The organism is Anaerocolumna sp. (assembly GCF_032079385.1).
Classification (GTDB): domain Bacteria; phylum Bacillota; class Clostridia; order Lachnospirales; family Lachnospiraceae; genus Anaerocolumna.
On record NZ_DAMAUC010000006.1, the window covers coordinates 57672 to 115342 of the forward strand.

The 57671-nt window shown below is 34.8% G+C and carries 53 protein-coding genes, 1 other RNA gene and 1 pseudogene (2 of these 55 cut by a window edge); 39 read left to right on the forward strand and 16 right to left on the reverse strand.

The window, feature by feature from the left end; all coding sequences use genetic code 11:
- Positions 1 to 709, reverse strand: the 5' portion of a protein-coding gene (locus RT261_RS06830) for a citrate/2-methylcitrate synthase (RefSeq protein WP_313131021.1). It extends 656 nt beyond the left edge of the window; only the first 709 of its 1365 coding nucleotides appear in the window; the start codon lies at positions 707 to 709; its stop codon lies beyond the left edge, outside the window.
- Between the two features lie 545 nt (positions 710 to 1254).
- Between RT261_RS06830 and RT261_RS06835 the strand changes: the two genes are divergently transcribed.
- From RT261_RS06835 to RT261_RS06855, 5 genes are all read left to right on the forward strand, one after another.
- Positions 1255 to 1746: a methylglyoxal synthase gene (locus RT261_RS06835; protein WP_313131024.1), complete on the forward strand. Its 492-nt coding sequence runs from the start codon at positions 1255 to 1257 to the stop codon at positions 1744 to 1746.
- Between the two features lie 204 nt (positions 1747 to 1950).
- A complete protein-coding gene (rd, locus tag RT261_RS06840) occupies positions 1951 to 2106 on the forward strand; it encodes a rubredoxin (protein WP_091688304.1) in 156 nt (51 codons plus the stop codon).
- A 95-nt stretch (positions 2107 to 2201) separates the two neighbouring features.
- Positions 2202 to 2741, forward strand: coding sequence for a rubrerythrin (gene rbr / locus RT261_RS06845; RefSeq protein WP_313131028.1), 540 nt, complete (start codon positions 2202 to 2204; stop codon positions 2739 to 2741).
- Positions 2742 to 2801: 60 nt separating this feature from the next.
- Complete coding sequence (locus RT261_RS06850; RefSeq protein WP_331665423.1) at positions 2802 to 3230, forward strand: desulfoferrodoxin family protein; 429 nt, start codon at positions 2802 to 2804, stop codon at positions 3228 to 3230.
- A gap of 462 nt (positions 3231 to 3692) precedes the next feature.
- A complete protein-coding gene (locus tag RT261_RS06855) occupies positions 3693 to 4370 on the forward strand; it encodes a Crp/Fnr family transcriptional regulator (protein ID WP_313131030.1) in 678 nt (225 codons plus the stop codon).
- A 148-nt stretch (positions 4371 to 4518) separates the two neighbouring features.
- On the opposite strand, the gene trxA is transcribed toward RT261_RS06855, so the two are convergent.
- Entirely contained in the window at positions 4519 to 4833 is a 315-nt protein-coding gene (gene trxA, locus RT261_RS06860; protein ID WP_313131033.1) for a thioredoxin, read from the reverse strand.
- 322 nt (positions 4834 to 5155) lie between these two features.
- On the opposite strand from trxA, the gene RT261_RS06865 reads away from it, so the two are divergent.
- The 4 genes and pseudogenes from RT261_RS06865 (at position 5156) to RT261_RS06880 (ending at position 9266) form a co-directional block, all read left to right on the forward strand.
- A complete protein-coding gene (locus RT261_RS06865) occupies positions 5156 to 6385 on the forward strand; it encodes an FprA family A-type flavoprotein (protein ID WP_313131035.1) in 1230 nt (409 codons plus the stop codon).
- Between the two features lie 169 nt (positions 6386 to 6554).
- Positions 6555 to 7388 carry a histidinol-phosphatase HisJ family protein gene (locus RT261_RS06870; RefSeq protein WP_313131038.1) on the forward strand — a complete coding sequence of 278 codons (834 nt, stop codon included), beginning with the start codon at positions 6555 to 6557 and terminating at the stop codon, positions 7386 to 7388.
- A 255-nt stretch (positions 7389 to 7643) separates the two neighbouring features.
- Positions 7644 to 7949, forward strand: a pseudogene (locus tag RT261_RS06875) (transaldolase family protein); the annotation flags it as partial.
- Between the two features lie 204 nt (positions 7950 to 8153).
- Positions 8154 to 9266: a M20/M25/M40 family metallo-hydrolase gene (locus RT261_RS06880; RefSeq protein WP_313131040.1), complete on the forward strand. Its 1113-nt coding sequence runs from the start codon at positions 8154 to 8156 to the stop codon at positions 9264 to 9266.
- Positions 9267 to 9649: 383 nt separating this feature from the next.
- Here the strand turns inward: RT261_RS06880 and RT261_RS06885 are convergent, their stop codons facing one another.
- Positions 9650 to 10150, reverse strand: a complete 501-nt coding sequence (locus RT261_RS06885) for a pyridoxamine 5'-phosphate oxidase family protein (RefSeq protein ID WP_313131043.1) — start codon at positions 10148 to 10150, stop codon at positions 9650 to 9652.
- 402 nt (positions 10151 to 10552) lie between these two features.
- Between RT261_RS06885 and RT261_RS06890 the strand changes: the two genes are divergently transcribed.
- From RT261_RS06890 to RT261_RS06945, 12 genes are all read left to right on the forward strand, one after another.
- Complete coding sequence (locus RT261_RS06890) at positions 10553 to 11368, forward strand: DNA-3-methyladenine glycosylase family protein (RefSeq protein WP_313131045.1); 816 nt, start codon at positions 10553 to 10555, stop codon at positions 11366 to 11368.
- 18 nt (positions 11369 to 11386) lie between these two features.
- On the forward strand, positions 11387 to 11911 hold the full coding sequence (locus tag RT261_RS06895; RefSeq protein ID WP_313131048.1) for an AAA family ATPase: 525 nt from the start codon (positions 11387 to 11389) through the stop codon (positions 11909 to 11911).
- 189 nt (positions 11912 to 12100) lie between these two features.
- A complete protein-coding gene (locus RT261_RS06900) occupies positions 12101 to 12289 on the forward strand; it encodes a hypothetical protein (protein WP_313131050.1) in 189 nt (62 codons plus the stop codon).
- Between the two features lie 10 nt (positions 12290 to 12299).
- Positions 12300 to 12812: a hypothetical protein gene (locus RT261_RS06905; RefSeq protein ID WP_313131052.1), complete on the forward strand. Its 513-nt coding sequence runs from the start codon at positions 12300 to 12302 to the stop codon at positions 12810 to 12812.
- Positions 12813 to 13450: 638 nt separating this feature from the next.
- Entirely contained in the window at positions 13451 to 14092 is a 642-nt protein-coding gene (locus RT261_RS06910) for an undecaprenyl diphosphate synthase family protein (RefSeq protein WP_313131055.1), read from the forward strand.
- A gap of 234 nt (positions 14093 to 14326) precedes the next feature.
- Positions 14327 to 14611 carry a hypothetical protein gene (locus RT261_RS06915; protein ID WP_313131057.1) on the forward strand — a complete coding sequence of 95 codons (285 nt, stop codon included), beginning with the start codon at positions 14327 to 14329 and terminating at the stop codon, positions 14609 to 14611.
- Between the two features lie 83 nt (positions 14612 to 14694).
- Positions 14695 to 15489 (forward strand): prolipoprotein diacylglyceryl transferase, encoded by a 795-nt coding sequence (locus tag RT261_RS06920; RefSeq protein WP_313131059.1) that lies wholly within the window; start codon positions 14695 to 14697, stop codon positions 15487 to 15489.
- Between the two features lie 108 nt (positions 15490 to 15597).
- Positions 15598 to 16176 (forward strand): nitroreductase family protein, encoded by a 579-nt coding sequence (locus tag RT261_RS06925; protein ID WP_313131061.1) that lies wholly within the window; start codon positions 15598 to 15600, stop codon positions 16174 to 16176.
- A gap of 305 nt (positions 16177 to 16481) precedes the next feature.
- Positions 16482 to 17408, forward strand: coding sequence for an N-acetylmuramic acid 6-phosphate etherase (gene murQ / locus RT261_RS06930; RefSeq protein ID WP_313131064.1), 927 nt, complete (start codon positions 16482 to 16484; stop codon positions 17406 to 17408).
- A 196-nt stretch (positions 17409 to 17604) separates the two neighbouring features.
- Entirely contained in the window at positions 17605 to 18846 is a 1242-nt protein-coding gene (anmK, locus tag RT261_RS06935) for an anhydro-N-acetylmuramic acid kinase AnmK (protein ID WP_313131066.1), read from the forward strand.
- Positions 18847 to 18899: 53 nt separating this feature from the next.
- On the forward strand, positions 18900 to 19817 hold the full coding sequence (locus tag RT261_RS06940) for a BadF/BadG/BcrA/BcrD ATPase family protein (RefSeq protein ID WP_313131069.1): 918 nt from the start codon (positions 18900 to 18902) through the stop codon (positions 19815 to 19817).
- 69 nt (positions 19818 to 19886) lie between these two features.
- A complete protein-coding gene (locus RT261_RS06945; protein ID WP_313131071.1) occupies positions 19887 to 21026 on the forward strand; it encodes an exo-beta-N-acetylmuramidase NamZ family protein in 1140 nt (379 codons plus the stop codon).
- A 135-nt stretch (positions 21027 to 21161) separates the two neighbouring features.
- Here RT261_RS06945 and RT261_RS06950 read toward each other — a convergent pair whose 3' ends face one another.
- The 3 genes from RT261_RS06950 to RT261_RS06960 form a co-directional block, all read right to left on the reverse strand.
- Positions 21162 to 21638, reverse strand: coding sequence for a hypothetical protein (locus tag RT261_RS06950; protein WP_313131074.1), 477 nt, complete (start codon positions 21636 to 21638; stop codon positions 21162 to 21164).
- Positions 21639 to 21740: 102 nt separating this feature from the next.
- A complete protein-coding gene (locus RT261_RS06955) occupies positions 21741 to 22613 on the reverse strand; it encodes a MurR/RpiR family transcriptional regulator (protein WP_313131075.1) in 873 nt (290 codons plus the stop codon).
- 282 nt (positions 22614 to 22895) lie between these two features.
- Positions 22896 to 23510, reverse strand: coding sequence for a histidine phosphatase family protein (locus tag RT261_RS06960; RefSeq protein ID WP_313131077.1), 615 nt, complete (start codon positions 23508 to 23510; stop codon positions 22896 to 22898).
- A gap of 415 nt (positions 23511 to 23925) precedes the next feature.
- Between RT261_RS06960 and RT261_RS06965 the strand changes: the two genes are divergently transcribed.
- Both RT261_RS06965 and RT261_RS06970 read left to right on the forward strand, forming a co-directional pair.
- Positions 23926 to 25977, forward strand: coding sequence for an HD domain-containing phosphohydrolase (locus RT261_RS06965; protein WP_313131080.1), 2052 nt, complete (start codon positions 23926 to 23928; stop codon positions 25975 to 25977).
- A 291-nt stretch (positions 25978 to 26268) separates the two neighbouring features.
- Positions 26269 to 27159 (forward strand): hypothetical protein, encoded by an 891-nt coding sequence (locus RT261_RS06970; RefSeq protein WP_313131082.1) that lies wholly within the window; start codon positions 26269 to 26271, stop codon positions 27157 to 27159.
- A 119-nt stretch (positions 27160 to 27278) separates the two neighbouring features.
- Here the strand turns inward: RT261_RS06970 and RT261_RS06975 are convergent, their stop codons facing one another.
- Complete coding sequence (locus RT261_RS06975; protein WP_313131085.1) at positions 27279 to 28451, reverse strand: iron-containing alcohol dehydrogenase; 1173 nt, start codon at positions 28449 to 28451, stop codon at positions 27279 to 27281.
- Positions 28452 to 28851: 400 nt separating this feature from the next.
- Between RT261_RS06975 and nrdJ the strand changes: the two genes are divergently transcribed.
- Positions 28852 to 31251 (forward strand): ribonucleoside-triphosphate reductase, adenosylcobalamin-dependent, encoded by a 2400-nt coding sequence (gene nrdJ, locus RT261_RS06980; protein ID WP_313131087.1) that lies wholly within the window; start codon positions 28852 to 28854, stop codon positions 31249 to 31251.
- A 308-nt stretch (positions 31252 to 31559) separates the two neighbouring features.
- Positions 31560 to 32936, forward strand: a complete 1377-nt coding sequence (locus RT261_RS06985) for an FAD-dependent oxidoreductase (protein WP_313131090.1) — start codon at positions 31560 to 31562, stop codon at positions 32934 to 32936.
- A gap of 281 nt (positions 32937 to 33217) precedes the next feature.
- Here the strand turns inward: RT261_RS06985 and RT261_RS06990 are convergent, their stop codons facing one another.
- Positions 33218 to 33958, reverse strand: a complete 741-nt coding sequence (locus RT261_RS06990; protein ID WP_313131247.1) for an alpha/beta hydrolase — start codon at positions 33956 to 33958, stop codon at positions 33218 to 33220.
- A 77-nt stretch (positions 33959 to 34035) separates the two neighbouring features.
- The gene (locus RT261_RS06995) at positions 34036 to 34341 is read right to left on the reverse strand and encodes a hypothetical protein (RefSeq protein ID WP_313131092.1); all 306 of its coding nucleotides are present in this window, start codon (positions 34339 to 34341) and stop codon (positions 34036 to 34038) included.
- A gap of 199 nt (positions 34342 to 34540) precedes the next feature.
- Here RT261_RS06995 and RT261_RS07000 point away from each other — a divergent pair, with 199 nt between their 5' ends.
- Positions 34541 to 34843, forward strand: coding sequence for a hypothetical protein (locus RT261_RS07000; protein WP_313131095.1), 303 nt, complete (start codon positions 34541 to 34543; stop codon positions 34841 to 34843).
- Positions 34844 to 35043: 200 nt separating this feature from the next.
- On the opposite strand, the gene RT261_RS07005 is transcribed toward RT261_RS07000, so the two are convergent.
- From RT261_RS07005 to RT261_RS07030, 6 genes are all read right to left on the reverse strand, one after another.
- Complete coding sequence (locus RT261_RS07005; RefSeq protein WP_313131097.1) at positions 35044 to 35805, reverse strand: hypothetical protein; 762 nt, start codon at positions 35803 to 35805, stop codon at positions 35044 to 35046.
- 268 nt (positions 35806 to 36073) lie between these two features.
- On the reverse strand, positions 36074 to 36376 hold the full coding sequence (locus RT261_RS07010) for an AzlD domain-containing protein (RefSeq protein ID WP_313131099.1): 303 nt from the start codon (positions 36374 to 36376) through the stop codon (positions 36074 to 36076).
- The gene (locus RT261_RS07015) at positions 36370 to 37104 is read right to left on the reverse strand and encodes an AzlC family ABC transporter permease (RefSeq protein ID WP_313131102.1); all 735 of its coding nucleotides are present in this window, start codon (positions 37102 to 37104) and stop codon (positions 36370 to 36372) included. Before RT261_RS07015 ends, RT261_RS07010 begins: the two co-directional genes overlap by 7 nt.
- A 335-nt stretch (positions 37105 to 37439) precedes the next feature.
- A non-coding RNA gene (gene ssrS, locus RT261_RS07020) (6S RNA) lies at positions 37440 to 37618 on the reverse strand.
- Positions 37619 to 37702: 84 nt separating this feature from the next.
- Positions 37703 to 39421, reverse strand: a complete 1719-nt coding sequence (locus RT261_RS07025) for an ATP-dependent metallopeptidase FtsH/Yme1/Tma family protein (RefSeq protein ID WP_313131105.1) — start codon at positions 39419 to 39421, stop codon at positions 37703 to 37705.
- A 106-nt stretch (positions 39422 to 39527) separates the two neighbouring features.
- Positions 39528 to 40637, reverse strand: coding sequence for a radical SAM/SPASM domain-containing protein (locus tag RT261_RS07030; RefSeq protein WP_313131107.1), 1110 nt, complete (start codon positions 40635 to 40637; stop codon positions 39528 to 39530).
- A gap of 773 nt (positions 40638 to 41410) precedes the next feature.
- On the opposite strand from RT261_RS07030, the gene RT261_RS07035 reads away from it, so the two are divergent.
- From RT261_RS07035 to RT261_RS07065, 7 genes are all read left to right on the forward strand, one after another.
- Positions 41411 to 42547, forward strand: coding sequence for an acyl-CoA dehydrogenase (locus RT261_RS07035; protein WP_313131110.1), 1137 nt, complete (start codon positions 41411 to 41413; stop codon positions 42545 to 42547).
- A 31-nt stretch (positions 42548 to 42578) separates the two neighbouring features.
- Positions 42579 to 43361, forward strand: a complete 783-nt coding sequence (locus tag RT261_RS07040; protein ID WP_313131111.1) for an electron transfer flavoprotein subunit beta/FixA family protein — start codon at positions 42579 to 42581, stop codon at positions 43359 to 43361.
- Positions 43362 to 43421: 60 nt separating this feature from the next.
- On the forward strand, positions 43422 to 44441 hold the full coding sequence (locus tag RT261_RS07045; protein WP_313131112.1) for an electron transfer flavoprotein subunit alpha/FixB family protein: 1020 nt from the start codon (positions 43422 to 43424) through the stop codon (positions 44439 to 44441).
- Positions 44442 to 44672: 231 nt separating this feature from the next.
- Complete coding sequence (locus RT261_RS07050; RefSeq protein ID WP_313131114.1) at positions 44673 to 45080, forward strand: MaoC family dehydratase; 408 nt, start codon at positions 44673 to 44675, stop codon at positions 45078 to 45080.
- 638 nt (positions 45081 to 45718) lie between these two features.
- The gene (locus RT261_RS07055) at positions 45719 to 47227 is read left to right on the forward strand and encodes a sugar ABC transporter ATP-binding protein (protein ID WP_313131115.1); all 1509 of its coding nucleotides are present in this window, start codon (positions 45719 to 45721) and stop codon (positions 47225 to 47227) included.
- Positions 47228 to 47272: 45 nt separating this feature from the next.
- Positions 47273 to 48283: an ABC transporter permease gene (locus RT261_RS07060; protein ID WP_313131116.1), complete on the forward strand. Its 1011-nt coding sequence runs from the start codon at positions 47273 to 47275 to the stop codon at positions 48281 to 48283.
- Positions 48284 to 48519: 236 nt separating this feature from the next.
- Positions 48520 to 48912, forward strand: a complete 393-nt coding sequence (locus RT261_RS07065) for a hypothetical protein (protein ID WP_313131117.1) — start codon at positions 48520 to 48522, stop codon at positions 48910 to 48912.
- A 137-nt stretch (positions 48913 to 49049) separates the two neighbouring features.
- Here RT261_RS07065 and RT261_RS07070 read toward each other — a convergent pair whose 3' ends face one another.
- Complete coding sequence (locus RT261_RS07070) at positions 49050 to 49865, reverse strand: hypothetical protein (protein ID WP_442871767.1); 816 nt, start codon at positions 49863 to 49865, stop codon at positions 49050 to 49052.
- 458 nt (positions 49866 to 50323) lie between these two features.
- Here RT261_RS07070 and RT261_RS07075 point away from each other — a divergent pair, with 458 nt between their 5' ends.
- The 6 genes from RT261_RS07075 to xdh all read left to right on the forward strand — a co-directional run.
- Positions 50324 to 51007 (forward strand): adaptor protein MecA, encoded by a 684-nt coding sequence (locus tag RT261_RS07075; protein WP_313131121.1) that lies wholly within the window; start codon positions 50324 to 50326, stop codon positions 51005 to 51007.
- Between the two features lie 34 nt (positions 51008 to 51041).
- A complete protein-coding gene (dtd, locus tag RT261_RS07080; RefSeq protein WP_313131123.1) occupies positions 51042 to 51476 on the forward strand; it encodes a D-aminoacyl-tRNA deacylase in 435 nt (144 codons plus the stop codon).
- A 221-nt stretch (positions 51477 to 51697) separates the two neighbouring features.
- Positions 51698 to 53263: a DUF4846 domain-containing protein gene (locus tag RT261_RS07085; RefSeq protein ID WP_313131125.1), complete on the forward strand. Its 1566-nt coding sequence runs from the start codon at positions 51698 to 51700 to the stop codon at positions 53261 to 53263.
- 23 nt (positions 53264 to 53286) lie between these two features.
- Complete coding sequence (locus RT261_RS07090) at positions 53287 to 53742, forward strand: DUF523 domain-containing protein (RefSeq protein ID WP_313131127.1); 456 nt, start codon at positions 53287 to 53289, stop codon at positions 53740 to 53742.
- 46 nt (positions 53743 to 53788) lie between these two features.
- Positions 53789 to 54547, forward strand: a complete 759-nt coding sequence (locus tag RT261_RS07095) for a nitroreductase family protein (protein ID WP_313131129.1) — start codon at positions 53789 to 53791, stop codon at positions 54545 to 54547.
- 506 nt (positions 54548 to 55053) lie between these two features.
- On the forward strand, positions 55054 to 57671 hold the 5' portion of the coding sequence (xdh, locus tag RT261_RS07100; RefSeq protein ID WP_313131132.1) for a selenium-dependent xanthine dehydrogenase. 1 nt of this gene lie beyond the right edge of the window; 2618 of the gene's 2619 nt are visible here — the first part of the coding sequence; its start codon is at positions 55054 to 55056; the stop codon is cut by the window's right edge — 2 of its three bases fall inside, at positions 57670 to 57671.

Sequence of the window (57671 nt, forward strand, 5' to 3'; positions counted from 1 at the left end):
CGTCTAAGATTTTAGCTTCTAAAGGTGTATATTTACTATCCGGTCTTAATAAATGTAAAATCATTTCGGCAGTAGAGAGGTTAGGCTCAGGAGTATGAATAAATAAGCTTTGCCCATCATGATAATGTTTAAATGCCTGATAGCCGTATACAGATAATAAGGGGAATAAGGATATCAATTGTAAGGACTGCCTTAAAACATTAGGGATGGATATATCATCTGCTTTATCATCATAGGAATATAAAGTTAAAACACTTCTTGCTAAAGTATTCATCATGTCCGGACTAGGAGCTTTCATTATGATATCCCGAACAAATGAAGTTGGTAAGGAACGATAATCACCTAATAAGGTTGTGAATTTCTGAAGTTCATTCTTATCCGGCAATTGGCCAAAGAGTAAAAGATATGTAACTTCCTCAAATCCAAAACGATTTTCACTAATAAAACCATCTACAATTTCTTCCACATCAATTCCGCGGTAAAATAATTTACCTTCACATGGCACTAATTCTGAATCAACAATAGTATAGGAACGAACTTCTGCAATTTCAGTTAACCCTGTTAATACACCTTTACCGCTTACATCTCTAAGTCCTCTTTTTACATCGTACTTAGAATAAAGTTCAGGATTGATATTACTGTTCTTTTTACATAATTCTGTTAGTTCTAATATATCTGGCGTAATGTTTGAAAATGGATTGCTGTTCATAATTACCTCCTTTTTGTCTTGTCTAAAACATAAATATAATGAATTAGTTGAGAATCGAGATAGAAGATTATCTCAATATGTTTGCAAGCATCAGAAAGAAAAGTGTAAAATGATGGGCGGAATTAAAGAAGCGAATAAAAATAAAAGGCAAAGTATATAATTACACAAGATCCGATAAAAAACTTCAATATTCCACCTAAGTAATAAGTTAAAATAGAAATATTTGCAAATGATCTGGTAAGTGATAATAGTTGTTTTATTCTATCACATAATATATTGAATTGACAAGAAAAAAAATATAAAATTCATATAAAAAAACGAATAAAAATTCAGTTTACCTAGGAAGAAAAAAGCAAACTTAAAATTATCATGAAAGAATATATTTTACACTTTTATAATTGCTTTTTATAAACAAATCATCTATGATATTATTATCGGAGATAGATAAAATCATACTTTGTCTGTGGTGGTATACTTATCCATTATTAGCTGGTATTTTCCAAAATTGATTTATACAATAATAAGAAAAGGACAGGAGGAAACATATGCTGTTAGATGATTACATTTATTTTAAGATTGATAAAAAGAAGCATATTGCTTTAATAGCTCATGACGGAAAGAAGAAGGAATTGGCAGAATGGGCGGAAAAGAATAAAGATATTTTAAAAAATCATTTTTTATGTGGAACTGGTACCACAGCAAGACTTATATCTGAAAAGACCGGACTTCCGGTAAAGGGGTATAACAGTGGCCCTCTGGGCGGAGATCAGCAAATTGGCTGCAGAATTGTAGAAGGGAACATTGACTTTGTAATATTCTTATGGGATCCATTAGAATCACAACCTCATGATCCAGATGTGAAAGCATTACTTAGAATTGCTGTTGTATATGATATTCCTATTGCTAATAATCTTGCTACGGCAGATTTTTTACTTGCTTCTAAATTTATGGATGAAGAATATAATAGAAAAGTGGATAATTTCAACAAAAATATGATGTCTAGAATTCAAAAATTCACTGATTCAGATAATAAATAGTCTAATTGTCCTAATGTATATAAATAGTTATATTTATAAATTCATAATAGATAACTATTATAATTTTAAATTGTTATCAGAAATTTTATAAAATTTATATTGAATTTAATTACTAGTTTTGCTATAATTACAATATCTTTACAAGATATTGTTGGTAATAAAGATAAAAAATAAATAAGAACGATAAATTTGGAGGTGCAAATTATGAAAAAGTATGAATGCCCTTGTGGTTATGTATACGATCCTGAAGTAGGTGATCCGGATAACGGAATTGCTCCAGGCACACCTTGGGAAGATGTCCCAGAAGACTGGGTTTGCCCAGTATGCGGTTTAGAGAAAGAAGCATTTGTAGAGCTATAAATTTAATATTTAAGAGAGTAAGCATTTTGTATACTTACTCTCTTTTTTAAAAACCAAATCAATTAATAAGCAAATGAAGAGAAAGAAGGATGAACATGAAAGAATTAAAAGGATCAAAAACAGAAGCAAATTTAAAAACTGCCTTCGCAGGTGAATCGGAAGCAAGAAACAAATATACATATTATGCTTCCAAAGCTAAAAAAGAAGGATACGAACATATTGCTGAACTCTTTTTAGAAACTGCTAATAATGAAAAGGAACATGCTAAGATTTGGTTTAAATTACTTCATGACGGCATTGGAAGCACCAGTGAAAATCTTTTAGATGCAGCAGCAGGTGAGCACTATGAATGGACTGACATGTATGCTAACTTTGCAAAGGAAGCAAGAGAAGAAGGTTTTGACAAAATTGCATACCTGTTTGAAGGCGTAGCAAAAATTGAAAAAGAGCATGAAGAAAGATACAGAAAGTTATTGGAAAATGTGGAAGAAGGAATTGTATTTTCCAGGGATGGAGAAACTATTTGGCAGTGTGCTAATTGCGGACATATCCATGTTGGTAAGAAAGCACCTGAAAAATGTCCAATCTGTGATCATCCACAGGCATACTTTAAAATATTAGCACAAAATTACTAATAATAAATTAGTAAAGTGCTAACCTTTAGTATATGTTTTAATTGTAATACAGAATAGAGTATGAAAAAACAAAATTTTAAAAATGAAAGGATTGAAGAGAATATGAAAAAAGAACCAAAGTTTTTTATTTGTAAACAATGCGGTAATCTGGTAACATTAATCCATGAATCTGGAGCACCATTAGTTTGCTGTGGTCAAGAAATGAATGAACTTACAGCCAATACAACAGAAGCTGCTACGGAAAAACATTTACCAGTTGTAACAGTTGACGGCAATACAGTGACAGTAGAAATCGGAAGCGTTGAGCATCCTATGACTCCTGAACATTACATCCAATGGATTTATATCGAAACAGATAAAGGCTTACAGATGAAATATTTAAGCCCGGACGATAAGCCAAAGGCAACTTTTGAATTAAGCGGCGAAAAACTGATTGCTACTTATGAATACTGTAATTTACATGGATTATGGAAGACAGAAAATAAATAGTAAATAAGTGCTTTACTTAATTAATGAAACCTTCAAGAGCAGGTAATATATATTCCTCTCTTGAAGGTTTATTTTTGTTTTATTCGTAAGGACATTCACCTTTTCTTGCTGCAATAATTACGGATAAATAATCCTGTATCATTTCTCATATATTAGCCCCTCCCATATTCGTAAATCACAGTGTAAATTTCTTTAATTCTTAATTTTGTGTAATTGCCGATACTGTTTAATTATACAGCGGATGAAAGGTAAATTCCACCATATTTATTAAAGTCTATAAAATATATAGGGAAGCATCCTTAATGATAATTTTATATTCATCAGAACAGTTGTAAAAAGATAATTTTATGTATATAATCATAGTGTATGATAATACCTGCACTATGACTTGAGGCTTTGAATTTTCTGCTGGCAGAGGATTTATGCCATGGAAACTAGTATGATTTAGAACGGAGTGATATTATGTTAAATGACGAAGATATAAAATATATTGAAAAGACCCTTCCTTTTTGTAGTAAATTAGATAAGGGTGAAAAAAAGTTTTTACTAAATCATATATTCCCTGTTCGATATGAAAAAGGCAGCCCAATTCATAGCGGATCCATGGATTGTATTGGAGTTCTATTAATACGAAAAGGTGACATCAGAGTATATATGTTATCGGATGAAGGGAAGGAAGTAACTTTATACCGGCTATCGGACGGAGATATATGTATATTATCAGCTTCCTGTATTTTAGATAATATTACCTTTGATGTTTATATAGATGCAGAATCAGAATGTGATTTATTGGTAATTGAGTCAAAATATTATCAGCAGTTATGTAATAAGAACATTTATGCGGAAAATTATACTCAAAAATTAGTAATCGACCGGTTTTCAGATGTAATGTGGGCTATGGAACAAATTCTTTTTATGAGTTTTGACAAAAGGCTCGCAATATTCCTTTCGGATGAAGCTGCAAGAACAGGATCTGATGTAATTGAACTTACCCATGAACAAATTGCAAAATATGTTGGCAGTGCCAGAGAAGTTGTATCACGTATGTTAAAGTATTTTCAAGGGGAAGGAATCGTTGAATTATCCAGAGGAGGAGTTAAGATAGCCGACAAAAAGAAACTGAAGGCTTTAATTATGTAAAGTCATTCTAAGAGCAGTAAAGATTGGGGGGGGGAGTAAAACATTTTGGAGGCTCCGTATCCTTATAAACTCTCAGAATGACTTAACAATTAAAGGTTTGGGAAAACTTCTAGATTATTTGGTAATCTGATTTTAACGAATAACAGGGTTATTCTGCTAATAGTTTTAATATTTTTTGCTTTGGCTGAACACCAATGCTTGAATTAATAACCTTGCCATCTTTTAATGCCACTAGGGTTGGTATTGACATTACTTTAAAAGCCTGTGCAAGCTCACTTTCTTCATCTATATTTATTTTACCTACTTTAATAGATGAATTTTCATCTGCAATTTGATCAACAATGGGAGAGACCATTCTGCATGGACCGCACCAGGATGCCCAAAAGTCTAATAATACAGGCTTATCGGATTTAATTACCTCAGTTTCAAAATTATCCTTTGTTATATGAAGTATCTTGCTCATTATGTTGCTCCTTTCAATTTAAAAGATATTGGATTGTTATTTTTGAAATACATTTATTTATTTAAGATATGAGTATACTATATATCAATATGAAAGTTTTTTCTGTGATGTAGTCACAATGAACATAGTTAAATATTAGGAAGGTGTTAAAAATCCGGCAATAAAAATTAATAATAAAAAGCTATAAAAAGGATAAGAAAAATCCGACATAAAAGGGGTAGGACATACCCAATTATAATTGACGAAAGGTACTATTACTGGTAAAATAATTTCGTTTAAATTATGAGACTAAATTTTATACATTTTAAGAGGAGGAATGATTATGAAACCTATGAAAATAGCAGAAGGAATATATCAACTTTCTGTTAATGTGGAAGATATATTATTTGAGGGCTTATGGGAGATACCCAAAGGCGTTTCTCTAAATTCATATATTATAAAAGGTGAAAAGACAGCAATTGTAGATGGTGTTTGCGGATGGGACGGGGTTCCCGAAAACCTATATGCATTGCTGGAACAAATGAACATTGCTCCTGAATCCATTGAGTATTTAATTGTGAATCATATGGAACCGGATCATTCCGGCTGGATTGAAAGCTTTAAGAAAATAAATACTGACTTTAAAGTAGTAGGTAGTAAGAAAGCAAAAATGTTACTGGATGCATTTTATGGACAAGATGATAATTTTATATGCGTTAGTGAAGGGGATACCTTGGACTTAGGCAATGGTCATATTCTTAACTTTATAGATATTCCTAATGTTCATTGGCCGGATACCATTGCTACATTTGATACGTTAACCGGTACGCTGTTCTCTTGTGATGCATTTGGTTCTTTTGGAAAAATAATAGATGATAGAAGATATGAAGATGAATTAAGCAAAGAAGAGCAAAGAACTTATGAACAAGAAACCATTCGTTATTATTCTAATGTATTGGCCACCTTCTCTCTTCAGACCAAAAAAGCAACTGCAAAATGCAGTGAACTTCCAGTTAAAATTGTGGCCCCGGGACATGGCCTTATGTGGAGAAATCCGGAGAAAGTTTTTAAAGCATATTCTGAATATACAGATTGTTCCAAAGGTCCTGCAAGAGAAGAAATTACTTTAATATGGGGCTCTATGTATGGGATGACCGGAAAAGCGGTAGCGCATGCAGTTAAGGCTTTGGAGAAAGAAGATATTGTTGTTCACGTTCATGAAGTACCAAAAGACTCCTGGGGAACCGTTCTTACCTCGGCTTGGACTTCCACCGGTATAATCTTAGCTATGCCAACCTATGAATTTAAAATGTTTCCTCCAATGGGTGCAGTTTTGGAAGAACTGGGCAAGAAGAAAGTTTATAACAGAAAAGCCTTCCGTTTTGGTTCCTATGGCTGGTCAGGAGGGGCACAAAAGGAATTGGATGAAATCCTAACAAAACTAAATATGAATTGGGATTTTATTGAGCCTGTAGAATTCCTGGGTTCACCCTTAGATGAAGATTTAGAAAAAATTAGTGCTGGTGTAAAGGAATTAGTGAAACAAGTAAAAGAAATATGCAGCAATAAATAAGTAGTATTAAGACCGCACTACAATAAGGAAAGTAAAGTATCAGGAGCAACTTTTAAAGGCATATATAATGGCTTTCCTATACTATACATGTTTATTTTAACATAAGATAAGACTTGAAACACATAGGGTTAAAATGGATAACGTATAACGTTATAGAAAAGAGGCAGTTGTGATAAAGGCAGACTATCATTTACATTCATCTTTTTCAAGCGACAGTGAAACCCCCATGGAATCGCAGATTGAGAAAGCAATAGAACTTGGACTGGAAGAGATATGTTTTACGGAACATATGGATTTAGATTATCCGAAGGAATATGGTGAATTTAACTTTTCTATTGAAGAATATTTTAAAAAAATAAAAGAAATGCAAGAAAAATATAGTGGGAAAATCAATATTTATAAAGGTGTAGAATTCGGTCTGGTACCTGAAATTGGAGACCGCTACGAAGAACTGGCAAACCAGTATAATTTTGATTTTATCATTGGTTCTACTCACCTTTATAATAATTTAGACCCCTATTTTTCAGATTACTGGGAAGGTAGAACACCATACCAGGGCACTATGATGTATTTTGAAAAAATATTGGAGAATATTCAAAATTATAATAAGTATGACACATTAGGACATTTAGACTACATTATCCGGTATCAAGAGATAAAAGAGAATCCAGAGAGAAATAAAGTATTGCTTTTTAATAACTATTCCTACTCGGAATACGGGGATGTTTTAGATGAAATATTAAAGCATATCATATACCAGGGCAAGGCATTGGAAGTAAATGCCGCTGGATACCGATATGGCCTTGGTGCTCCTAATCCTCAATATTCTACATTGGTTCGCTATAAAGAACTGGGCGGGGAGTTGATAACCATTGGTTCTGATGCCCATAAATCAGAACATTTGGGATATTCTTATGATAAAGTAGAGGCTTTATTAAAAGAAGTAGGAATTCGATATTATGCTACTTTTCATGGAAGAGAAAGAATTATGAATTCATTATAAGGGATACTTATAAATAGATAAAAATAAAGAGCGGTAAAGTAAATAGAAATTATTTGAATATGTAAATCAAATGATAAAGAATGAAATCAAAAGACAAAGAATGAAATCAAATGATAAAGAATTAAAAATGATAATTAATTAGGGCAGCTAAAAGATTTATTAGCTGCCCAGTTTTTATAGTTTATGAGGTATTAATTTGGAGTATATTTGTCTTCTTAATAGGTATATTACATAACGATATATTGTAGTTGTTTTATGTTATTGAAAAAGGCAAATGATATGGGAGTTATTTGCGGGGTAACTACCAATCCATCTCTAATTGCAAAAGAAGGAAGAAATTTTTCTGAAGTTATAAAAGAAATTGCTTCCATTGTTGACGGACCAATCAGTGGCGAAGTTAAGGCTACTACCGTAGACGCAGAAGGTATGATTGCAGAAGGAAGAGAAATCGCGAAGAATCGCCCCAATATGGTGGTTAAGATTCCTATGACAGTAGAAGGATTAAAAGCAACTAAAGTTCTGGCAAGTGAAGGAATTAAAACCAATGTTACTTTAATATTCTAAAGATAGTGTAAAATCTTGGAGGATAATAAATATAAAGTAAGAGAAATACCGAACTTTATATTTAAATAAGTGTTCAGAAAGAAACATAAAAGATTGTTCAAAAAATAAACATAAAAGATAGTATTTTCATAATATAACAGTTATGATAAGATAGAATAAATAAAAAAATATATGTTTTTGATTTTGGAAGGAGAGGTATAGTTGAACGAAAAAAGACTGGTAAATGAATTTTGTAAATTAGTATCTATTGATTCTCCATCTTTTCACGAAAGAAAAATGGCAGATGTATTAAAAGGTTATTTGGAAGAATTGGGTTTTGAAGTATATGAAGATAATGCAGGTGAAATATATAATAGTGAATGCGGCAATTTATATGGATATTTAGAGGGAACCATGGAGGGAGAACCCCTTCTTTTTTCAGCTCATATGGATACAGTAGCACCTGCTATAGGCAAAAGAGCAGTATTAAAAGAAGGCGGAAGAATAGAAAGTGACGGTACCACCGTATTAGGAGCCGATGACCTTAGCGGTATTGTGGCTATATTGGAATCAATCCGTTCCTTGAAAGAAAATAATACACCACATAGGGCAATTGAAGTTTTGTTCACTATTGCGGAAGAACCCTATCTAAGAGGAAGCGAAGTATTTGATTACTCAAAGATAAAGTCAAAAGAGGCATACGTACTGGATTTATCCGGCCCTATCGGAGGAGCAGCCCACATAGCACCCTCCATTATAAAAGTAGAAGCAGAAATTAAGGGAAAAGCTTCCCATGCAGGATTTGCTCCAGAATTGGGGTTAAATGCAATTGTTCTGGCATCAAAAGTAATCAGTAAGCTAAAACTTGGACGTATTGACGAAGAAACAACTGCTAATATTGGTATTATAGCAGGAGGATTGGCAACCAATATTGTACCGGATTCCTGCAAGATACAAGGAGAGGTTAGAAGCACAAATCATGAAAAAGCATTAGAACAGGCAGAAAATATAAAAAATATATTTACAGAAACCATTAAGGAACTTGGAGGAAACTGTGAAGTTGATATTATCATCGGACAATATGCTTATGCAGTAAAGGATGATCACAGAGTAATTAAAAGATATGAAAAGGTATGTAATGAATTAAACATTCCATTTCAGCTGGATAGAACATTTGGAGGAAGCGATAACAATAATTTCTTCCGCCATGGCATAAACGGTATTGTAATTGCTTGTGCTATGAATCAGGTACATTCTTGTAATGAATACACCACTGTAGAGGATTTAATGAAAGTAACAAGTATAGTACACAAACTTATGACAAGCAAAGAATAATAATTTAGAACAATGTAAAAACAAGTTAATGATGAAATAAGGGCACTTTGCCTGACGTTTATAGAATTAATGTATATGATATGCTCCTTCTTATGGTGAATAGTTGATTATTTAAACTGTCTGCCACAAGGGGGAGCATATCAATATTGTAAGTGTAGGGCTAAGCTGGCTTTAATAATTATATTATCAACATATGTATTACAAAAACACACAACAATTTAAAGGTATGAACTGGCTTAAATTCATAAGGAATTGTGCGGGAATCCCTTAAAAATATATGATTAACTAATTGTTTGTGCTACAACCACTTACAGAATGTTGGTTATATGATTAACTAATTGTTTGTGCTGTAACCACTTACAAAATGTTGGCTATATGATTAATTAATCGTTTTGCGGCCGCTTTCTTTTAACCAGTTCTATGGCTTCTTTACCAGTCATATGCTCAATGGCTAATTCTACAAGACATACCTGCTTGAATGCTTTATCAATTTCCTGCAAACGTCCCTGTTCGTGGTTAGGTGAATATCTTTCAGCTAATTTTTCAAGAGCACTTCTCTTTTCTGTTTCTCCTTCTAAAATACGTGCTTTTCCAAAGGCAATGACACTTCGGAAATAGGTAGTATATTCTTCCGGTATCACATTATCCTGATCAATAACGCAAAAGGATACTTTATTATTTCTTGCAATAGCATCCAACTTATAACCGGTAGCAGCACAATGAAAAATGATTTTGGAATCATAATATACATAACTAAGAGGAACTGCATAGGGATAATCATTATCTCCGGATACAGCCAGTACACCGGAGGTTCCATTATTAAGAACAGCAATACATTCCTCTAAAGTTAAATTTTGTTTTTTGCGGCGCATTTCTCTAAACATATAGATACCTCTTTCTTATAAAAATAATAAAACGTCTGAGAGTCATTCCTACAAAGGATTGATAGAATGAACAAAAGACGTTTACCCTGCAGTAATTTTAATATTTTAATAATTCTATCTTATTCAATATCAAAAATCAAGATTCATTCATACTTTAACTAATCCCTTTTAACTAATCCCTTTTAATTAATCCCGATGAATCTTGGAAAGGGGTCGTTAACTTCTTTATTTCGCCATGCTCTCTGGCCGATTCCCTTTCTATCCGAGTTTAGATACGTAAGTCGGGTATAGAAAATAGAGAATTATTTTCATGACAAAAGAAGAAATATAGCTTATAATAAAATCCGATAGATTTATGTTGTTGTTATTAAGATGCGCTAAAGCGCTAGAATCGAGGATATCATGATAAAGAATATAGTCCATTTTAATGTTCAGCAAATAGCTGATAGTGGACAATGTTTCCGTATGAACAATATTGGTAAGAATACTTATAGCGTGGTAGCTTATAATAAATATTTGGAAATAGAGCAATTGGATAATAACCAGGTAGACTTTAAATGTGAGAATGAAGACTTTGAATCATTGTGGGCAGATTATTTTGACTTAAATTATGATTATGGTAATGTAGTTCATTCTATACATAACAGTGAGGATGATTTCTTAAAAAAAGCAGTGGAATACGGGGAAGGCATCCGTATATTAAAACAAGATTTATGGGAAACCATTGTGAGTTTTATTATTTCTCAAAGAAAATCAATACCTGCTATTAAGTCAACTATCGAAAAACTTTGTGTGAAGTTTGGGGAAAAGAAAAACCTTGAAGGTAAAGAGTATTATACTTTCCCTTCTCCAGAAGTAATAGCAGAGCAAAGCATAGAAGATTTGCAAGGTTTGGCATTAGGATACCGGGATAAATATATTCTAAGTACAGCAAAAACCATAGCAGACGGCACCATTAATCTGGGACATATAAAGCAAATGACCCGTGAAGATGCAATTCTTGAGCTAAAAAAGCTTTCCGGTGTGGGAGAAAAGGTAGCTAATTGTGTGGCACTCTATGGTATGCACAGAATTGATGCATTTCCTATTGATGTGTGGATACAACGTGTGGTTGATACATACTATGGTGGATCTTTTGATACAAATACTTATAAAGGTTTTAATGGAATTGTACAGCAATATATGTTTTATTATATGAAGAATGAATATAAGTCCTGAAGAACGGAGGCACTTTATATGGAAAGAGCAATCTACTTAATTACAGGTGTTATAGCTTCGGGGAAATCAACGGTAGGGGAACTTCTTGCATCTAAAATGGAAAAAGGAGTTCATTTGCGTGGAGATGTATTTCGCCGTATGATTGTATCCGGCCGTGAAGAAATGTCTGCCCAGCCCACTGAAGAAGCAATCCGCCAATTATATCTTCGTTACTGTCTGGCTGTAAATGCGGCAAAGATGTATTATGATAATAGTTTTTCTGTGGTTTTGCAGGACAATTATTACGGAGCAGAGTTATCCCATATAATAGAACAGTTCAAGGGTTATCCCATTCACGTAATTGTTTTATGTCCAAATGTAGAGGTAATAAAAGAACGGGAGAAATCAAGAGGAAAAATTGGTTACAGTGGCTTTACAGTTGAAGATTTGTATACAGATTTTATGAAAGATACGCCCAAAATCGGTTTATGGCTGGACACCTCTGAACAGTCACCGGAGCAATCGGTTAATAATATTTTGCAACATTTTTGCAAGGAAACGTAATTTATAACTGTTGGGAGCTAGCGGGTTCGCATTCGAAGTACTTTTTGAACTAAATTGAGATATTTATTTGTTGATGCAGGCAAAGAGAACAATCATTATCATCAGATGACTATATGCAATGGAACTAATTTATATTTTCCTCCGTCTAATATTTGTAAACCAACTAGAAATGAATGGAGGCAGAATATTATGACTAAAACAAAGATGATAAAAGCTTTACTATTAGGAGCTTGTTTCTCCTTATTCTTTACAGGAGCTGCATATACATCAGGTGGCGGTACCAGCGGAAATACCGAAAAAAGTACTCCCGCGTATAAAGGAGCAGCCGAAGAGAATAAGGAATTGCTGGAAAGACAAAATCAAAGATCATGTAGATGAAATTGAGAAGATGGGGTTTGTAGTAACCCATACCGGAGTTGTGGGAGATGGGGTAGAAGTTGGTATTTCACCTTATGAAGAAGCATTTGTAGATTATCTGAATAATAATTTGGGTAAAGAGCAAATGGATATTGTGGAAGGTGAGATAAATATGTTATACACCGCACCGGATTCCCCGGATTCATCTATATCCAGTCCAGCAGCAGGTGTAACCACTGATCAGCCAGCAGCTCCTGTTGATGATAATCTGGAAGAGGATAAGATGACCATACAAATTACTTCTGTGAATGAGGAAGAAGCTATAGCCGAAAATACTTCAGCTAATAATGAAACAGCGGATAAGGTAGTTGAAAATGATATAATTGAAGATGCCAAACTGATTTCTGCAAAAGCAGATCCAGTAAGCAGCTCTTTAAAAGAAACTAGTATTACAGGAATAGTTGTTGTAATTGGTGTGGCAGCAGTTATTCTATTAACTGCTATAATATTAATTACCCGTAAACAAAAAGCAATGAAAAGATAAAAGCTTAGCTTATATTTGGAAGTATTAAAAAAGAATAATATTAGAATCAATTAAATAGCAACAAAAATATAGGATGCACGGCCATGAATAAAAGAAATCTTTTGAAAGAAAGAATCTTTATAAAACTATCTAAAATAGTTATGGGTGCATCCTATATTTATCCCATAAAAGAAACATGGCCTATGATTCTGAAACAAAAATAATTCAAATATTAAGATGATACCAGAATTCAGAAACAAAAGTAATTCAAATAATAAGATAATGCCGGAATTCAGAAACAAAAGGAATTTCAATAATAGGATAATGCCGGAATTCAGAAGCAAAAGTAATATTCAAATAATCAAACAATTGGCATTTAGAAACAAAGTAAATTATTCAGATAATAAGTAAATGCCGGATTTTCTGAAGCTAAGCTCCAGAAATATTCTGATTTCCAGAATATACTTAGACTGCATTTATAAGAGGTTAATATGATAATTCAGTAACTATTTCTATAGGTCTATATGAAGCTAAAATTTCTTTAAACATGAATTCAACTATACTGAATCTGTGTTCTCAAAATGACATTTCTTAACCACATTTTATTATGTATAATTTTTGTTTTATGGGTAAAATTTTAGGAGAAAGGATGTGTTATTTTGAGAATACCGAATCATATTGGGATAATCCCAGATGGCAATAGAAGATGGGCATTAAATAACGGGTTTAAAAAAGAAGATGGATATGATTATGGATTAGATCCCGGACTGGAGGTTTTAAGGCTTGCTAAAAAAGCAGGAATTAAGGAAATAACTTATTATGGATTTACAACGGACAATTGCAAAAGACCGGTGGTACAGCAGGAGGCTTTTAAAAAGGCATGTGTGGATGCTGTTCGTATTATTTCATCGGAAGGTTCTTCCTTGTTAGTAGTAGGTAATACCCAGTCGCAAAGTTTTCCCAAAGAACTTTTACCCTATACGAAAAGGACAGATATGAATGGTGGAGGAATTAAAGTGAATTTCCTCGTTAATTATGGTTGGGAATGGGATATTGAGCATATTCTGGACTCTTCCGATAGGAAGTATTCTGTACAGGACAAGCTGCATTCTTCGGATATATCCAGAATCGATTTAATTATTCGATGGGGTAATATGAGGAGATTATCAGGTTTTTTACCAATACAGTCTGTATATTCTGATTTTTATGTAGTAGAAGAAATGTGGCCTGATTTTCAAAGCAAACATTTTGAAAGAGCATTGGAATGGTATGACAAACAAGATGTTACATTAGGGGGATAATAGAATAATTATATTTCATTCTTCATAATATATTTATGAGATGCCATAAATTTGAAGAGCTCCGTAAGTGGGTAATGTTATTTGAAAGAAAAATGCTCCGTAGAAAATCATATTGACTTACATGGTATCTTTTGGTAGTATTTTAATACAGACAAAAGTCGGCAATAATGGACAAAAATCATTATTTCGTCAATGATTTGTTAGTAAAGTATCTTAATAGGGAAGGGGTTCGCTATGGAGAATCAAAACAATAACAAAGCTACGGCTTCGTTAGTACTTGGCATCATAAGTTTAGTCTTTATATTCTTTAATATGTATGCTTTTGTAGGTATAATTTTAGCAATTATCGGTCTTGTTCTTGGTATACAAGTACAGAAAGAATCACCTGAAAATGGAACGGCTAAAGCCGGTGTAATACTTTGCATTATTGGTCTGGCATTATGTGCACTTTCCTTTATTGCTTGTGCCTTGTGCGTCGGAGGAATTGTTAGCAATTTACGTTATTTCTATAGATTTTAAATCGAATGTTATAAAGGGGCTGCTGCAATGGTCTTGCAATAGCCCTTTTGTTAGTATAGAATAGGGATATATCGGAGGAAAAAATGCTGCCTACAATAGAAGTTTTAGGAAGAGAAATAAGCTTATACGGTTTAATGGGAGTAATCGGTATCTTTTTTGGTGTACTGGCTGCCATTTACCGCAGGAAGATCTATCATATTAGCAAAGAAGATGTAATATTCTCTTCTTGTTATGCAGGTATCGGTTTGCTGTTGGGAGCAAAATTGCTTTTTATAATTACCATCATGCCCGATTTAATAAGAAATAAAGATCTACTAATTGCAAATCCTAAATTGTTATTACATATTCTGTTCGGGGGATTGGTGTTTTATGGAGGGCTGATTGGTGCTTTTCTTGGGTTCTATGTATACAGTAAACAATATAAAATAAATTTTATTAATTTATTGGATTTAATTGCTCCTTCCATACCTCTTATACATGGATTTGGAAGGATTGGATGTTTTACTGCCGGATGCTGTTACGGGATAGAATATGATGGACTGTTCCATGTGATTTTCAGGTATTCCCAGGCGGCACCAAATGGAGTGGCTTTATTGCCGATTCAGCTTATCAGCAGCGGTATTAATTTCCTTGGATGTATTGTGCTTTTTATTTATGGGAGAAACAAGAGGAAATCAGGCAGAGTAATTGGAGTTTATTTAATTTTTTATAGTATAGCCCGGTTTAATATAGAATTTTTCCGCGGAGATGTTGTAAGAGGTGTTTTCTTTGGAATATCCACCTCCCAATGGATCAGTTTATTACTAATTCCAATTGGTTTTTGGTTATATTTTAAAAAATTTCCTATAGAGTTGGAAAAGACTATGAATGAAAAATAATAATGTATTTATATTATTAATATAAAATGAAAACATGGGGTATTTTTGTTAATTTAATAATAATCAGAAGATTTTTCTGATTCTAATAAACTTAGGAGGGATATATATATGTTAAAAGATATTATTAAGAAAAACCGTTCTTACAGACGTTTTTATGGTGAGAAGGCTATTACAATGGACCAATTAAGAGAATTGGTTGATTTGGCAAGAATGTCACCAAGTATGGGTAACAAACAGCCTTTAAAATATATATTGGTCTGTGAACCGGAAGTAAATGCAAAAGTATTTGAGCATTTATTATGGGCAGGTTATCTAAAAGAATGGCCGGGTCCAATTCCAGAAGAACGTCCTACTGGCTATGTAATTATGCTGAGGGATAAGAATATTAACAAAATTCCCACCCCTGATGAAGGAATCTGTGGACAGAGCATCTTATTAGGAGCAACTGAACAGGGTCTTGGTGGCTGTATGATTGCAAGTTTTCACAAGGATAAATTAACGGAGGCTCTTCAGGTAAGTGATGATTATGATATTGCTATTGTAATTGCACTGGGATATCCAAAAGAAGAAGTAGTGTTGGAAACTGTAAAAGAAGATGGAGATATTAAATATTGGAGAGATGAAAATCAAGTTCATCACGTTCCAAAAAGAAGTTTAGACGAATTAATTTTAAAGGAAATAAAATAAAGATTATATAAAATAGAAAAGAAGAATTACTATGATTTAAAGCTGTTGCATCTAAAGTATGTAGCAGCTTTTTTCGGTCTGATTTTAAGAGTATTAGCAAGTAAAAATATAGAGTAATAACATGAAATAAAATTACATAAGTAAAAATATAAATAGAAATAAAATTACAATTTCTCTTGACATTACATAATATGTTAGTTAAAATAAATTAAAAGAGATTAGAATATATTACTAAATTATACTTGTAGCGAAGCGCTGAATTGCAAATAATTTAATGTAATATCATCTGGAAATGTGGGATTATTATGAATGATTATTTATCAAACCTGGTAACAGAAAAGGTAAACCAAAATACTAAGAATATTGATGAATGCAGTACCGGCGAAATTTTGGAATTAATCAATCAGGAAGATTGTGGCGTTCCTTTTGCCGTAAAAGAAGAAATGCCTAATATCATCAAAGCCGTGGATATTCTTTATGAATCTTTAAAAAATGGTGGCAAGATGGTTTATATCGGAGCAGGTACTTCCGGAAGATTAGGGGTATTAGATGCATCAGAATGTCCGCCTACTTTTGGCACGGTTCCTGAATTAATACAAGGATATATTGCCGGAGGTGATGTGGCCCTAAGAACTGCTGTTGAAGGTTGTGAAGATAATGCAGATTTGGGAAGGCAGCAGATTATTGAGTGTAATATTAAAGAGGGGGATGTAGTAATTGGTATCACAGCCAGTGGAAGTGCTCCTTATGTAATTGGGGGCTTAAAGCAAGCGAAAGAATTAGGTGCAAAAACTATTGCAGTTGTGAATAATAAAGAAAGTAAATTAAAGCCAATAAGTGACATATGTATAGCTCCGGTTGTGGGACCGGAGGTTATTATCGGATCCACAAGAATGAAAGCGGGTACTGCCCAAAAACTTGTGCTAAATATGTTAACCACCTCAACTATGATTAAACTTGGAAAAGTATACGGTAACATGATGGTTGATTTAAAGGCTACCAACCATAAACTTAATGATAGAGCGTTAAGAATTATTAAAACCACTACAGGAGTAAATGATGAAACAGCCAAAGAATATTTAGATAAGTCGAATAAGAATACCAAAACGGCAATATTAATGATTTTATCCGGTTACTCATTAGAAGATGCTGAAAAATTATTGCTGGAGAATGAAGGATATTTAAAAAAGGCATTAATGCAACTAAATATTAAAATGGAAAAGGACCTATAAAATACATATGGAAAGACGAATTTTAAGGCTGGTTTACCCCTGATAAAGAATCCAAAAGATTTAAAAAGTATTCATAAACAGGTATTATTATTGTAGTTCGTACATTATTAGTAACAACGATATTTAATTCCGGTTAACGAAACGCTGCAAGGGCACCAATAATAAATGAGTCCTAACCGGACAGAAAGAGGTATTTATGTTGGAACATATCAGGTTAAAGGATACAAGAAGAGTGGTAGGACTTATGTCAGGCACCTCCGTGGATGGAATTGACGGGGCACTGGTGGAAATCACCGGGGATCCCTTGGAGGGAAAGGTAAAGTTAATTGCCTTTGAAAACAATCCTTTTCCGGAAGAAGTTAAGGAAATGATAATTTCTCTATTTGATACTAAACATGCTAATGTAGAGCAGTTGGGATATATGAATGTACTTCTTGGAGAACTTTATGCCAAGGCGGTATTCTCAGTAGTACATAAAGCAGGCCTTAAAATAGAGGATGTGGATTTCATAGGTTCTCACGGCCAAACTATCTTTCATCATCCTGAGGTTTGCACTTTTCCTATGGAGTCCAAGGGACTTTCTTCTAATTCTCCAGAAGACTCCTGCACTTTTGCCTATACCATGCAGATTGGAGAAGGTGCAGTCATTGCTGCAAGAACCGGTATCCCATGTGTTTCTGATTTTAGAGTTGCTGATATGGCAGCAGGGGGGCAAGGTGCTCCTTTAGTGCCATTTACAGAATATCTATTATACAAAAGAGAAGATAAAACAGTTCTATTACAGAATATCGGAGGTATCGGTAATATTACAGTTCTTCCCCAAGGCGGATCTCAGGAGGAAGTATATGCTTTTGATACGGGACCTGGCAATATGATTATGGATGGCTTAATCAGTTTATTTACCAATGGGGAGAAAAGCTATGATGAAGGTGGAAAGACGGCAGCTAAGGGACAGGTGAACAAGGAGTTACTGGATACTATGTGCAGGGATAGTTACTTTTCAAAGAAACCACCAAAATCCACAGGAAGAGAATTGTTTGGAAAAGAGTATTGCATGAAGTTGTTCCAAAAGATGCTGGAACAAAATATCAGTATGGAGGATGCCCTTGCTACAGTAACGGAATTTACCGCATGGTCCATAGAAGACTCTTACAGGCAATTTATTATGGAAAAAGAGAGTAAGAGAAGCGCTGACTTTCAATTTATTATTGGAGGTGGAGGCAGCTATAATCACACCTTAGTAACAAAGATAAAACAACGTATGGAACCATTGAATATGGAAGTTCTTATACAGGAGGATATTGGATTCAGCAGTGATGCAAAAGAAGCAGTTGCTTTTGCTATGTTAGCGGATTGTACCATTGCTGGTAAATACAATAATATACCATCAGTTACCGGAGCTTGTAAGCCGGTAGTTATGGGTAAAATATCCTTGTAAGAAACAGAAACTATGGCAAATAATTGGTTAAGCTGTAATAAGGAGGAAGTACTGTGTCAGAATATGTAATAGGAATGGATGGCGGTGGAACAAAGACCAAAGTCTTAATTGCAGATAGAAGCCAAAATATTCTGGAAGAACTTACAGCAGGTGCCATTAACTATAATGGTGCCAGGAAAGAGGAAGTCGATCAGAATATTCAAGGTATCTTTCATATCCTGGAGGAGAAGGGGTATAAAAAAAATAACTGCAGAGGAATATGTATTGGTACAGCTGGAATCAGCAACCCTTTAGTTACTGAATATATGAAAGAAAATATCAGCCATTTTGGATATACTTGTCCCGCAGAAATTGTTGGTGATCACGAAACTGCGCTGACAGGTGCTCTTTTGCAAACAGAAGGAGTGATAGTAATCGCTGGTACCGGATCTATATGTTATGGTAAAGACCAGTGTGGAAATACCTATCGTACCGGTGGCTTTGGTTATCTTATTGATGACGAAGGAAGCGGCTATGCCATAGGAAGGGATATTCTTTCGGCGGTAGTCAGGGCCTATGACAAAAGAGCAGAAGATACAGTTCTTACAAAATTGGTCTATGAATATCTCCATATACAATCCATAGAAGAATTAATCCGTTATGTTTATAATCCAAAGCATAGCAAAAAAGAGATAGCAAAGCTTTCTATTCTTATAGATGAAGCATATCGATTGCAGGACATAGCGGCGCTGCCTATTATGAATAAATGTATAAATGGATTGATAGACTTGACTAGACCAGTTCTTTCCCATATGAAAGAAAATTGTACGGTTGCGGCAGCAGGAAGTGTACTATTAAACAATCAGAATATATTTGAGAAGTTTACGGCAGGAATGAAAATGGAATTTCCTAAAGTATCTATTATAAAACCTAAGAAAGACGCTGCTTATGGTGCAGTCATTTTAGCTGCAAAGTTGTTGACAGAAGGTTAAAAAGTTATGTTTTTTATCCGGATGCTATCAATAATAAAAAGACGCTAAGGCGCCGGAATCGAGGTTAAGATGAAACTGGGTATAGACCAAATTGATAAATATATGTACTTATTTGAAGGAAAAAGGGTTGGATTGATTACGAATCCAACGGGAGTAAATAGTGAATTAGAAAGCACTATTGATATTTTACATAGAAAAGTGAATTTAGTACGATTATTTTCCCCTGAGCATGGAGTAAGAGGGGATATACAAGCTGGAGAGACAGTGGAGAATTATGTAGATGAAAGTACCTCTTTGCCTGTCATTACTTTATACGGTAAGAATAAGAAACCATCTAAAGAAATGCTGGAAGATATAGATATATTGGCAATGGACATTCAAGATGTAGGTTCCAGATTATATACCTATTTATACACTATGTCTTATTGTATGCAAGGCTGTGCCCAGTTTGGAAAGACCTTTGTTCTTTTTGACAGACCTAATCCCATTGGGGGGGAGAGTGTGGAGGGAAATATGATTCAGGAAAGATTTACTTCCTTTGTAGGATTACATCCCATTACTTATCGATACGGATTAACCATTGGTGAATTGGCAGAATTCTTTAATAAGGAATTCCATATTCAATGTGATTTAAAGGTAATCCCTATGGAAGGGTGGACCAGAAGCATGTTTTATGAAGATACTAACTTAGCTTGGATTCTGCCTTCTCCTAATATGCCTACAGTAGATACTGCGTTTGTTTATAACGCTACTTGTATTTTTGAAGGGACCAATATTTCTGAGGGCAGAGGCACAGCAAAACCTTTTGAGTTCGTAGGTGCTCCATGGCTTAATGCTGGTAGGTTAGCAGAGGTTATGAATGATTTGAAACTGGAGGGAGTTGCTTTTCGACCGGCATATTTTACTCCGACCTTTTCAAAACACGTCAATGAATTATGCAGAGGTATTCAGCTTCATGTAACCAATCGCCGAACCTTCTGTGCAGTAAAAACAGGGCTGCATTTGCTGGAAGAAATCAAAAGAATGTCCGGAGAAAAGTTTCAGTTCTTACCTGCCTTTTCTGAAAAAGGAAAGCCCATGATTGATTACAATACAGGAAGCGACTACATTAGAACCCAGGATTTTTCCGCAAAAGAGGTATACGAACAGTGGAAGAAGGAAGAAGAAGAATTTAAACACAGAAAAGTGAAATATCATATTTATGAATAAGGTGTATTTTATTAAAACGAATTTGTAAATGATACGCGGAGTATGCAGTTTTAGAATAGGCATAGTCCGCGTTTTTATTCGTATAGGGATTGTTTATTTTATATATCAAAATCACAATGTTGTCATGAGTACTGCTTATTTTGCGGTATTTTCTGAAGGATTTTTTGAAAAAAGTAAAAACAAATATGGTGCAAATATGGATGGAATGACATGCAGCCATTTGATATGTTCAAGATTGCTAATTCTTGCTACCAGTGATGTAATAACAGTAAATATTGATACAGGCAGATAAAGGTAGGAGTTTATCATGCTGTAAAAACCCCAATATTGCATAATTTGTTCTAATATGAAGACAACAGCAGAATAGATTACTAATAGTGTGGCAGATTTAAAAAAATCAGTTCTGTTATATTTTTGGCGCAATAAAATACCAATGAAGACAAAGGCAATAATACTTAGAATTAATTCTATATAAAATACTGTTTTCCCCATTTCTAAAGTCCATTCGTTGGTTCCTCTTATTAATATACGAATGGTAATAAGGTTAATAATTCCCAGTATAAAGCCGGCAATCAAAGTATACAATGGCAATCTTAAAATTTCTTTATTCATAAGTCATCCAATCCTCTCAATCATAAAACATAATTTATATTTGTTAATACTGGGCTATAAACCATTTCGCAAATAGAAGTTGAAGAAATTGGAATCATTTATTTAGTCTGATAAACGGTGAGAACTGCAAGATTCATAACTGACTTCCAGTAACTCCTCAACATTTTCATAATCTCTATTAGCAATTGCAGTAAATAAAATATCATTTAAAATTAACTGTGCAATACGGGAACTCATAGCACCGCTCCTTTTGTAGATTTCCGGTGAACTGGTATATAGTACGAAATCTGAATTCAAAGCTAAATTGCTTTTTCCAAACTTGGTGATTGCAATTGTAGTGGCTTTGTTTTTTTGTGCAATTTCTAATAGTTCAATAATTTCTGTAGTTTCTCCGGAGTTTGAAAATAATATTGCAACATCTTCTTCTGTAAGTGTGGAAGCATAGGTTAAGCTGACATGAGTGTCCTGACAAAAGGTCACATTATAGCCAATGCGAAGTAACTTATGAAATAAATCACCTGCTACCAATCCAGATGCACCAACACCAAACAAACGTATTGTTCTGGCATGAATAATTTTATTTACAATTTTTTTTAACATTTCTTCGTCAAATAATTTCAGAGTAGCTTCAATTGCCTGAATACTGCTATAACAGACATTTTCAGCCATCGAGCTAAATGTGGAATGATCTTTGATATCCGTAAATTGTAACTGGGGAGCAGGTGTACCATTTTCTGCTATGGTATCATTCATTTCTACAAAAAGGGACTTCTTTAAATCCTTCATACCATCAAACCCAATTGATTTACAAAATCGAACCCAAGCACCCTGGCTGGTGCCGGATTGTTCTGCAAGTTTAGCGAGTGGATAGCGAAAGATATTCTCCCTGTTTTTTAAAATATAATCTGCCACTAATTTCTCTGAATTACTCAATTGGGAATACATTGTTTGTGTGCGAATTTCAACAGTAGTCATCTAGCTCACCTCATATTTTATAATAATCTTCATTCCTGTGGAATACTTTGAATTTGGGCATTAGCACAAATTTGCTGTGGGAAAAATCTTGTTTTTTCACATTACTGCCATTATATAACAAAAGTATGGTATAGGCAATATGAAGAAGTTGTAAATAGAACTAAATTCTATATTTATATTTATAAATTGATATAAAATAACAAAATTTGTTGCAAAGTATGTTCACAGGAAATAGGTAATTTTCTCATTCATAAATTTTATAAATTAATTAGTAAGTGAGAATTACTTTTCCAGATGTCCTGTATCATTAAAACTCATAATAACTGGATAAGAGCTGTCTTTAAAGACTAAATGTGTTACTGCCGTATTATTTAAATTTAAACTTCGGTACATGTTCATTCTCCAGTTAAAAAGACCGATTAAACCGGCTTTAATAATACCGCCGTGTGCCACAACAACAATCTTACTGCCTTGATATTTATTTACTAAGTCATATATAGCATTCTTTGCACGGATAGAGGCGTTTTTAGTACTTAACTCCCCACCAGTAATAGGTCCGTTTAATTCGTCGGTTCTCCAGGCATGAAAATCTTCCGGATATTTTTCTTTAATATCTTTCAGAGTTAACCCTTCCCATGACCCGAAATTAATTTCAGTAATTTCATCAACAATAATAGGTTTCATTTCACTATCTTCACAAATGATGGAGGCAGTGTGAAAAGCTCTTTTTAAAGGACTGGAAAAGATATAATCAAAATTGCCTTGAAACCGCTCTTTTAAACATTGTGCCTGTTTGATACCTTCCTCTGATAATTCCAAATCCGTACAACCTTGGAATCTTCCAAGTTTATTCCATTCAGTTTCTCCGTGTCTTACTAAATATACTTCCGTTTTCATTGGGCTTTCAATGCAGATTTTATAAATCTGTCTTTCCTTTCTCTGTATTATATTATGTTTCTATTATAGCATTTGAAAATGAAAATTCAAAGTATATGGCATGATAGTATCTTGAAATGCATTTTGGAAGGTACTTTCGTCGTGGAAAAGAAAAACTCATAGATAATAACTATCCTCCTATAAAATACGAAAATATAATAAAATATTTTAAGAATTGCCACATTTCGCTAAAATATTTGGTATAATGTATACAAGGTAAGAAATGAATCATTGACGAAGGATATTTCATATTTTAGGAGCAGCTGTGCATTCCTTCTGTATTTAGGGATATCCTTGCGAGGTGCCTCAAGTCATGGAGTTACTCGCAAAGTATTCTTTGTGATAATAAAAAATAATAGAGGCAGGCGGTGTTTATATGAATAATCTTACTGATAATATATTGTTGAGGAAATACAAGAAACAAATAGATGGGCAAAAGCTATTACTTGATATTTTTAAATTATTGGAGAATATTGAGTCTGAAAGTGAAGTAAAGATAAAAACAGTTTTAGAATATATCTGTACATATTCTGATTTTGACGGAGTACGTATTGCATTATGTTCCGAGAATGAAAAAGAAATTGTATATGTAGATGAATGGATAACATCAGGTGTTAAACTAAAGGGGTCTATGCTTGAATATCATAGCAAAGATACCTTAGGAAACCTAAGAGAAGAGTTAAATAAGAAGGACTATTTTTTAGTTAGGAATCTTCTATCCTTACAAGACTATTCCTGGATTGATAAAGAATTATTAATTTCTAATGGTATCCAGAGCTTTTTATTGCTGCCCTTAAAGTACAATAATAAATTCATTGGTTTGTTAGACTTTTATTTATTAAAAGAGATACCAGACTTTCAAGAAGAAGATGTATTACTATTTCAATCCATAGCCCATATTTTATCCAATGCATTTATCCGCAAGGATATGGTGGAGGCTTTGAAAGAATCTGAAAATTATTATCGGACGATTTTTAACAGTACCGGTACTGCAAAAGTAATCATTGAAAAGGATAACACAATATCAAAGGTAAATGCTGAATGTGTAAATATTTTTGGTGTGTCCAAAGAAGAGTTAATAGGAAAGAAATGGGCCGATTATTTCAATAATAAAAATGTAGAGCATATTAAAAATACAGAAGAGTTTGCAGCAATCTTTTCAAAATATATTACTAAATACCGAAACCCCTTAGGGAAGGTATATACTCTTATAATAAACGCCAATCTGATTCCGGAAACCGAAAGCACCGTTATTACTTTATATGATGTATCAGAATTGTATCAGGTTAAGAGGGCATTACAGGCCATAAGTGCCTGTAATATGGCGATGATCCATGCCGCAGATGAAATGGAACTGGTTCAGACCGTGTGTGAAAAGATCATAGAAGTTGGAGGCTATTATATGGCCTGGGTAGGTTATGTGGCTAACGATGAGATGCGTACTATTTATCCGGTAGCCCATGCAGGCAATATAGAAACTTATCTTAAAGATATTAAGATTCAGGTTAACCATCCGGTTTTAGGTAATGGGCCTTTTGGCAGGGTTGTTAAAACCTGCAAAACGGTAATCACAAGAAGTATTGCAGAAGATGAAACCTTTGCACCATGGAGAGAGGAAATCATGAAAATCGGCGGTAAGTCTTTGATATCTTTCCCTCTTTTAAACGGTGATGAAGAACCCTTTGGTGTATTAGGCATTGGTTCTAATCAGGAAGATGTTTTTGACGATGAGGAAGTAATAATATTAACAGAGATGGCTTCCGATCTTACTTATGGAATCATATCTCTTAGGGCAAGAGCAGAAAGGGATAAGACTGCCAAACAATTGGAATATAATCTGAGTAAAATGCGTACTCTGCTAAATCAAACGGTAGCCTCCTTATCCAATGTGGTTGAAATGCGAGACCCTTATACAGCAGGCCATCAAAGAAAGGTGGCACAATTATCAACTGCAATTGCAAAAGAATTGGGGTTATCTAATGATGAAGCAGAGGGAATATTTATTGCAGCCACCATCCATGATATAGGTAAAATAAATATACCTTCTGAAATACTAAGTAAGCCGGGATTATTAAATTATCTGGAATTTGAAATAATAAAAGGGCATAGCCAGGCTGGCTATGATATCATAAAAGACACCAATTATCCTTGGCCAATTGCAGAATACATATTACAGCATCATGAAAAAATGGATGGCAGCGGTTACCCACTAGGGCTAAAAGGAGAAGATATTATCCTTGGTGCCCGTATTATCACCGTGGCCGACGTTGTAGAAGCTATGGCCTACCACCGGCCCTATCGTCCGGCACTGGGTCTGGAAAAAGCCTTGGAGGAAATTACCCAAAACAGGGGAATAAAATATGATCCCTCTGTAGTTGATGCCTGCTTAAATGTGTTTGCCAATAAAGGATTTGAATTTGAAGATTAGATGAACCTAATCTAAGAATAAATGAGTAGATACCTTATTTAATAAAGTTTATATGGACCTTCGAAAGAGTGGATATGTCTTAGAGCATTACCCATAATCAAGAAGGTCCTGTTTATACCCAAAGTGTAAGAGGTGTTTAATTTTCTTTTATTTCATATATTTTATTAATAGATTTCATAATGAGGTTTGCACTTGAAATTAGTGGTGGTGAATAAGAAAAAGATTTTTACTTACCTTATATCTTTTCTAATAATCACGGCATTTTTAAGAGTTTTGTATCAATATTATTGTATGAATTCTGCCAAAATGGTTATGGGAGGTAAGCTTGGTGTTCAAACTTTGGAGGTTGGTGAGGATACTGATATAAGACAGTATACAGATGTGGAAAAATATTTTAGGCCTTCTAATTTACCTGTACTTAATGATAGAAATTATAATATGAGTTTTTTTGATCCTTACTTCCAGAAGGAGGAATCTGAAATAATTTTACAGGAACATCTAATAAAGTCACCGGAGGACACTATCATCAATTATTTTAGTATTATGCGGGAGGCAGCCAATGTTCAGGAGGGAAAGTATGCAGGTTGCGGCACCTTAGGGTACCAAACAATACCCTATCCTGTAGCATATCAATTTTTGGCATCTTCTTATAAAGAAAATATGTCCTATAAAGAATATTTAAAAACCTTTTTGAATATCTTACATATCAATTTGATTAAATACAGGCAGGTGCCAGTAGTGGATAATCCCAATGATATAATCCGATATTTTGTAGAGATTGAGACTATTGAAGGTTCTGAGAAAAATGCAGCTTATTTTGCTTATTACTATGGTTTTATTGATATTGTAAAAGAAAAAAGTAATTATAAAATATCAAATATAGAATTCTACAGAGAAAATTATCTTTGTGCACCATATCATGGCTGGTCCTATGCTGCAGAAGCAGTTATTGATATAAAATACGGCGGTTGGTGTAAATTAGTAAAGGATAGACTTCCAACCAAACAAGACGGTTATGTAAAAAGGATTTGTTTCAAGGGGACAGATGGAAATGAATATCTGATAGAATTCTATCAGTTAACAAATGACACTGATATAGAGATAGCCCAATATATAAAAGACAAATCTGGCAGTTGGAAACTCATAAAACTTGATCCGGAGAAATGTTTAGAAACCAATTAAGAAGCGTTGACAGATGAATGTCTTATACCCGTAGGCAGTGGAAATAACAGTTTATTTAGTTGTTTCCACTGCCTGTGGATATTGGCATTTTAGGCAGCAGCCCCTTAATTAATATTACTTTACTCAGCTGCTATACGGTAAATTTCTTCCGCATCCTTGCTGGTAAGCTTTACAAAGTTGCCTAAAGTTTCAGTTTCCCCAAGTCCCAGTTTATCAACTAAGGCCGGAATATCTTTTGCATCAGCTTCCAGTTCTTCAAAATTAACCGGCAATCCTATAGCTGACAGGAAATTCTTAAAGCGTTCTATACCTTCTGCAGCAGTTACTTTAGGATGGGCATAATCCATATTACAATCCCATACTCTCACAGCTACCTGAGCAAAACGGTTAATGTCATGGTGCATTACAAACTTCATCCAGGCAGGAAAGATTACTGCTAATCCAGCACCGTGAGCGCAGTCATATAATGCAGATAGTTCGTGTTCAATACTATGACTTGCCCAATCCTGTTCGCGGCCTACCCCTACGATATTATTATGAGCAACCATTCCTGCCCACATAATGTTAGCTCTTGCCTCGTAATCATTGGGATTTTTTATTGCTTTTGGAACTTCTTTTATCATAGTTAACAGGATAGCTTCGCATAAACGGTCCGTTACCTCAACATCCTGTGTATTGGTGAAATATCGTTCAAATACATGTGCCATTATATCCGCCGCTCCGCATGCAGTTTGATATGCTGGTAGAGTTTGTGTTAATTCCGGATTAAGAATAGAGAAAGCAGGACGAAAACATTCACTGCTGGCACCTCTTTTTAGCATACCTTCTTCTTTGGTAATAACTGAATCTCCGGAACCCTCACTGCCGGCAGCAGCAATAGTAAGTATAGTTCCAACTTTTAAGGCATCTTTAATGGGGGTATCAACATAGAAGTCCCAGAAGTCACCCTCGTATTTTGCTCCAGCAGCAATAGCCTTTGCAGAATCAATGACACTTCCTCCGCCGATAGCAAGTATAAAGTCAACATCATTTTTCTTACAAAGTTCAATTCCTTCATATACCAGGCCGCTTCTTGGATTTGGTTTTACACCTCCTAATTCAAGATAGGAAAGGCCTTCTTCATTCAAAGATTTTTTTACCCTGTCTAATAATCCTGAGCGGATTACTGACCCGCTGCCATAATGAAGCAGTACTTTAGTACCACCAAAGCGTTTCACATAATGGCCGGCACTTTCTTCCTGCCCTTTGCCAAACACAAAATAAGTTGGGCTATAAAATGTAAAATTATTCATGTCACTGCACCTCCTGAATTCTTATCATTTTTATTATAGAATGAGATTTCATGCATATGTTATATGCTTATACAGCTAAAATATTCTTTATTAATAATGGAAAAGAATCAATATTTTGGCATGAATTTTCTCATAATATATTATAACATGTTTTGAAAATTATTGATATAGAAAACATATTTGTATATAGTTGCAAGTACAATATATTGTGAATGTAAAAAAATAATAACTATATGTAGTGGACATTTTCTAAAAATATGATATAATACAAACGTAATGAGGAAATACAAGCCTGCTTGCAAACCCTCAGCGTAACACACCCAATATTGTGAATGATTAAAATCCTTTTAAGCAATAGGATTATCTAATAATTTAAAAGAGAAAGGCGAGGGGTAAATGGATGAAGAAAGAAATCATCAAAAGGAATGGAAAGAAGACAACCTTTGATAGGAGCAGAATTGCTAATGCAATAATGAAAGCAATGATTTCTGTGGGCCTTGAGGATAAAGAAATTGCAGAGAAAATTGCAGCCAAAATTGAAGAAAACCATGTAAATGGCATGCGTGTAGAAGATGTTGAACGGCAAGTGGTGAAAGAATTATTTTTAGAAAATATGGATGAGGTTGCTGATTCTTATGCGGAATACAAGGCTCAGCGTAAACTATTTAGAAGTCGTGAAAATAAAGAGAGTGGTAAATTCTTATCCAGTGAATTTATTGCAAAATACAAGCATAAACCAGATCCATTCCCAACAGAACTTGGAAAGTTTGTGTATTACCGTACATATAGCAGACCCATACCGGAAGAAAGACGGAGAGAATATTGGTGGGAAACTTGTTACAGGGTTGTAGAATTCAACGTGGGATTACAATTGGATGCTATGAGAAGACAAGGTATCTATGTAACGGAAATGTTAATGCATAGTCTGACAAGAGAAGCAGAAGAAATCTATGATTTAATGTATCATTTGAAGCTATTCCCATCCGGAAGGTCTCTCTGGGTAGCAGGAAGCAGAGCATCCTATTTGTATCCATTAAGTAACTTTAACTGCAGCTTTGTTACAATAGACAGCTTAAAGAAATTCTCGGAGATATTTTTTGTATTGATGCTTGGAACCGGCGTTGGCTTATCTGTTCAAAGAAAATATGTAACAAAACTACCTAAGATAAACAGTAAAATTGAAATTATCCATAAGTCCTACGATGCAGTGCCGGTAAAACAACGTAAAGAATATACAGAATTAAAATTAATCAACAACAATGCCATTGAACTTGAAATTGGTGACAGCAAGTTTGGATGGTCCAGCGCCATTGACATGTTCTTTGACATATTATCCTCAAAACAATATGTTGGGGTTGAATACATTTTTATTAATTATAATAACGTAAGACCTGAAGGAGAAAGATTGAAAACATTTGGCGGATATGCATCCGGTCACAATAATATCAAGCAGATGTTTATTAAGATAGATCGTTTATTTAAAGAAAAGAGAAAGGCAAATCAGCAGCAATGGCAGGCTATTAAACCTATCGATTGTCTGGATATAGCAACCATTATTGCTGAAAATGTTGTATCCGGCGGTGTTAGACGAAGTGCAGAAATCATTCTTTGTGACCATGATGAGGAAGAGGTATTGAATGCAAAAACCAACCTCTATTATCAGGATGATAACGGTAACTGGATTGAAAACAAACAGATTTTAAATCGTTCACTTTCCAATAATACAGTTATTTATAATAAAAAACCAACAAGGGAAGAACTGCATCAACATTTTAACAAATTAAAAATCTCCGGTGAACCTGCCTTTGCAAACTTTGAAGAAATGCAAAGAAGACGTCCGGATGTACAAGGTGGAAATCCTTGCTTTGAAATTCTATTAAGAGACCGTGGAGTATGTAATTTAACAGAAGTAAACCTAATGGGATTTGTTAACCCGGATGGAACCTATGATAAACAGGGCTTATTAAAAGCACAAAAGTATTCCGCTCATATTGGATACCGTATGGGCAGCATTGAACTTGAACTTCATGAGTGGAATCTGGTAAATGAGGAAGACAGGCTAACAGGTTGTTCCATCACCGGTGTTATGGATTTTAGAAATGCTACCAATATGCCAGATGAAGAGTTTGTTGAACTATTAAAAGAATTAAGAAAAACGGCCAGAGAATCCGCATTCGAATTAGCAGATTACCTAAATATGAACCGTCCTAAATTAGTAACTACCGTTAAACCCTCAGGTACCATCAGTCAGTTGCCCACAGTATCAAGCGGAGTGCATTTTTCACATTCTCCATATTATATCAGACGTGTGAGGGTAAATGCGAAGGATCCACTGGCTCAGGCACTTGCAGAAGCAGGTTTCCCATGGAATCCGGAAGTTGGACAGACAGTAGAGGAACACAAAACTAAGGTATTTGAATTCCCTATAAAATCCCCGGAAGGAAGAACAAAATATGATGTATCTGCAATCGAACAATTAGAATTATACAGATTGATTATGAAGAATTATGTAGATCATAATGCTTCTAACACCATTCATGTAAGACCAAAAGAGTGGGAGGAAGTAGAACAATGGGTTTATGATAACTGGGATGATATTGTAGGTGTAACCTTCCTTTCTTTAGATGAAAGTTTCTACCAATTATTGCCGTATGAAGCAGTGGATAAAGAAACATATCAGAATTTATTGGAAAAGCAACCCAAGTTTAACCCTTCCATTCTAAATCAATATGAAACCTTTGAAGAAGAATTTGATATATTAGATGCTGATTGCGATAGTGGTCATTGTCCGGTACGCTAATAATTAAAGAGTACGCTAATAATTAAAGAGTACGCTAATAATTAAAGAATACGTTAATAATCAAAGGATATGTTGGTAATAAATAAAACTAAATATTTCTATATTAAATACTGAGAGTGCATCAAAATGCACTCTCTTATATTTCTCTTGTTATTAATTATAATTTTTTTTACTCAAATTATCACGCAGCAATTACTAAGAAAAAAACAGTATTATGACAGAAATATTCAGTTAATGCTGGATTTTTTGGAATAATTAGGTATAATAGGGATATAACTATAATCAATATTATATAGAAATTTTAATAGATGAATAAAAGAAAAGGAGAAGTGGATAAGATGGAAATAGAATTAAATAATATCAATAATAAAGGAAAAAGAACTTTAGTAAAATGTGATGTGTGCGGAGAAATATTTGATTCTTCCCTTGAAAAATGCCCTGTGTGCGGAGTTGGCAGAGAGCATTTCATACCCTATGAAGAAACCCAGTCAGAATTCCAAAAGGCAACAGGAGAAGTATACATAATACTTGGAAATGGAGCAGCAGGGGTTAACGCGGCAGAAGCTATACGGGAACGAAATGAAAACTGCGAGATCATAATGATTTCCAACGAACCTGTTATAGGCTACAACAGACCTATGTTAACAAAAGCTTTAAGTAAAAAGATGGATCCTGTAAAGATTGCCATACACAAAGAAGACTGGTATGCAAAAAATAGAATTACCAATAAACTTGATGTTACCATTGAGAAAATAAATTCAGCAGAAAAAACAGTCCTTTTATCCGATGGAGAATCCATAAAATATGATAAATGCATCTATGCATTAGGTGCGGAATGCTTTATACCTCCAATTGCCGGCAGTAATAAGCCGGAAGTAATAGCAATCCGCCGTATTTCTGATGTAGAGAAAATACATGAATTGCTTCCAAAAGTTAAGAATGTAGTAGTTATCGGAGGCGGAGTGTTAGGTTTAGAAGCAGCCTGGGAAATGAAGAAATCAGGATGCAAAGTAACCGTATTAGAAATTGCAGATAAATTAATGGTTCGTCAGCTGGATACAGAAGCAGGAGAACTGCTAGGGGAAATTATAAAAGAAGCAGATATTGAGTTCCAATTAAATGCACACATTAGTGAAATTACAGGAGATACTTCTGTAACTGGTGTCAAACTGGAGGATGGCAAGATTTATCCTGCTGAATTAGTGATTGTATCCAGCGGTGTTCGTCCCAATGTATCGATAGCTCAGGAAGCAGGGTTGGCAATAGACCGATTTATAGTGGTGAATGAAAAAATGGAAACCAGTGTTCCGGATATATATGCCTGCGGGGACTGCGCTGCTTATAAAGGTGTAAACTTTAGTTTATGGGCAGAAGCTTCAAAGATGGGTAAAACAGCAGGAGCTAACGCAGCAGGGGATGCTCAGACTTACCAAATCCAACCTACCGGATTAACCTTCTATGGAATCAATACCTCCTTATTTGCCATAGGAGACAATGGGAAAAATGATTCACTAACATACGAAACGAAAGAAATAAGAGACAGAGAGAAAAAAATATATAAGAAATATTATTTTGTAGACAAAAAATTAGTAGGTGTAATCTTAATCGGTGATACATCCACCTTATCGGATATGAGGAAAGCCATTGATGAACAAAGAGCATATTCTGATATGTTTAATGAATAGATATAAAACTCAGATACTATTTGATAAAATGAAAGTATAATTTTAGCCTAAGGGAAGTCCTACGCTCAATGTTTTTTAAGTTATTACGAATAGACATAAAAAATCCCTTCAAAATTTAATAGATAAGATGTATCTAATAAAATTTTGAAGGGAACGTTCGTTTATCGATTCGCATTTTAACCCAAATACCTATTGGTAAATATACAATATGACGGTAGTGCCCTTAAGTTGACGACATTGTGAGGCAAAGCATACATTGAGATTATGCTCATTTTGTGCAACTAATCTATCCGCGTTGTCTGATCATTTAGAACGTCGGTCAAGAGAATTTCCAGGGCTTTTTCACGTTCCTCAAACAAAGGACTGTGTGCCGAATCTTTGAATGTATAAAACCCCTTTACTGGAGCTTGTATATACTCATAATAATCTTGCTGCAATGAATACGCACATGTGTAATCGTATGCTCCAGCCAAAAAGTATATCGGAATTTGCAGCTCTTGTACAGTTTCAAAAGCGTTAAAGTTGAAGCTGTCTGTCACAACCGGTGTATTTTGAGCAAATACCTTTCCGCGCCATATATTAATACGCTCCGCTTGTGTATAGGCGGTGCAACGAAGGCTTGGAAAAAATATACCTGTAATAACTGAATGCATATTATGTGTTGTTCCGACACCGAGTTCGTGCATGGCTGTATCTCTCAGTGAAGATGTAAAGTATTCGGAATAAGCTACTTCATCCGTCAATATAGGACAATCATTAAACTTTTTTACCATTTTTTCGTTACCTTGCACCTTGTATTGCTCAAGCATATAGGAATATGCTATTTCTTCGGAATGTTTTTGATTTGTAATCTGAGACATTGCAATATAAGCAAGATAGCTTTCTGGATGCTCTGTGGCAGCTTGAAGACCGATATATGTACCGAAAGAATGTGCTAACAAATATATTTTATCCCGATCAAACCGTTCTTTGAGATAATTTGTAACAGCGTTAACATCTGCAAGATATTGTTTAGTTGTCATGCCATTCACTGAAACATCCGAATCATAAGAAAGGGAAGTGCCTCAATATTCCAGATAGCAGACCACAAAATTTTCTTTCAGGTCAGTCGGATACATTTGTTCCAAAAGATATTCCGGAATTCCCGGGCCCCGCCCAAAACCAGCAGTACAGGCTTTGTGCGGTCTTTTGCCGTAACAAACATGCCTAAAGAGGTTCCATTGATATCTACGTGTATTTTTTCTGAAATACTACCTTCTATTTGATTTCCATTTTCATCAAGAAATGAAGACATTTTTCCGGAACTTGGTGGAAACACAATAATAACAACAATGGCAATACACAGCAAAATTGCAGTCATAATCACAAACATTCCAGATTTCCTCCTTTTTTTTCCTTTCTTCAAACAAAGTTCCTCCTTATTGGTTTGCTTCATCAAATACAAATAATCTTATTACTATTGTATTATATTATATACCAACTATCAATACCCAACTGTAAATGTATGACATTTTATTGTTAATTATTATTTACATACTTTACCTCTTTTTTGTATATAATCAACTGTAACCATAAATCATATATCAAATTGGAGGTATATTTCTATGAAACTCTTTAAAAAATTATTATCACTAGTACTGGCAGTTACGCTAATATTTGTATTGTCAGCACCTTTATTTGTTGATGCAGCATGCAACCACGGTAGTACTGTCAATACTGGTCAGTCCCATACATATGCAATGAGCGGTTATCGCTGCAGAAATAGTACATGCGGTGCTTATTTATATCAAGGTATAGAAGCGTATTTATGCCCTCACTGTGGTGTCATAAGTTATATGTATAATTGTTTAAGCTGTAATTCTTCTTCTATAATTTGTAATAAGGGACATTATATTCAAAATATGTAAAACATTGTTTTGGGCTGTTGCAAATAATTGCTTTCTTTATGCATGGGATGCAGCAGCCCTCTTTATCGTTTGGAATTAAAAGTACGATAACTGCACTTTGGTATGTTTCATTTTTGATTTTCCTAAATGGATAGCGTCGTATTCGGGCAGTCAATACTATGAGGTCTCATCTTTAATTGCACTAACAATATGAGAACACTCTATTTATTACTATTAGACCTGCAGAATCTTAAATATAAGTATCCAAAGAATACCATCAGAAGTATTATTACTACACAAATGGCAGCAACGGGCAGGGCAGGCTCTTTTTGATGGGTGTAATTTATAATGTAGCCGGGTAAGGCTGTTTCTGGATTAGGATTTTCGAAAGATTTAAAACTCATAATTATCCGGGAATAATTTTGTTTATGGTACATTTGATTTCCATATACGGAAGCAAAAGATAAGTTTACAATTATGTATGCCTCCTTTTCTACTGTCCAGTCTTCTTCGGTCTTATCTCTAACCAGCCATATACCTTTTCCAGGGCTTACTGGACGTAAGAAATCATTTGTGTGAAGTTCCAATAAATCTTTTTTTGAAGTCTTCAATTTCTGCGTAAAATAGAAGTCAAGAACAGTATAATATACTGTCTCACCATTCTCTTTGGAGGAGAAGGTATAGACCATACTTTTTATTTTGTCTTCAAGATTCCGTTTCTGATTATCTCTGCCGGATGAAATTTGTATGAAATTTGATTTTGTATCAGAATTCACCCAGACAGCATCCTTTGGTATATTTCCATTAATATAAGCTTTAAGGCTTTCATCCACTTCAGGAGTATATTCTGCCGGTATTGGTATATCACTTACCGTTTTGGCCTTCGCCTCCCGGTTGTAAAATACCATACAAATTGAACTTAAAAGAACAAATATTAGTATTCGTTTTTTAATTCGAAATTTATAGTTAATATAATTATTCATTTTCAGTTCCCCCAATATAGTGTAGGTGACTTGTTTCAGCTACCTACTTAATTAAAAGCCACCTTACTTTTGTTACTATATTCATAATAGTGTATTGCTTATCCACAAGTCAACATCAAATAACAATATTTGTAATTATAATATTGTACTTATAATATTGGTCCTGATAATATTGCTACTGGTATCATAACAGTATGTTGATTGTAAATAGCTCAACTTTTCCACCAGTAAAGGTGGTCCTGATTCCTGGACTGTTTATAATAATTTCTTAGATAATAAGTCCTGTCACATAGACAGCAATAATGGCACCGACAGCTACAATTACCAGACTTTTCTCGCGGAATGCCAGGAATAAAGCTACCACAGTTCCCACAATGGCGGTTATGTAATTACCGGTTGAATCGAATATATCAGGAAATGTAAGTGCACCTAATACTGCATAGGGAACATATTTTAGGAAAGATTTTATGAAAGTGGATTTTATCTCTTTACGAAATAAAACCAATGGTAATATCCTTGGAAGATAGGTAACAAGGGCCATTAACAAAACTGCGATAAAAGGCTTTAACATGATTTTACCTCCTCACCATTATTTTCTGATTCTTCTTTCACAGGGAAGATAGCTGCTCCAATACATGCACTGAGAACCGTGGCAATTATAATACGGAATCCACCGGATATAAAAGAAAAAACAGGAATGTATTTCAAGCAAATGGTAATGAAAACGGATAACAGAACTATGAGTAATATAGGTCTGGATTTCTTAGAGGGTGGCACTATAATAGCAATGAACATGGCATATAGGGCTATTCCCATGGCATTACTTAAGGATAAAGGCAATGCTTCCGATATAAGAGCGCCCATTGCTGTTCCTAAGGTCCATCCGGCTATAGGGCCTGTAATTAATCCCAGCATAAAGGCATAAGTTAGCTTACCTTGTTCTAAGGAAGCCATGGTGAAGGTTTCATCCGTTACTCCAAAGCCAAATAGTAATCTTTGTTTTACCGTGGTCTTTGATACTATTTTTTGAGACAGGGAAAAGGACATAAGCATATATCTTATATTTATAATAAAGGTAGTAAGGGTAATCTCCAGAAGTCCAGCCCCGGCAAGAATTAATTCGGTTCCAGCAAATTGTCCGGCAGAAGTTAAATTAGATAGGGAAATAAAAATTGTCAGCCATACAGGTAATCCACCTGCGGTAGCCATAAGGCCAAAGGTAAAAGATACCGGTATATAGCCAAAGGCAATGGGTAATCCTTTCCGAAAACCATATGTAAATTGTTTTTGATTAATCATTGGTAATTCCTCACTTTTTTATTCATAAACCATAAGTCACATTATAGCATCTGGATTGTAAGTAATTCAAGTAAGAAACTAAATAATATAAAGCTAAAATAATATAAAGCATATGATATAAAGTTAAATATATAAGGCTAAATATATAAGGCTAAATAGTATAAAGCTAAATAATATAAAGTTAAATGATATAAGGCTAAATAATATAAGGCTATATAATATAAAGCAGCATAATAAAAAATCTATATGTAACTAAGATTCAAACTTCAAGAAATCTATAGTACAGATAGAATTTATATTTAATAGTTTACATAATATTCAATTTTATTATCAATAAATTTCCCAAAATGCCGGGCCTACGATTTTGAATCCTAGCATGAGCTAGGTGGGTAACCGCACCTGATTTTCTGCCTTCCGCTGCATAATGGCGGCCTGACATCCAAACAAGAATATAGGAATCCCGTATTGTAAGTGTAGGTTCAAAATAGTAGGGAATCGAACATCCCAGGTCATTTATTTTATAAGTCTATTATAATAAAAATTTAAGCAGAGTTCAACAAGTAAATTATAGAAGTACTTGTAAGCAGTCTCCAATGTTTTAATGGCAGATGCGATTAATATCATCTTGATTTAAAGATTCTTTTTCCAGTAATTCTTCTGTAATCTTTTCAAGCAATTCAAGGTTTTCTTCCATTATTTTTTTTGTGTCTTTATAAAAGGTATTCATTTGTGTTCTGCATTTATTAACCAAATCCAAGTCATGACCTTCTTCTAAAACTTCCATACTAAAGAGTCCCATATCGGAATCCATTCCATATTTATTCATATAGTTAAGGATTAAAGAAGAAGCCTTTTGAATATCGTTACTTGCACCGGTTGTAATTTCATCTTCACCAAATATAAGTTCTTCCGCGATTCTTCCTGCAAGAAGTACTTTAATATTGGCTTCAATTTGTTTCTTCGTTTGAAAAAGAGTATCCTTTGGAATGCTTAAGTTAAATCCCCCTGCTCCTTTAACCGATGGTATAATGGTTACTTTTGAAAGATAATGTTCCGGCAGTAAAAGGGTAGTAGCTAAAGCGTGGCCGGCTTCATGATATGCCGTAATCTTACGATCCTGGTCTGAAATAAAACTTCGGTCAATTTTAGGAGAACCGGCGATAACGGTATAGAATGCAGTATCAATATTGTTTTTGCCAATGACAGAATTACCTTCATTGGCGGCATGAATCGCTGCTTCGTTTAATAGGTTTTCAAGCATGGCACCGCTAAAATATACGGTGGATTTTGCTAGTTCCTCTAAATCCACATCATCTGACAGGGGTTTCGACTTAGCATAGAGGGATAAGATTTTTTTTCTGGCATTAATATCCGGCAAGCCAATTTCTATTTGGCGGTCAAACCGGCCGGGTCTTAATAATGCTTCATCTAAGGTATCCAGTCTGTTGGTGGCACCAATAACAATAATTCCCGAATTTTCATGGAAACCGGACATTTCTGTTAAGAGTGCATTTAGAGTTTGATCCCGTTCATCGTTGCTGGCAGAAAGGCTTCGGGCTCTCTTTTTACCAATGGCATCAATTTCATCAATGAAGATAACGGCTTTTTCGTTTTTCTTTGCTTTCTTAAAAAGATTACGAATACGGCTGGCACCCACACCAACATACATTTGAACGAAATCGGAACCGCTCATAGCGTAAAAAGGAACATTCGCTTCCCCTGCAATTGCTTTAGCCATCAGGGTTTTACCGGTTCCCGGAGGTCCATAGAATAAGAGGCCCTTTGGCATCTTAGCCCCCACAGAAGAATATTTTTCCGGGTTCTTTATAAAGCCGATGACATCCTCCACCATTAATTTAGCTTCTGCATTACCTGCAACCTGGTCCAGGGTAACTGTAGAACTGCTTTGCTTCTTTTTATTGGAATCTTCAGTTAAACTGGAGGACATATTCCCCCTTTTGGCTAACCAAATAACGCTTCCAATAACAAGAAAAGTAAAAGTGACTTGAATGAATCTGGTAAAACCATCTGTACCGTAACTGACGTTGATTCCTTTTAATAACAAGAATTCAGTAAAATTCTCTGTTTGAGGATTAGGTACAAGGTATTCCACATTTTCTTCTGTATTTAAATTTACTTTGAATAAATTTTTATTTTCTATAAATGTAACTTTTTCTACTTCCTTTTTTTCAACTGCTTCTAAAAAGGAGGGGTAGGACATATCCTGCTGTTTGGTATCCAGAAAATGATATCCTATCAATCCAGCCGTGATTATCAGGAATAAAACCGACAGGATAATCAGATATTTTCTTTTCATTAAAATTCCTCCCAATAAATAGACAGGTTAGATAGCTTCTTTGTATATTATAGAGGAATTTTGTCGAATTAGCTATATTTAATTAATGGAAAGTAGGCCAAAAGTCCTAATTTACAAAACGTGCAATTTCTTCCAGTTTTGGATATACGTGATATAAGAAATCCTGATAGGGGCAATAATTTTCTTCTTCTGCATAAAAGGAACGATAGCGTTTGCAACCCCCTCCGCATATAGGATATACCTGACAGGTGCTACAAAGGAGATTCTTTGGTGTTTCATATTTAAGAAATTTTTCAGCGGCAGGAGAGTGAATCAGGGCTTCAAAGGAATTCTCTTCTAGACTGCCAAGTTTAAAATCATCCAAAACGTAAAAGTCACAGGGATATACACTGCCATCTGCTTCTATAACACATTGTACCGTGCAATGCCCCAGTATTCCGCACTGCTCCGGTGGAAGTCCTTTTATCATATGCACCAGATTGTCAAACTGTCGGATGCTGATATACTGATTATTCTTAAATGCCATATACCATTGTTGAAAGAAATCTATTAAAAAAGAAGCATATTCATGTGGTGTTAAGTCGTATTTGTTTAGAGAATCATTTGGTAAAAAATCAAGAGACTTTAAACAGGGTATCAGTTGAACATACTTAAATTTTCTTCGCTCATAATAGCGAAATAGTGTTTGTGGCTTTTTCGCCATTTGCTTTGTAATTACGGATAATATATTGTATTCCACATGAAACTGATCCATGAGTTTAATGGCATAATTAGTATGATCAAAAGTTCCTTTTCCATCGGAACCGAGACGGTTTACATCATGGAATTCTTTTGGGCCGTCTTGTGATAATCCTACTAAAAAATTGTATTGATAAAATAATTTGCAGAATTTTTCATCAATTAACTGTCCATTTGTCTGTATGGAATACTGAATTTTGTTTTGCCCTTTATTTACTTCTTCCACTCGTTTGGTAAAATACTCAAAATATTCATACCCTGCCACGGTTGGTTCTCCCCCTTGAAAGGCAAAAGTAATAACACCAGGGGTTTTTACATATTCAAAGGTTCTATCTATAAGAAGATCAGTGGTTTTCTGACTCATAATACCATTGGATTTTATTTCACGGTGTTCGGCTACATCACTATAAAAACAGTATTTGCACCGCATATTACAAAGAGATGAAGCTGGCTTAATCAGCATAGAAAAGTAATTCATAGAATATCCGCCTCCTATCATTTAAAACACATTACTGCAATATTACTATAAAAAGAATAAAAAAACAAATTCTTAAATTTGTTAAAATGGCAGAATAAGAAGTGAATTGAATAAGAAATGAATTGAATAAGAAATGAATTGAATAAGAAATGAATTGAATAATAAGTTCATTGAACAAGACGTGCATTGAACAAGACGTGCGTTGAATAATAAGTGAATTGAATAATAAGTGTATGGAATAAGAAATGGCTATGAAATAAGGCATGGTTATGGGATAAAAAATGGTTATGGAATAAGACATAAGTATAAAATAATAATAGTGCGAATTATTGGAATGCATCATTCAAACCCGGATTTATGGCTGTTCCATATCTGCAGGCAGATGCGGCATGCAATAGATGCTAGTATTCAATAAACTTATTAAAAAGTGTCAGGAGAGTACAAGATAAAATAAAACAGAGTAAACAGAAGTTAAGTAGTAAATATTGACCAAAAAAAATGATTAGAATTAATTAAAATATACATATTGACATATTTAGAATCATATATTATAGTAAACATGAAAGGTGATTCATGTCTCATATATTTCCGAACAGAAAAATACTGTGCAACTTTTAATTTCGGAAAGTGAGTTATAACGAAATAAAAAATCATACTACATAGATATAATGAAACGTCGAAATCTTTCAGTGTTATAAATATATTTGCGGTTCCAATTTATATTAACATACAAAATTAAAGCAATACCGAAAAGGTATGAGAGGAGGAATAACATGGATTTTACGTTAAGTAAAGAACATGAAATGGCAAGAACTTTATTTAGAGACTTTGCTGTGCAGCAAGTAAAACCCCTTGCAAGAGAAGTTGATGAAACCGAAACTTTTCCAGGAGGTACGGTTAAAAAAATGCAAAAACTTGGCCTTTTGGGGATTCCTATTTCAAAGGAATATGGTGGACAAGGCTGTGATACTTTAACGTATATACTATGTGTGGAAGAATTATCAAAGGTATGTGGTACTACGGGAGTTATTGTTTCGGCACATACATCTTTATGCTGTGATCCGATTAAGAATTTTGGTACGCCGGAGCAAAAAGAAAAATATTTAAGGCCATTGGTTACCGGTAAGAAATTAGGTGCTTTTGGATTAACAGAGCCAAATGCCGGCACGGATGCATCGGGACAACAAACTAAGGCAGTTCTGGAGGGTGATGAATATATTATAAATGGAAGTAAGATATTTATCACAAATGGCAAAGAGGCTGATATCTATATTATCTTTGCAATGACTGACAAATCAAAGGGTACAAAAGGAATTTCTGCCTTTATCGTAGAAAAAGGCACCCCTGGATTCACTTTTGGTACAAAGGAAAAGAAGATGGGGATCCGTGGATCAGCTACATATGAACTAATCTTCAGCGACTGTAGAATACCCAAGGAGAATCTATTGGGTCAGGAAGGAAAAGGTTTCAGTTATGCTATGCAGACCCTTGACGGTGGAAGAATTGGTATTGCCGCCCAGGCTCTTGGTCTTGCCGCAGGTGCATTAGAGACTACAATAGCTTATGTAAAAGAGAGAAAACAATTTGGCAAGCCCCTTTCTAAGTTCCAGAATACACAATTCCAAATTGCTAATATGGCAACTAAGGTAGAAGCAGTCAGATTATTAGTATACAAAGCGGCAATTGCTAAGGATACTCAGAAAAAGTATTCCATGGAGGCAGCAATGGCCAAATTATACGCTTCTGAAGCAGCAAGCGAAGTAACCAGCCTGGCTGTTCAGCTTCATGGCGGGTATGGGTATATAAGAGAATATGACGTAGAACGTATGATGCGGGATGCGAAGATCACTGAAATATATGAGGGTACTTCCGAAGTACAGCGCATGGTTATTTCAGGAAGCTTGTTATAATTTTAACTAATTCAGAAAAGGAGTGATTGGATTGAAAATCATAGTTTGTATAAAGCAGGTTCCGGATACCAATGAAGTAAAACTTGATCCGGTTACAGGTACCCTTATTAGAGATGGTGTACCAAGTATTATAAATCCGGATGATAAGGCCGGTTTAGAAGCAGCTTTAAGATTAAAAGATGAATTGGGTGCTGAAATATCTGTAATATCCATGGGGCCTCCTCAAGCAGAAGCAGTTATTCGGGAAGCATTTGCAATGGGTGCCGATAAGGGGTATTTGGTAACGGACAGAGCCTTTGGAGGAGCAGATACCTGGGCTACCTCTTCTACTCTTGCAGCAGCTATTCATAACTTGGAATATGACTTAGTAATAACAGGTCGTCAGGCAATTGATGGGGATACTGCACAAGTTGGCCCCCAGATTGCAGAACATCTTGATATTCCTAATATTAGTTATGCGGAAGAAATTAAAGTCGATGGGGAATATGTATTTGTAAAAAGGCAATATGAAGATAGATATCATATTGTAAAGGCTAAGATGCCATGCTTAATCACTGCACTTGCTGAACTGAATGAACCCAGATATATGACTCCCGGCGGAATCTTTGATGCATATCGGGAAAAGAAAATTACGGTATGGAGTCGTAGTGATATTACCATTGATGATAGTAATATCGGTTTAAAAGGTTCCCCTACGAAGGTAGCACAATCCTTCCCTAAGAGCATAAAAGCAAATGGGCAGGTAGTAACCTTGGATCCGGAAGAAGCAGCTGATTTTATACTGGAGAAATTAAAAGAAAAATTTATATTTTAACCTCAGGGAAAGGACTTGCCTGAAAGACTATGAAAAATAATTAGAAAGTGGTGAGCATTAATGAGTTTTGAAAACAATAAAGGTATTTTTATCTTCGTTCAACAAGTTGATAACAAGATAACGAATGTATCTTTTGAATTAATTGGTAAGGGAAAAGAACTTGCAGCAGATTTAGGTACCGAAGTAACAGCGGTATTGCTGGGATATAAAGTAAAACCACTAGCGGATAAACTGGCAGCTTATGGTGCTGACAAAGTAGTTCTTGTAGATGATCCTGCACTTGAAATTTATACTACGGAAGCTTATACCCATGGAATGTATTCTGTAATAGAAAAATATAACCCTGAGATTGTATTATACGGTGCAACTGCAATAGGACGTGATCTGGCACCAAGAGTTTCTGCAAGAGTACATACCGGCTTAACAGCAGACTGTACCAAATTAGAAATTGATCCAGAAACAAAATGCTTAAGAATGACAAGACCGGCATTTGGAGGAAATATTATGGCAACTATCCTTTGCCTGAATTTTCGTCCGCAAATGGCAACTGTTCGTCCCGGAGTTATGCAAAAGCTTAAAAAAATAGAAGGGGCAAAAGCCAATATCCAGGAATTTAATCCCGGATTTGAGAAAAACCATAAATATGTTGAAGTACTTGAGGTAATTAAGAAACCCTCTGCTAAGATTGATATTCAGGAAGCTAATATTCTTGTTTCAGGAGGACGTGGAGTGGGAAGCAAAGAAAACTTTAAACTATTGGAAGAATTAGCTGATACAATCGGTGGTACCATCAGTTCTTCCAGAGCATCCGTGGATGCTGGCTGGCAGGATAAAGAAGTACAAGTAGGCCAGACCGGTAAAACCGTTCGTCCTCATGTGTATTTTGCTATTGGTATATCCGGTGCAATCCAGCATCTTGCAGGTATGGAAGAATCCGATGTGATTATTGCTATTAATAAAGATCCTTCTGCACCAATTTTTGATATAGCTGATTATGGAATTGTTGGTGATTTAAATAAAATAGTTCCAATTCTAACAGAAAAAATCAAGGAGGAAATGACTTCAAAAAATAACTGGTAAAAGACATCTTCACAAGGAGGATACCATGCCTTCTATTTGGGAGAAATCCAAAAGGATCATCTATTGGATTTCCTTTTAATCATATTTTAAGATGTGAAAGTAATTTAAATAAGAAAGGATGCCACAACAGTAGCTTTCACATTACAAAAGGTGGCCATATCATAAGTTGTATTATGACTATACCAAGTACTACTAGGTATATCGTATTTGATGATATGCACAGGTGCTATTATGAATTATGAAGATATTAAAATAGGTGACAAAGCAACCATTGAGAAAACATTTACTTCAGAAGATGTTTTTACCTTTTCAGAAGTATCTGTGGATAAAAATCCCCTTCATTTAGACGAGGAATATGCCAAAAACAGTTTATTTGGGAAAAGAATTGTACATGGAATGCTCACCGCCTCATTAATATCTGCGGTATTGGGTACTAAGTTACCCGGTGAGAATACACTATATCTCTCACAATCTCTAAAATTCACTCATCCTGTTTACATAGGTGATCATTGTGTGGCTGAAGTGGAAGTTATAAGTAAAAGAGATGATAAAAAGATGCTGACATTAAAGACAACAGTTACTACTAATAACGGTGCTACAGAAGTAGTAGTTGGTGAAGCAATTGTAAAGAAGATGTAAGAATTCCTATATATTTATAAACTTATCAGACTGTAACAGTTAAGCTGTTTTCAAAGTTTTGGTACTGTTACAGTCTGACCTTTGTCTGGAAAAATGCTTTTTAATTCTGCCATAGTTTTTACCTATTATATAGAATTTTATAAAAATTAGATATAAGTTATAAAATATAGCTATAAATAAAAATAAATTTAGGCTATAGTTTCAAATTGGGAGTCTATAGGGCTCTTTTTTTATTTCTCATTTCTATGGAGCTGCTTAATGGCTTATAATCTATGATTTCAGCAGTACCCCCGCGGCCTGCAATATTTTACTGGATTACTATATAATAGAAAATCGATAGGTTTTATAATCCCTTTTTAATCGTGAAAAATGGACACAATGCACAAAAAAACTCAAAATATTTCACTATTATGCTCATTGACACACTAGTATACAAGTGATAAACTTAGTCCTGTAGTTTTAAGTGAAATTTTGCACAAACATATTATTGAATTAAGCTTATGAATTTGAGCTGCATAATGAAGATGGTTTTGATGTTATGCTGATAGAGATTAGAGTGTCTCTGGCAAACAGTTCATATGCCACATATATTATGACTTATCTGAAAGTATTTTTATTCTAAAGAAAGAGGTGAAATTATGTCAGAGGAACTATTCCGAATGGAAGGAATTTGCAAAACTTTCCCCGGTGTAAAAGCGTTGGACAATGTTTCATTTTCAGTTGACAAAGGAGAGGTACATGGTCTTGTCGGAGAGAATGGTGCTGGAAAATCAACATTAATGAAGATTATGTCCGGAGTGTATCATGCAGATGCCGGTAAAATTTTCATAGAGGGAAATGAAGTAAATATCAACTCTGTCAGCAAAGCCCAGGAATTGGGTGTCAGTATCATATTTCAGGAGTTAAACCTTTGTCCTCATTTATCAGTGGCTGATAATATATATATTGGCCGTCCACCTAAAAAAGGATTACTGATCAGTGATAAAGAAATGCATCGAAATGCACAAAAGATGTTAGATGATTTAGGCATCAATATTGACTCCCATGCAGTTGTACGAGATTTGAGCGTAGCACAGCAGCAAATGGTTGAAATTGCAAAGGCGATTTCTCGTAATGCGCGTATCTTAGTACTGGATGAACCTACAGCAGCTCTTACTGATAAGGAAATAGCTCAATTATTTGAAATTATCCGTAACCTTCAGAAAAAACAAGTTGGTATGGTTTATATTTCCCACCGTATGGAGGAATTGGAACAAATCTGTAAAAGAGTAACGATAATACGTGACGGCCAATACATTGGTACACGTAATTATGCGGATATTACAGTAGATGAACTTGTTAATATGATCGTTGGCCGTACTTTAGAAGATAAGTATCCCAAATATGATAGAAAAATTGGAGATGTAGTTTTTGAGGCCAAAAATATTCGTCGTGGAGACGTTGTAAACGTTGAAAAAATTCAAGTTCGTAAAGGAGAAATTCTGGGAATTGCGGGCTTAATGGGGGCAGGACGTACTGAAATCGCCCGTTGTATTTTTGGTGCTGATAAAGCAGACTCCATGGAATTATATATGAATGGTAAGCCAATTAAGGTTAAAAATGTTGGACAAGCAATTGCAAATGGAATTGGTTATGCAACAGAAGACCGTAAGTTTGACGGACTTGCTCTTAACTTGGATGTTCAATACAATACAAATATGGCACATTTAAGACAATTATCACGTTTTGGTATTATAGATGACAAAGAAGGAAAGAAAAATGCGAAACGCTATAAAGAACTTCTTCGTACAAAAACTCCAAGTTTACGTCAGAGAGTCGGTAACCTAAGTGGTGGTAATCAGCAAAAAATCGTTTTATCAAAATGGTTATGTAATGATGTCAAGTTATTAATCGTAGATGAACCTACAAGAGGTATTGACGTAGGTGCAAAGTATGAGGTATATGAATTATTCAACCGCCTAAGTGATCAAGGCGTTGCTATTATTATGATATCATCTGACTTACCAGAAGTTCTTGGTATGAGTGACCGTGTTTTAGTTGTTCATGAAGGAACTATTAATGGTGAATTAGAGACGAAAAAGACAACACAAGAGGAAATCTTATATTTGGCAGCAGGTTACAATAAAGTAGAAAAGAAAGCACAGTAACCCTGCATACAATCTATTCTTTAATATATATTTTAGGAGGTCATTATGAAACAATCTGCTCAAACTATGGAACCAAAAGAGTCTTTTATATATAAATTTTCACCGGCAACAAGAAAGGCTATGTTCTCAGGAATCATACTTGTTTTAATGTTTACAGCATTTGCTATATTAAAATCAAATTTATTCCTTTCTTCCGGTAACTTAATAAATATTGCACAACAAGTTGTTACTTACTCCATCATTGGTTATGGTTTAACTTTCTGTTTAGTATGTGGTGGTACTGATTTAAGTGCAGGTGCATCTATGGCACTATCAGGTATTATCGTAACAACCTTACTTATACATGGTGTTCCACTTACTGTAAGTATTATTATCGCTTTAATATTCGGTATTGGAATGGGTATTTTGAATGGTTTCTCTATCGAAGTACTTGGAGTCGTTCCTTTTATCGCAACACTTGGTACACAATGGGTATTCCGTGGACTTGCTAACGTTTTAGTAGATGGTAAACCAATCTATACTAATACAATTCCAAGCCAAGATGTACAACAAGCTTTCTATGTACTTGGTGGTGGACGTATGCCGGGCGGATTACCTTACAGTGTTTTAATTGCAGCAGGATATGGAATTATTTTATACTTCGTTCTTTCAAAAACACGTATTGGACGTCAGATTTATGCATGTGGTAGTAACCTTGAAGCAGCTAAACTTTCCGGTATTAATGCAGTTGGTACCCGTATGTTTGCTTACTGTGTAAGTGGTTTCTCAGCAGCTATTTGTGGTATTTTAGTTACTTCCCGTATATCTTCCGCACAACCTATGGCTGGACAAGGATACGAGTTGGAAGCAATCGCAGCTGCCGTTCTTGGTGGTGTTAACAACAATGGTGGTGAAGGTACTATCATCAACACAATCATTGGTGCCCTCATGATGGGTGTATTAAGAAATGGTTTGAACTTAATGGGTGTAAGCTCATTCTGGCAGCAAATCGTTATCGGTATCATTCTTGTAGCTGCTTGTGCTATGGATGTTCGCCGTCAAAAGAAAAATAAATAATAATTGATATTTCTTAGTAAGTTATTATGAAAAGGAGCAAATGCAAAGACTAATATAGTTGAGAGCAATGCTCCTTTTCTTTATTCTTAGTTGTTCAATTAATGAAAATGTATTATAATAACTTGTATATAATCATAAACGGAATGAGGTATTTCATGCTGTATGCAAATACCGATTGAAGCGTCAGAAAATATAGGGGAATTCTTAAGATAAAAAATTATATGGGAGGTGACATAATGGCTAGTATTTTTAGTAAAATGTTTGATATGCGAAGTAAAGAAGAAAAACAGAAAGACTTTGAAGACTATTCAAAAAGAATCTTTCCTTATGGAGATTCACACCGAGAAAAAGTTTCAGAGATACTTGCAGCACTTTATCCTAAAACAAATATAAAATATCTAAGGATGTATTATATCTTGTTAAAAGATGAAATGACCGGTGAAGATGGGTCTGATTTTGAAACTGCCGTAAAAAAATTAGTAAAGAAAAGTGTGATTAAAGTTACTCCGGAACTTAATGCGGATTTACATGCTTTATTGCTGGCTGATTTTGAAATAGATGAAAACCTCAACTATCCATCCATAGAAGAGATACATGAAAGAGCAAAAAATTTAATAAATAAGAAATAGGTACCTTCACCTTTGGATTATGTTCTTTTTGCACCATCTGCTTTGTTATAAAACAGGATGATACAAGAAGAACATACCACATGGGCAGGCATAATTTTAATTTTGTTGAACTTTTATTTTATATTTATTTCCGAATATTATTCTTGATGGTTTTTCTTTAATTTCTTAACAATAAAATGCTGTGCTACGGCTCCCTTACCCCGTCTCTTTATGTAGAAATATCCAAGAATGGAGAATACGGATGCACCGATAAAATTAACGAATAAATCTTTCATAGTATCAATCAGTCCGATATCTAAGTAACCCCCAAGGCCCAATTCCTCTCCATTAACCACTACACTATAGATGTCTTTGATTATTACAGGATTGTTGCCTCCTGTGGGATCTAATTTTACGGTGGAGATGGCATTGATAATGGTATCTTTTTGCATGTCGTATTGAAAGAAGGTATCCATTCCGAATTCAAAGAATTCCCAGATTACCCCTATTGTCATGGAAAAACAAAAGGCTACCATTGCCATGAAGAAGGGAGACAGATTAAAGGATATCCGTTCTGTCCGATTTAATATATCAACTAGTGAAAATCCAATGGCTGCGGCCAAAAATCCATTTAATGTATGAAGCATGGTATCCCAGAACGGAAATATAATGTAATATTCCTGTATTTCACCTAGAATCTCTGCTGCAAAAATAAACAGCATTATAATAATTTCAAAGGTATTAGGCAAGTCTATTCGGAAATTCATTTCAATAACGCTGGGAATTATTAAAAGGATTAAAGTTAAAACACAAAGAAATACATTTTCATAATTTTTATTAAAGAATTGAGCAACCATAACTATTATAACCAATGCTCTAAGAACCAGATATATGTAAAATGTACTTTTTTCTTTCTTTATATGTTCTAAAAAAGCGCGGTAATTATCCCTGATTAGGTGCTTTTTCATAGACATTCCTCCTCTTAAGTCACTATGAACCAAGCTATATTTTGGCGCATAAAAAAACAATAGCATACCCTACAGTCATTTGTCAACGGAAAAACCTATACTTGACATAGGAGACACAGATAAATACAATCATAGTATAAAACAATTACTATTGTTAAAGGATATAAGGTGCAATATAATAGAGGAATACATATAACAGAAATCAGGCATATATTATATTACTTTATTATAAGGGAATAATTACCGTAAACTTGTCTTTAAATTAGAATAGGTATAGATATAAATAAGATGAATCGTGCATATATAATAAATATTATGAAAAGTAGTAAAAAATAAGTAAGAAGATAGAAAAGTGCTAAAAAAAGGCACTTATTATTTGAAATATTACAAAGCAGCAATATGTCTGAAAAGATTGAAAGAATTACATTCTTTCAAACGGAGACTTGAAAGGAGTATGGGTATATATGAAATTTAGCAGAGTGGATAAAGATACCGTACGCTGTATTATTACAGAAGAAGATATGAAAGAATATGGTCTTAATATTGAGGATTTTTTTAACGATAAAGGAAAATCACGTGAATTTCTTGAAAGCATTGTGGAACAGGCAGAAAAAGAAGTTGGTTACCGGGTGAAGAACGGTGTATTGGCGATACAAATTATGCCCCTTCCTCAAAACAGTTTAGCGATCACATTTTCTGAAAATGGCAGTAAAAATTTTATGGATATATTTGAGCATATAAAAGACGTTGGGGAAGTTAGCGGTGAATTCAAAAACATTGATATCAATCAGCCGGTAAAAGCACAAAGTAAATCAAAATCCAAAGGGAAGGGAAAAAAACAGCCTATTTTAAATATATATAAGTTTGAATCATTGAAGAATGTTGAACAATACTGCTGTGCTATTACTATTGATAAGGTATTTACCAGCAAGCTTTATAAAGATGAAAAGGATAATTCCTATTACCTTATTATTAATAAAGGAAGATTGGCGGCAGAAACTTATGAAACTGTTTGCGACCGGGCTTTGGAATTTGCGGTATATGTATCGGATAGTTTCATATATGCAGCCCACTGTGAAGAGCATTATACATGCCTGATAAAAAAGAAAGCAATTAATGTTATGAGAAATATCGGATTGGGTCAATGATAAATAAGAACTTGTTTTAAACATGGAGGTACACATGAAATTTGTAATTCAAAGAGTCACTCATGCATCTGTAACAGTTGATAATAAAACAGTAGGAAAGATTAATAAAGGCTTTCTGGTTTTAATCGGTGTAGGACAGGAAGATACGAAAGAAGAAGCGGATAAGTTAATTAAGAAAATGATTCAACTTCGTATATTCGAGGATGAGAACGGTAAAACCAATTTATCCTTAAAAGACGTAGATGGAGAGCTTCTTTTGGTTTCTCAGTTTACTTTATATGCGGACTGCCGAAAAGGTAATCGGCCTTCTTTTATCAATGCTGCAAAGCCGGAGTTGGCAGAAGAATTATATGAATATATAATTGAAGAATGTGAAAATCAAATTCCTGTAGTTGAAAAAGGAATATTTGGGGCAAATATGAAGGTTGAATTGGAAAATGACGGGCCATTCACTATTATATTGGAATAAGATTTGTAAATTTATGATAAATAAAGATTACCAGACCTTATAGAGTATGAAATATATTTCATATTCCGTAAGGTCTTTTTGGACTTTAAAATGATGGACAGTAATTTCAATACAGAGTATAATAATGGGAAATGATAGTAATTATATGATTAAGACAGTAAATGTGTAAATAGTAGTTGTGGTTTTAGTGCAAAGTAAATTAGAGGATGGTTAGGAATAGAATGAAAACATTCAAAGAAAAAAGAAGAATAAAACGAATCCTGCTGGCTATTCTGGCTTTAGGTGCAGCGGGTGCAATGATTGTACTTTTTATTAATATATATATGATGGGAAAATACAAGGAAAAAATATTAAGGCAGGAGGATATGGTTGAGCAAAAATTTGACTGTATTCTGGTTCTTGGTGCTAAGGTATGGGATAATAACCGTCCAAGTTATATGTTAGAAGACAGATTAAATCAAGCTATTGAATTATATAATGCAGGGTATTCTGACCGCATATTAATGAGCGGAGATCATGGAAGGAAAGAATATGATGAAGTAAATGCCATGAAGCAGTATGCCATAGATAAAGGCGTTAATGGGGAGCATATATTTATGGATCATGCCGGATTCTCTACTTATGAATCCATGTATAGGGCCAGAGATGTTTTTCAGGTAAAAAGTGCCATTATTGTTACCCAGGGATATCACTTATACCGTGGAGTGTATATTGCCAATGAATTAGGTTTGGATGCTTACGGTGTCCCTTCGGATTCAAGAGAATATGCAGGACAGGCCATGCGTGATATTAGAGAGGCAGCAGCAAGAGTAAAGGATTTCTTTGGAGTTTTATTGCATGTTAAGCCCACATATCTTGGTGAGGCCATACCGATTACAGGAAGTGGAAGTCTGACTGATGATAAGATAAATGATCAGGATATAGAATTGGCTCCAGTGGATAATCTGCAAGGAAATAAGACTGATGGATCAAAAACAGGAGGAAATAATTTACAAAGGAATAATATCTCTGAAGATGAGAGTTATGTATATATAAATCCACAGGGAAGTACCTTGGAATCAAGAATTCTGCCACCGGAGGGCTATGTTCGGGTGAAAACAGAGGGAGATAGTTTTGCTGGATTTTTAAGAAATCAGGAATTAAAGCCTCATGGAAGTCCTGTCCTTTTATATAATGGAAGTGAAAAAGGAAATCAGACTGCACAGGCTGCAGTATTTTCTATAGATGTGGGAAACTCCAATTTACAGCAATGTGCGGACAGCATTATTCGTTTATATGGGGAGTATTATTGGTCAATTGGTGCATACGATAAGATTGGTTTTCATCTGACCAACGGTTTTTATATGGACTATCTTAACTGGAGAAATGGCAGCAGGATTCAGGTTGACGGCAATCAAGTACGCTGGGTTAAATCAAAAGGGTATGATGACTCCTACGAAAGTTTTCGTGAATACCTAAAAAACGTTATGGTTTATGCAGGGACCTTATCTTTGGAGGGAGAATGTACTGATATTGAAGTGGATGAGATACAAGTCGGTGATATGCTTCTAAGGGGAGGCTCTCCCGGACATTGTGTTCTGGTTGTAGATATTGCAGAAAATGAAGACAGAAAAAGATGTTATCTTCTAGCTCAAGGGTATATGCCGGCACAGGAGTTTCATATATTAAAGAATCCTTCCTCAGAGGAATGCCCTTGGTATTATGAAGAAGATTTTAAAGAAACGATTCGTACACCGGAGTATACTTTTTATGAAGATAATATAAAACGTTGGGGAGAGGGATTATAACATAACAAAGGAGATAAATATAGATGAATATATTAGTCAGTGGTTGTTTATTAGGAATATGCTGCCGTTACAATGGCACAGGGAAACTTTCAGAAGAACTGGCAGAACGGCTGAAAGAATATCATTTTATTCCGGTATGTCCGGAACAGCTTGGTGGTCTAACAACCCCAAGACTTCCGGCAGAAAAAATCGGAGATAAAGTATTACTTAAGGATGGCAGTGATGTAACAGAAGAATTTATACAAGGTGCAAAAGAAACTTTAAAATTAGCTCTAATGTATGATTGTAAGCTGGCCATATTAAAGGAAAGAAGTCCGTCCTGTGGATTCGAAAAGATATACGATGGTAGTTTTACGGGACAGCTTATTGATGGTAATGGCGTTACAGCAGAAATTCTTTCAGAAAATGGGATAACAGTAATTGGAGAATCAAAGATTAATAAACTAGAAGAGATTGTAAAGGATATAAACAATCATTAAAACACAGGAGACTTATTAATATACCATAATCAAAGGAGGATTCGTTATGAGTGAGCAAAATGAAATGATTAAAAAACAATTGGAACATAGAACCATTCGTGAATTTAAGGAAGAAAGTATTCCTTCGGTTATCTTTGAACAATTGATGGAGGTAGGAAGAAGAACGGCTACTTCAAACGGCATGCAAGGTTGTTCTGTTATCCGTATTACCGATGGAACACTTAAAAAAGAAATTGCTGAAATCTGTAAACAGGAATATGTTGCCAGAGTACCTGAACTTTTAATATTTGTTGTTGATCAAAATAGAAACTGGCAGATTGCAAAAGAAAAGAATTGCCTGGAAGAAAGTGCAAAAGACATGGATCGGTTCTTTCAGGGATTTACAGATGCCTGCATAACAGCACAGAACATAGTCAATGCTGCGGAAAACATGGATTTAGGAACCGTTTATCTGGGAAGCATCTTAAACGATTCCGAAAAGATTTGTGAATTACTAAAATTACCCCCTCTGACTTTCCCAGTGGTGGGATTGGGAATCGGTTATCCAAATCAAAGCCCGCAATTAAAGCCAAGAATGGATATGAAACTGCGTATGTTTGAAAACGGTTATAAAATTTTTGATAATTACTTAGAGGAAATAAAAGATTATGATGAGGAAATGCAGACCTATTATGATCTTAGAAATGCCAACAGACGTGTGGATTGTTTTAGTGATCAGGTAGTAACCAGAATAAAGAATGCAGTTCCGAAGAGGCAGGCTTTGCTTCAGGTTATTCGTAAACAAGGGTTTGATTTGAAGTTATAATCGTATTTAATCCGGGAAATTTATAAAAAAAGAAATGGAAGGTTTATTACAGCCTCTCCCCTATTATAGCGAAAATGTATAAAATATGGTTTTATAAAGATAATAATAATTGTTAAAAATGAAAGAAGGAGCATATATCCAGCTCCTTCTTTTATTAGAATAATATGCTAAATTTTTTTGCATAAAGCTAAAAAAAATTTATATTATTAATTGTTTTTGTGATTTTAATATGTTAAAATATATACAGAAACGAGGATTATCCATAGTATTTTTTATATTATTAGGGGACTAAAAAATCTATGTTATAGTATCAGATGTCTTAGGGAGCCTTTATATCAGTTATCTCATTCCGAAAGAATCTTATAATTGCTTTCACAAAGGTACAATGTATTTAGGCTGACATATGATAATTTATAAGTATTATAAGTTATATAAGGTAGCGCTAAGAGTTACAGATAATTAATATTTCAATTAATTATAAGCTATAAGGAGAGAGAGGTATTTATATGTTTATAGTGAATGTTAATGGTAAGGATTATCAGTCCGAAACTGATATGGCATTAATGGATTTTCTTCGAGACAAGCTAGGAATTACTTCCGTTAAAAATGGGTGTAAAGAGGGTGCCTGTGGAACCTGCACAGTAATTGTTGATGGTAAAACAGTTCGTGCCTGTGTACAAAGATTATCAAAATTAGAAGGTAAAAAGATACAAACCATAGAAGGATTTACAGAAAGAGAAAGAGACGTCTTCGCTTATGCATTTGCAGCAGCAGGAGCAGTACAATGCGGTTTTTGTATCCCCGGTATGGTTATCTCCGGTAAATGTTTAATAGACCAAAATCCGGATCCAACAAGGGATGATGTAAAACAATCAATTCGTACTAATATTTGCCGTTGCACAGGCTATGCTAAAATAGAGGAAGGTATTCTTTTAGCAGCTAAAATGCTAAGAGAGAATATAGCAGTTCCTGAAGTAGAATCAGCAGTTAATATTGGAGAAAGAACCTGTCGCGTTGATGCAGTTCCTAAGACTCTTGGTACAGCAATGTATGCAGATGATTATTACTTTGAAGGAATGCTTTATGGCAAGAATGTGTTCAGTAAACACGCTCATGCAAAAGTACTTTCTATTAATATAGATAATGCGCTTAATCTGCCGGGAGTAGTTGCAGTATACACTGCAAAAGATATTCCGGGCAAAAGATATGTTGGACATCTTGCTAAAGATTGGCCGGGAATGATTGCAGTCGGAGAAGAAACCAAATGTATTGGTGATACTCTTGCAATGGTGGTTGCTGAAACGAAGGAGCAAGCAGAGGCAGCCGTAAAAGCTGTTGAAGTAGAATATGAAATATTAGAACCAATTCGTAATCCCAAGGAAGCAGCAGCTCCCGGAGCCCATGCAATTCATGGTGAAGGTTTTATGCAATTTGGGAAATTCAGAATTCCTGAGAATAATCTATTTGACCATGAAGAAGTAAAGAGAGGAGATGCAGAAACTGCATTAGCCAACTCAAAATATGTGGTTGAAGGAACCTTTACGGTACCTCCAACAGAGCATGCATTTATGGAACCGGAAACTGCAGTTGGTATTCCGGATGAGGATGGAATTAAAGTTATTACAGGGGGACAAGGTATCTATGATGAATATCATGAAATCAGTGAATACCTGGGACTTCCACTTGAGAAAGTTAGGATTCAAAGTGCTGCTGTAGGCGGTGGATTCGGTGGTAAGGAAGATATGAGCGTTCAGCATCAGGCTGCACTATGTGCATATCTTACAAAGAGACCGGTAAAGGTATCTTTTAGCCGTCAGGAAAGTATTAATTATCATCCAAAGCGTCATGCAATGGAATTATACGTTAAAATAGGCTGTGATGAAAATGGTATACTGCAAGGTATGAAAGCAAGACTTACCTCAGATACCGGTGCTTATGCATCTTTAGGAGGTCCTGTTCTTCAAAGAGCATGTACCCATGCAGGAGGGCCTTACAACTATCAAAATGTTGATATAGAGGGTAATGCTTATTATACTAATAATCCACCGGCTGGTGCATTCCGTGGTTTTGGTGTTACCCAGTCCTGTGCAGCTGTGGAATGTCTTATTAATCAGCTTGCAGAGGAGGCAGGTATTTCCGGATGGGAAATCCGTTATCGTAATGCCATCAAACCGGGACAATCTTTACCTAATGGACAGATTGCCGATGAAGGAACCGGAATGTTAGAAACCTTAGATGCAGTCAGAGAAGACTTTGAAAAATATGAAGCAGACCCGGACTATTATGTTGGTATTGCATCCTCCATGAAGAATGCCGGAGTTGGTGTAGGAATACCGGATCCGGGGCGTTGTAACCTAAAGATTATAGACGGAAAAATTCATGTAAGATCATCAGCTGGAGCAATAGGACAGGGAATTCAGACCGTTCTATTACAAATGGTTTGTGGAACTACCGGATTAAATCATAATTTAGTTATAGTAGAACATCCTGATACAAAATATACTCCGGACTCAGGTACCACAACAGCTTCCCGTCAAACTGTATTTGCAGGTGAAGCAGCACGTCAATCTTCCATACAATTAAAGGCTGATCTTGACAAGGGACTTACCTTGGCAGATTTAGAAGGCAGGGAATATGCCGGAGAATTCGATTTCAAAACAGATCCGATTAATTCTACAAAGGAAAACCCGGTCAGCCATATTGCCTATGGTTATGCTACACAGCTCTATATACTTGATAAAGAAGGAAAAGTTGTTAAGATCGTTGCTGCTCATGATGTTGGCAGACTTATCAATCCTCTCTCCGCAATTGGACAGGTAGAAGGCGGAGCAGCTATGGCTCTTGGATATGGATTGACGGAAGTTTTCCCATTAAAAGATGGTGTTCCTCAGGTTAAACTAGGTACTTTAGGATTATTTAAATCTACCCAGATGCCACCTGTTGAAGTGCAATTTATTGAGAAAAATCCATCTGAAGTGGCTTATGGTGCAAAAGGGCTTGGTGAAATCGTTTGTGTTATGGGTGCACCTGCTTTACAAAATGCTTATTATAAAAAAGATGGTGTATTTAGATATAATTATCCTTTAGAAAACACCTATTATCGTAAGCCAAAGCCTGCTAAATA

Excerpts from the sequence above, each read along its gene's own strand:
- RT261_RS07085 (WP_313131125.1), top strand. The coding sequence starts at position 51,698 with ATGAAAACATTCAAAGAAAAAAGAAGAATAAAACGAATCCTGCTGGCT.
- RT261_RS07090 (WP_313131127.1), top strand. The coding sequence starts at position 53,287 with ATGAATATATTAGTCAGTGGTTGTTTATTAGGAATATGCTGCCGTTAC.
- RT261_RS07035 (WP_313131110.1), top strand. The coding sequence starts at position 41,411 with ATGGATTTTACGTTAAGTAAAGAACATGAAATGGCAAGAACTTTATTT.
- RT261_RS06975 (WP_313131085.1), bottom strand. The coding sequence starts at position 28,451 with ATGAATAATTTTACATTTTATAGCCCAACTTATTTTGTGTTTGGCAAA.
- RT261_RS06990 (WP_313131247.1), bottom strand. The coding sequence starts at position 33,958 with ATGACAACTAAACAATATCTTGCAGATGTTAACGCTGTTACAAATTAT.
- RT261_RS07070 (WP_442871767.1), bottom strand. The coding sequence starts at position 49,865 with ATGTCTATGAAAAAGCACCTAATCAGGGATAATTACCGCGCTTTTTTA.
- RT261_RS07005 (WP_313131097.1), bottom strand. The coding sequence starts at position 35,805 with ATGAATAATTATATTAACTATAAATTTCGAATTAAAAAACGAATACTA.
- RT261_RS06835 (WP_313131024.1), top strand. The coding sequence starts at position 1,255 with ATGCTGTTAGATGATTACATTTATTTTAAGATTGATAAAAAGAAGCAT.
- RT261_RS07030 (WP_313131107.1), bottom strand. The coding sequence starts at position 40,637 with ATGAATTACTTTTCTATGCTGATTAAGCCAGCTTCATCTCTTTGTAAT.
- rd (WP_091688304.1), top strand. The coding sequence starts at position 1,951 with ATGAAAAAGTATGAATGCCCTTGTGGTTATGTATACGATCCTGAAGTA.
- RT261_RS07045 (WP_313131112.1), top strand. The coding sequence starts at position 43,422 with ATGAGTTTTGAAAACAATAAAGGTATTTTTATCTTCGTTCAACAAGTT.
- RT261_RS06945 (WP_313131071.1), top strand. The coding sequence starts at position 19,887 with ATGAAACTGGGTATAGACCAAATTGATAAATATATGTACTTATTTGAA.
- RT261_RS06915 (WP_313131057.1), top strand. The coding sequence starts at position 14,327 with ATGGAGAATCAAAACAATAACAAAGCTACGGCTTCGTTAGTACTTGGC.
- RT261_RS07095 (WP_313131129.1), top strand. The coding sequence starts at position 53,789 with ATGAGTGAGCAAAATGAAATGATTAAAAAACAATTGGAACATAGAACC.
- RT261_RS06855 (WP_313131030.1), top strand. The coding sequence starts at position 3,693 with ATGTTAAATGACGAAGATATAAAATATATTGAAAAGACCCTTCCTTTT.
- RT261_RS07065 (WP_313131117.1), top strand. The coding sequence starts at position 48,520 with ATGGCTAGTATTTTTAGTAAAATGTTTGATATGCGAAGTAAAGAAGAA.
- RT261_RS06970 (WP_313131082.1), top strand. The coding sequence starts at position 26,269 with ATGAATTCTGCCAAAATGGTTATGGGAGGTAAGCTTGGTGTTCAAACT.
- nrdJ (WP_313131087.1), top strand. The coding sequence starts at position 28,852 with ATGAAGAAAGAAATCATCAAAAGGAATGGAAAGAAGACAACCTTTGAT.
- RT261_RS06850 (WP_331665423.1), top strand. The coding sequence starts at position 2,802 with ATGAAAAAACAAAATTTTAAAAATGAAAGGATTGAAGAGAATATGAAA.
- RT261_RS06895 (WP_313131048.1), top strand. The coding sequence starts at position 11,387 with ATGGAAAGAGCAATCTACTTAATTACAGGTGTTATAGCTTCGGGGAAA.
- RT261_RS06950 (WP_313131074.1), bottom strand. The coding sequence starts at position 21,638 with ATGAATAAAGAAATTTTAAGATTGCCATTGTATACTTTGATTGCCGGC.
- RT261_RS07075 (WP_313131121.1), top strand. The coding sequence starts at position 50,324 with ATGAAATTTAGCAGAGTGGATAAAGATACCGTACGCTGTATTATTACA.
- RT261_RS06900 (WP_313131050.1), top strand. The coding sequence starts at position 12,101 with ATGACTAAAACAAAGATGATAAAAGCTTTACTATTAGGAGCTTGTTTC.
- trxA (WP_313131033.1), bottom strand. The coding sequence starts at position 4,833 with ATGAGCAAGATACTTCATATAACAAAGGATAATTTTGAAACTGAGGTA.
- RT261_RS06865 (WP_313131035.1), top strand. The coding sequence starts at position 5,156 with ATGAAACCTATGAAAATAGCAGAAGGAATATATCAACTTTCTGTTAAT.
- RT261_RS07060 (WP_313131116.1), top strand. The coding sequence starts at position 47,273 with ATGAAACAATCTGCTCAAACTATGGAACCAAAAGAGTCTTTTATATAT.
- anmK (WP_313131066.1), top strand. The coding sequence starts at position 17,605 with ATGTTGGAACATATCAGGTTAAAGGATACAAGAAGAGTGGTAGGACTT.
- RT261_RS06985 (WP_313131090.1), top strand. The coding sequence starts at position 31,560 with ATGAATAAAAGAAAAGGAGAAGTGGATAAGATGGAAATAGAATTAAAT.
- RT261_RS06925 (WP_313131061.1), top strand. The coding sequence starts at position 15,598 with ATGTTAAAAGATATTATTAAGAAAAACCGTTCTTACAGACGTTTTTAT.
- RT261_RS07050 (WP_313131114.1), top strand. The coding sequence starts at position 44,673 with ATGAATTATGAAGATATTAAAATAGGTGACAAAGCAACCATTGAGAAA.
- RT261_RS07010 (WP_313131099.1), bottom strand. The coding sequence starts at position 36,376 with ATGTTAAAGCCTTTTATCGCAGTTTTGTTAATGGCCCTTGTTACCTAT.
- dtd (WP_313131123.1), top strand. The coding sequence starts at position 51,042 with ATGAAATTTGTAATTCAAAGAGTCACTCATGCATCTGTAACAGTTGAT.
- RT261_RS06965 (WP_313131080.1), top strand. The coding sequence starts at position 23,926 with ATGAATAATCTTACTGATAATATATTGTTGAGGAAATACAAGAAACAA.
- RT261_RS06885 (WP_313131043.1), bottom strand. The coding sequence starts at position 10,150 with ATGTTTAGAGAAATGCGCCGCAAAAAACAAAATTTAACTTTAGAGGAA.
- RT261_RS06905 (WP_313131052.1), top strand. The coding sequence starts at position 12,300 with ATGGGGTTTGTAGTAACCCATACCGGAGTTGTGGGAGATGGGGTAGAA.
- RT261_RS06920 (WP_313131059.1), top strand. The coding sequence starts at position 14,695 with ATGCTGCCTACAATAGAAGTTTTAGGAAGAGAAATAAGCTTATACGGT.
- RT261_RS07055 (WP_313131115.1), top strand. The coding sequence starts at position 45,719 with ATGTCAGAGGAACTATTCCGAATGGAAGGAATTTGCAAAACTTTCCCC.
- RT261_RS06955 (WP_313131075.1), bottom strand. The coding sequence starts at position 22,613 with ATGACTACTGTTGAAATTCGCACACAAACAATGTATTCCCAATTGAGT.
- RT261_RS07015 (WP_313131102.1), bottom strand. The coding sequence starts at position 37,104 with ATGATTAATCAAAAACAATTTACATATGGTTTTCGGAAAGGATTACCC.
- RT261_RS06890 (WP_313131045.1), top strand. The coding sequence starts at position 10,553 with ATGATAAAGAATATAGTCCATTTTAATGTTCAGCAAATAGCTGATAGT.
- RT261_RS07025 (WP_313131105.1), bottom strand. The coding sequence starts at position 39,421 with ATGAAAAGAAAATATCTGATTATCCTGTCGGTTTTATTCCTGATAATC.
- RT261_RS06960 (WP_313131077.1), bottom strand. The coding sequence starts at position 23,510 with ATGAAAACGGAAGTATATTTAGTAAGACACGGAGAAACTGAATGGAAT.
- rbr (WP_313131028.1), top strand. The coding sequence starts at position 2,202 with ATGAAAGAATTAAAAGGATCAAAAACAGAAGCAAATTTAAAAACTGCC.
- RT261_RS07000 (WP_313131095.1), top strand. The coding sequence starts at position 34,541 with ATGAAACTCTTTAAAAAATTATTATCACTAGTACTGGCAGTTACGCTA.
- murQ (WP_313131064.1), top strand. The coding sequence starts at position 16,482 with ATGAATGATTATTTATCAAACCTGGTAACAGAAAAGGTAAACCAAAAT.